Below are 57,671 nucleotides of genomic sequence, written 5' to 3'. Positions count from 1 at the left end.
GAATGCGACCGTGGTAAAGCAATCATCGATGAGTATTTACGTTCTAAATCACATCAAGATGTATTTGTTGTTGGAGATGCTTCCGTTGCTCTTCCTGAAGATGGAGGTCGTCCATTATATGCACCAACTGCTCAAAATGCATGGCAAATGGGAGAAGCTGCAGCTTACAACATTTACGCAACAATTAAAGGCCAAAAACTAAAAGAGTTCAGCCCAGTTAATTCTGGTACTCTTGCAAGCCTTGGACGTAAAGACGGTGTAGCAACTGTTGGTAAAAACAATATTCACCTAAAAGGTTTACCAGCTTCACTTATGAAAGAAGCAAGCCATGTACGCTACTTATCACACATTAAAGCATTATACGGTTTAGTATATTAATGACCAAAAAAGTGCGGCAATCATGCCGCACTTTTTTATTGGCTGGATTCCATATTCTTTGGTTTTCCCGCCTCTACTAATACTTTGTTTCCTACTAAAACAAAACTAAGAACGAACATCGCTACTCCTGTTCCTAATAATAACCACTCAATTTTAATGAAATCGCTAATCGGACCAAAAATTAGCATTCCTAAAGGCATCATGGAAGTAGAAATCATTGTCAGTACACCAAAAATTCTCCCTAAATAGTCTCCTTCAACTTTTTCTTGTAAAAGTACGGTTGAAGGTGTATTAAATAACGGCATCGCTACTCCAGCCAACGCCATAATGGAGCAATAAAACCAGAAGTTTGGCACAATCCCTAATAAAAATGTGCAAACTCCGAATATTATACTTGATAATGCCATCGTATATGTTCGGTTTTTAAATCCTCCCCATACAGCAATGACTGCTCCCCCAGCCATCATACCGATAGAAAATGCAATTTCGATCGCTGAAAGCCGCCATACATCTTCTCCAAATGTACGAGTTACTTGCAACGGTGTTAAGAAGGAAACAGGGGCCGCCATAACAAAGAATATCGCAAAATATATAAATAAAATTTTCAAGAATTCATTGTTTTTAATATAAACAAGTCCCTGTTTAAAGTCAGCAAAATAGCTGATTTGTTGTTGTAATGCTTTTTCATGCGGGGGAATTTGTAAAAAGAATAGCAAAGTTGCCACCGCAATCGCAGCTGTTACGACATCAATAAAAAATAGTGTTTCCAACGTTGTAATAGTAAGCAAAGCCGCACTAACCATTGGTGAAAGCAGCATTACAAGGGCTTGAATACTGCCATTAATTCCGTTCACTTTTGTTAAATGCTCTTCAGGAACGATTTGTGGTAATATTGCCCCTACTGTCGGCGTTTGAATACCAGTTCCAAATGAGCGAATGACGTACATTATAAAGAGCATCCAAAGAGATTCATAACCGCTTAAAAATAAAATAGCTAGAATAAGTGTAGCCAAAGCAATGGCGGAATCTGATAAGATAATTAACATTTTCCGGTTATAACGATCTGCCCATACTCCTGCAAAAGGCGATAATAAAAAAGTAGGAACAAATCCACAGAGAATGGCAATCGTCATCATGATTCCCGACTGAGTCGTTAACGTGATGTACCACATAATGGCGTATTGAACGATTGAAGAACCGAAAAGCGATATCGTTTGACTCGTTAGAAATACGCTAATATTTCGTTTCCAATGAATATAATGATTTGTTTTCATAGGCAATTACTTCCTTTATCGTATAATTCATTTTAAAATTGTTTATTGTAAATGGTTAAAACAATTTATTATCATTTAGGGTTTACCCTTTGAAGAAATAACCTATTCAAATAAAGTAATCTAGCCATTAGTAATAGATTGAATGTTGATGTAATGTGGAATTATAAGCATATAAAGTAATAATCAATATTTAAAGGTGTGACGTTCCATTGGTAGAAAATAACATACGGACTCCCATTTACCCTATCATGATTGCCATTGCAATAGGACATTTAATTAATGATACTGTTCAAAATATTGCACCAGCAATGTTCCCTTATCTTGCAAGAGATTTAGGTTTTACTTTTACTCAACTGGGGCTTATTAGTTTTGTATTAAATATGGTTTCTTCAACACTTCAACCGATCATCGGCTTTATTAGTGATAAAAAACCGATTGCATACGCATTACCTATAGGAATGATGAGCGTCTTCATCGGTTTAAGTATGTTTGCATTCGCTAATCAATATTACATCCTTTTAATTGCTGCCATCTTTTTAGGATTTGGTTCAGCCATTTTCCATCCGGAAGGCTCTCGCGTTTCATTTATGTCTGCAGGCAATAAGCGGGGCCTATCACAATCGATTTACCAAGTCGGTGGAAATTCTGGGCAAGCTATTGCTCCTTTAATTGGTGCCTTTATTTTAGATGCATTAGGACAAAGAGGGGCTGCTGTATTGCTTCTTCTCGTTGCTATCGGAATTGTGTTGTTATTTAACATTTCAAAATGGTATGCTCGACAATTAAATGCCGAGAAATTAAACCAAAAGCAAAAAAAAGTGTTAATTTCTTCCTTGCCACCATTAACAAAAAAACAAGTGGGAATCGCTCTCATATTGCTGTTTACGATTATTTTTGCACGCTCTTTTTACACAACGAATATTCAAAATTACTATGTGTTTTATTTAATAGATCATTATGATTTGACTACCCGTATCGGCCAAATTTTAATCTTTATATTTATGGCTTTTGGCGTTGTTGGAACATTTTTTGGAGGATCCCTTTCCGATCGCATCGGTCGGAAAAATGTCATTTTACTTTCAGTAGTTGTACCGATTCCTTTATGTTTATTACTGCCGTACATGCCTCTTTGGCTTGTACCTGTATTTTTAATTATTATCGGAACACTAATAATGATTAGCTTCTCTGTAACTGTCGTTTATGCTCAAGAATTAGTACCTAGCAAAATCGGAACAATGGCAGGACTGACAACGGGGTTTGCCTTTGGAATGGGTGCAGTTGGATCTGTCGCTATCGGTTGGCTACTGGATACAATAGGAATAGAAATGACAATGAAAATCATCTCCGTATTACCAATCATCTTAGTAGTCGCATTTCTATTGCCTAAGGATCAAGTCAAAAAAGAACTGAGTTAATAAGCTAATCGATACTTGCCAAGTGCATCAAGGCATATTGTATCTTTTTCGTAACGCTAATTTAAAAGTAAGGGGGAAGAATACAACTCTTCCCTCTATTTTCTTTTAAATAACTTTTTCTTACGAATGAATCGTACAACAAACCAAATGAAAACAACGGCTATTACTGCATAGGCAATGTTTGAATAGACGTCCATCACTTCTACAATTTTCTCCCAATTCTCTCCAACTGTTGCACCAACATGCACCAATACAGTATTCCATATTAACGTACCTAATGTCGTTAATAAAATGAATAGCCAGAATTTCATATTACTCATCCCGGCTGGAATGGAGATTAAACTACGAATGAGAGGTATAAATCGACAGAAGAACACAGTCCAAAAACCATATCTGTCAAACCAAGCATCAGCTTTATAAATATCGTTTCTTGTTAATCTTAAAATGTGACCATATTTATCAACTATTTTTACTAGCCGTTCGACATCCAACAACAAGCCAATACCGTATAAAATGATTGCGCCCGCAACGGAACCAAGAGTTGAAGCAATGATTACTCCTGTGACCGTCAAATCAGTAAAAGTAGTCATAAATCCACCAAAGGTTAAAATAACTTCTGAAGGAATTGGAGGAAATAGGTTTTCTAACATAATTAACAGGAATACACCTATATACCCAAAATCCTCCATAATTCTTTGAATCCAAGTTTCCATCTATTCTTCCCCTTATGTATTTCTTATATTTATTTCTATTTTCACACTAACTATATCATTATGAATTTATTCCTTCTCATAGTCAAACTAATCAAATTATTAGACTGTATATCGTTTCCATAAGTTTCATGATTATGGATCATTTTATATTGTAAAATTAAGTTAAGAAGAAAAATCTCAGAACATCTTATGTAAAGGAGGTTTGTTTATGTATGTTGCCGATCAAAAAACAATGCAACTGCTTGACCATTTTACAATGGAACAGCTAGGGCTACCTGGTGCTGTATTGATGGAAAACGCAGGGAACGCTGTCGTGCAAGCAATTTTAAAGGACTACCCCAAAAATACTAGTGTACTTGTGTTATCTGGGTACGGGAATAATGGTGGTGATGGCTTTGTTATCGCAAGACGATTAATTGATTTTGGATACGATGTATTACTTTGTTTTATTGGAAATGAAGCTAAACTAAAAGGCGATGCTCGAATACATTTTCAAGTATACAAAAATCGTCAGTTGCCTTTCTATCACTTTAATGCTGAAGAAAATGATATATTTACATATATTCAACAGGCGGATGTCATTATTGATGCGATGCTAGGAACTGGAGTTTCCGGTGAAGTTCGATTTCCGTTCAATCAAATCATTGAAGCTGTTAATGATTCAAAAAAAGATGTAATAAGTGTGGATATTCCTTCTGGGCTTAACTCCGACACGGGTAAAGCCGCAAGTACAACGATTAAAGCAACGAAAACAATTACTTTTGCCATGCCAAAAATGGGATTTTTTGTTGGTGATGGTCCTACAGTGATTGGCAAATGGGAAGTTGCAGATATTTCCGTTCCTGATTCAGTTGTTGAGACCCTTCAATTAAAACTGCCTAAACTACTAGATGAAGCTACTGCAATATCCTCTCTGCCACAAAGAATAAAACATGGACATAAAGGAGCTTTCGGACACTGCCTTGTAATAGGTGGTTGTAAACATTATGTAGGGGCGCCAGTCTATACAGCAAAGGCTGCTTTTCACTCAGGAATTGGTCTTGTAACCCTTGCTATTCCAGAAAAAATTTATCCACTTGTTGCTGGAACATGTCATGAAAGTCTCTTTATCCCACTATCCGATTCAAATGGATTTATTAACTGGAAAGCTATTGAAACAATCGACTTTTCTAAATATACAACAATCGCCTTTGGGCCTGGATTGGGAAGAGAGTTAGACGGCGATGCAATAATTCGAACATTGCTAGATCAGCTAACAACACAAACACTCATTATAGACGCAGATGGATTGTATTTTCTTAAAAACCATTTAGAACAGTTGCAACATTATAAAGGGGATATTATTTTAACTCCACATCCAGGAGAAATGGCTACCTTGACGGGAAAATCAGTTGCTGAAATTGAAGCGAATCGCTTAGAAACAGCAAAAAATTTTGCTGCAACATACGGAGCTTATTTATTGTTAAAAGGACATCGACCAATCATTGCAACACCTACTAGCGAACTTTGGATAAATCCTTATGGAAATGATGCTTTAGGTAAAGGTGGCAGTGGAGACGTATTAACTGGTTTAATTGCTTCCCTAGTTTCCCAGCATCAGAATCCCCTAAAAGCCATGTTATGTGCAAGTTTTTATCATGCTATTGCCGCGGAAGAATTAGGGAGAAATTCGTCCAATTATGGAGTAACTCCAATGGATATCATCCATTATATCCCTATACTATTCGGCCGTAAATAAACAAATAGGATTGAAAGTCCTTGTGATGAAATCTGCTACAAGGACTTTCTTTGACATTCTCTTTATAAAAAAACAAAAGGCCCTATTCATGGAGGCCAAAACTATTTTTTTAAGTATAATGCTTCTCTCACTTTATTAAACTGTTTTAAATCATAATGAATATATTCAAACAAATAGGACGAAATAGTATATTTGGATGAATGAATGCGATAACTTTTCGACCATTTTTCATCTTCTAAATTATTTACAGCAATAATAAGGCTTCTTCTAACAGAGGTAAATTTTTCTATAATCTCTTCCTTTTTTCTTTTTCTACTCTCAATTAATGATTGTTGTTTGATTGCTTGTTTGTCTAGTTCTTTTGGAAAAACTCCATCTTTTTTAAAGTAGGGAATTCGTTTTTGAAGGACAAATTCATCTAACGCAATGAAATGAGTGACAACGCCTGCAATTGTCCATTCGTCATTTGTTAATGATAAGTACCATTCATTTTCCGTCAGTTTTGATAAATTTTTTACAAAATCCACTGAATTCTCGAAATGAATTAATATTTTTTCTTTATTTTTATCCAAGAATGTCAGCTCCTATAGGTTTACTTATTGTAGTAATCCTTCGATACAAAAAAGAAAACTCCTTCTCTTTTCAATTTAAATTTTTTTATTTTCGAAAAAAATGCCCCAAAAGTAGAAAACTTTTGAGGCTTCTTATTACTAATGAATGCTTTCTTTTAATCGCTTAACATTTTTTAATATCACTTTACTTTTAGGAATACTTGGTATCGTATCCATCGTGATATACATGTCCTGTTCTGGAATCTCATAATCCATTTTATTTAACAAATACTCTAAACTTAATTTCATCGCTTCAATGGTTAGTTGTTCACCTGGACAACGATGGGTTGTTTCATATCTTCCGCCGCCTTGCGGAATGAAACTGAATTGGTCATCCTGCCATTGGGCAAAACGTTCAGGTTGAAATTCATCGGGATTTACCCAAATATTCGGATCATGATTAGTACCGTAAATATCCAATAAAACGAGCGTCCCTTCATGAAATGCATATCCGTTCCAAGTAAAACTACTTTTAGCCTTTGCTGCAGCAACAGGAACAAGAGGATAAAAACGTCTTACTTCTTGAATAAATAAGTGGATATAATCAGGCGTATTTTTTAATTTTACTCTTTCGTGAGGAAATTGGGATAATGCCATTACAATGAAATTAATATAGATGGAAATCGCAACAATAGGTCTTAAAATATTAATAATCTCAACTGCCACTGTTTCTACATCTAACAAACTTCCATCTAAATCTTTATAAAATACGAATTGATGTAATATCGATTCACTTTGTACTTGTACTTCGTTGGAGCGTATTTTTTCTATCAATTTCTCCATCTTTTTTTCCAATTGATTTCTTTTATTTCTACCTATCCAATGTTGCAGGCCAAATGCGATAGGCGTTTCAAACATCGCTCCTATTTCCTTCATCAATATATCCGTATCTTTTTCATGGGGAGGATACCCAATCCATTTAAATGCCGCTTTACATAACAGCGTTTTCATTTCTTCATAAAAAATAATTTCTGTTTCTTTACTCCATTGATCTAATGCTTTTTCCCATTCAAGTTTTGCAATATCTAAAAACTCATTTATTTTTTCTTTTGTCATGACATTCATAAACATTTTTTTGCGATGTCGATGAGCTACTCCATCAAGGGTTTGAACGCTATTTTTCCCGAATAAGGTTTCAATGATGCGGTTTGGAACAGCATCTTGACGTTGAAATTTTGTTTGATCATAAAACAATTGTGCCGCTTCTTTCCCACCCATGCATATCGCCTTTTTCCCCAATATTCTTGTTTCAAAAATATTGGTTTGCAAGCTTTTTCTGCGATTTAAAATGTATTCATACCCTTCTTTTAAAAGTGCTAGGCTATGATCAATACCTTCATCTCTTGGAATTTCATTGATATTTTCCATTGTTGCACCTCACAAACAATATTTGGCTATATTTATTTTGTTACAGGTTTTATATTTCATACAGAGATACAACAATTGCTAAACTAGACTGACAAGTAAAGTTTCCCTTATCCAACATTATATCGATATAAATCATTCATTCGATTTTCGTTCATTATTAAATGAAATAAAGGTCCTTCATATTCCAACTGCAAATTCGTTAAACACTGTAAATCATAAGGGGAAATCAGAGAAATCGGTTTATGAAATTCATAATTCGCCCCTTCTTTTAAAACGTGAGCAACAAATTGAGAGCAAAAATAAGCATTTTTTCGATGTGATGGTTTATTAAAAGTGTATGTAATAAGCCCTGTTAAATTGTATTTATATTTTTGTTGTTCTGCTTCAATAGATTTTATGATTTCTTTCATACGAGCAATTTGTTCTTTTGTAGCCCAAATGCTATATACAGCTCCTCTACTTTTTAAAAAAAGCGTACTACGTAAATCTTCCTTTACAAAACCGCCGATAAATGGATTATTTGGATATTTTCTTCCAAAACTGTACACTTCCTGAAAATTTGAGTCAAATGCAATGGATGCATGATTATAAGTTTTTTTCGTATAAAGCTTAATCATTCTCGTAAAAAGCGTTCCAGTATCGGTAAATAATAAATATACTTTTTCCATCTCGACTTTCTCCTTTGTAAATATACCTCCATTCTAACGACATTACATACACCATTAAACCGCCCGAAGAAATATATTCTTTTCAGTCTTAGGTCGTATTTAATCAATATGTAATGAATTGCAATGGAAATAATATTGTTTATTTGAGATGGATAAATCATAAACAGCGCAATAGTTGGAGAATGGACCTACAAATAGGGGATTGTTATGGAAGGGAATGAGCATATTGTGTTCATCTCTTATTTGTCTTTTTCCTATTTGATAAAAAAAAAATTGACCCGGAAACTAAGTTCCGGGCCTCGATTTCACAAATCACGACATGAATTCAGAAACTCTTCGGTGTTACTCCATATTCAATTTACTTTTGAACAATGGACTTTCCTTCACCTTGACGAGTTTTCGGCGGAGTGTCAGAATCAAATTGGTCTTTGATCTTTTCCATCGGGAAATCCCTCCTGTTTATCATGTCGGATTGTCTTGTGAAATCATTATTTATTATGACTGCTTTACAAATATTTATACACAAATCGCTACTTTTTTGAAAAAATATCTGAAAAAAACCCGGAAACTAAGTTCCGGGCACTTTCACTAGGGCGCCATGATGCTCTTTAATACTGCCTTGCCTTCGCATCCGTTCTCAAAATTTGGTTATGAAGTGATATTTCCGTTTGACCGTTAATTTGAGATTTTTGATATTTCGGCTTTAAGTTTTGATTTCGAAGAGCTTTCGGAAAAACTTCCTTCTTACTCATCGGCAATCACCTCTTTCATCATGGTCGATTTCCTTAGTGAAATCATTGTTAGTATGAAAAATTCAGCAAACAACTATGCTTTCCTAATATTTTCATTTATTTTGCAACACACTTAGAATGGACATAAAATTTCTTCGACACCATTTGAACATTTTTTTCGTCGCTCCATATTTTATTAAAGAAAGGAGCGATGTGGTTGATCTCAATTGAACCCATTGAATTACAAGGACATATGTACACTGCCGTCACTGTTCACTTGCCGAAAACAACTTTATTAACAATCTCGAATGAAATTGGGTACATTATGTGTGGTGCGCTAGATGTTGAACTATTGAACACTCGGTTAGCTGACAGAAAAATTATTGCAGGTCGTGCAGTTGGGGTAAAAACCATTGATGAATTATTAAAAGCTCCGCTCGAATCTGTTACAACTGAAGCCGAAAAAATGGGAATTGTTAAAGGAATGACCGGAGAAGAAGCATTATTAAAAATGATCTAAAATTTTACAAATTGAAAGGAGGTTCTACTTGTTGATCCTCCTTTTATCCGATAAATCGATTAAATTGGTGTTTTTGTTCAACTAATGAAATAACATCTTCGCAAATAACTTCAGCTGATCTTGGGCAATATATTTCTTTCATATTATCAATTAACCGGTTTCGATGGTTTTCATCTCCAATTAGCTGAAGTACAGACATAACTAAATCATCAGGTTGATTCACAATAATTGCCGCATCCTTAGACTGAAAGTAATTTGCATTTTCCAACTCTTGACCAGGCACTACTTGATACAGCAACAGCGGTACTTGAACAGCTAATGCTTCACTTAACGTAATTCCTCCTGGCTTTGTAATCATTACGGTAGCCATTTTCATCATTTCATCCATTTTGTTCGTGTACCCAAATATTCTAACATTTTGATTTTCGGAAAATTTTTCTAATAGATTATTTTTCAACTCCTCATTCTTCCCGCATATGACGAGTATTTGATTATTGTCATGCTGCAATAATTTCTCCATAATTCCTTCAATATCTTTTATTACTCCATAAGCTCCCGTTGCAATTAAAATTACAGGCTTTTTTGAATCTAAACCATAAGATTCAAGAAGATCGTTTCGGTCCACTGAGCGTTCAAACTTTTCTTCAATTGGAATTCCTGTGACCTTAATTTTATAATCAGGTGTTCCAGCGTTTATTAAATTTTGTTTTAAATCTTCAGTTGCCACATAATATCGGTCTATATAATCATGAATCCAATTTTTATGAGCTTGAAAATCTGTAATCACATTTACAATGGGTAATTGAATACCTGTTTTTCTTTTTAATTCTGGTACAACTCGCATTGGAAATGTATTCACTATAATATCTGGCTTTACTGTCTCAACCATTCGCATCAGTTTTTTCATTCCATAAGTATTCATAAATTCAATATCGAAATACCTTTTATTTCTTCTACCGCCATAATATAGTAATCCATAGATTTTCCGACCATAATTAAAACTCTTTATATATAAATATTTTGAAGCCTTTGTTAATAATGGGTGAGAATCGTAGTAAAGATCAGATTCTATTACATCTGTAATGCCATAGTTAAAGAATGTATTTTTTAAAGTATTTGATACTTTTAAATGACCATTTCCATAGCTCCCCGTTAATAGCAGAATCTTTAAATCCCTCTCCACAATATCACCCTCACACATAAAATCCATCGTTTTCATTTTATTTAAACAATATTGAATAGGTAATCATTCCAAAAAATAATACTTATTTTTATAACTTATGCCTAACAATACGTAGTTAATGTGCAAAATTTTCTATTACACATAATTGATTTTCAAGCAAAAGAAAACTTTATTAAAATTTTATTCTGTTTAACTAGAGTCACCTTATTTTTCATTCTTTTGGAATGAAATTCAAACTTATGAATATACATGAATATAAGATTTTTTATGAACTTGGAAAACTAATATTAGAATCCATATATTTAAAAATTTCTACTTCAAATTTGCTGAAAGATTTGAAGTCAACATAACGGTTTAGAAAGGAAGGGACGATATGAATAAAGTCTGCGTTATCATTCCCGCCTTGAATCCAACTCATGATTTAATCGATTATATATACGATTTAAAAAGTCATAATGTTTCACAGATTGTCGTAATTAACGATGGAAGTATGACTAGTTGCAATGCAATATTTCATCAAATTGGATTAATACAAAATTGCACCGTGCTGACTCATGAAAAAAATAAGGGCAAAGGTCGTGCATTAAAAACCGCATTTCAATACGTTTTGAAGCACTGTCATGTGGACGGGGTGATAACTGCTGACGCAGATGGTCAACATTCCATTGAAGATGTCATCAACATTGCTGAATTACTCAGTGATGTTCAAGATGCCATTCTTCTTGGCGTCCGAAATTTTGACCAAAAAAATGTCCCGATTAGAAGTTATATTGGAAATAAAATTACTAGTTATTTATTTACAGCATTATTTCAAATTCATCTTCAAGATACGCAAACAGGCCTTCGTGGCATTCCTATAAAAATACTTCCTTCACTCCTTGCTTTAGAAGGAGAACGTTACGAATATGAAATGAACATGTTAATTGCTGCCGCCAAAAAGAAAATTCCTATCAAGCAAATCCCTATTCAAACTATATACATCAACAAAAATAGAAGCTCTTATTATCACCCTATAAAAGATTCTTTAAAAATTTTTACAATGATTATTTCTGGAATTTTTGCAAATAAGAAGCTGGATGAAGGTGAAGAACATGGTATCTAATTTTTACGGTAAGTTCTTCCTAATCTCTCAATGGATTATTCGTCAAATATACCCTACCTATAAAGTAGAAATTCCTGAAAATACTCAAGAGCCTGTTGTTTATATTTCACACCATCAAAATCTTTTTAATCCATTTATTATATATTTATGGTTTCCGAAAAGTTTGCGAACTTGGATTTTACATGTTTTTTTAGACCGTAAATCATGCTATCAACAATATGTGGACTACACATTTACAAAAAGAATGGGAATGAATAAAACAATCGCAAAACTATGTGCATATCCCCTTTCATTTATTATTTCTAACCTGTTGAAATCCGGCAAAGGCATTCCTGTGTATAGAGGATCTAGAAAAATAGTAAATACGTTTCAACTTTCTGTGGAAGCGTTGAAAAGAGGCGAAAGCATCGTCATTTATCCAACGATTGACTACACGAATACTTCCAACGAAACAAAGGCAATGTATGAAGGATACCTATATATTGAAAAATATTATTTTAAAGAAACTGGCCAACACGTTCGTTTTGTACCTTTACACGTAAGCAAAAAAAATCGACTGATTATTGCTGATGAGCCAATTTCATTTCAAGAAAATGAACATTTTTCAGAGGGTCAAAAAAGAATCGAACATTATATTCAAAACAAATTATATGAATTAGCCAAAAAGTGTGGGGATATAGAATAAAATACATAAAATAAATATTCTTTTCAAATAGCTCTTTAAGGAAGGCTATAAATTCGAAAAAGCCGTAAACATTTTACAATCGTAAAATGTCTGCGGCTATTTTTTCGAATGAAACGAATTGCGATTAGCCCTCAATCGGTTTCATGCAAGTTAATCACAACTACTAATGACTTAAAGCTTCACTTAATTTTCCTGTAATATTTTCAATGTCTACTTCAAATACTTCAGTTTTTGGCAAAGCAGGATAACCACCTTTTTCAAATTGCCAATGTGGATCGCCATATTTTTTCCAAAGGCAATCATAAAACCATTCTTTCTTTTGTTCATCTTCAATTCGATGAATCTTCCCAAATAATACGACGCTTGTATAAGCTAAAGCCGATTGACAAGCGTATTTCTTTCCAGGAACGATAGCTCCCATTTCACAAACTTCAATACTTACCCGCGGATTCTTTTTAACATTTTCCCAAAAATGACTTTCTCTTAAATTGCCTATATGCAAGTACAATTTTTTCCCTTCTTCATAAACAAAAACAAACGGAATGACATAAGGATAGCCGTCTTCTCCTACTGTTGCAACATGAGCAACTTTCGCTTCCCGCAAAAAAGCTAATGCATCATCAACTGAAATTTCTCTTTTTTTGTTGTTTATAATTCCTCTCACTTCTCCCAACTCCTTTCTACAAATATATATTCTAAATACTTCTTTAAAACCCTTTTAAAATAGCAAAATTTTTATCATGGATAAAACTAGTGCACCAATTCCATTAAAATTCCATTTTTCAAATATATTTCAATATCCAAAAAAGTATAATATTATGGTACTATGAACTATAGGAAAGATTTTAGGGGGGAATAAAAATGGGTAGCAAAGCATTGAATACAAATGCCAAAATTACACCTGAACGCGTAGATGAAGCATTAGACATTCGTGACCGTTTAATTATCGAATTGTTAGTAAGCGTACTTGACGAAAAACAAGTTATTGAACGCCATATTTTAAAAGAGCGCCTTGCTAACTTAATTCAACTTTCCGATCACGATGATGAATTAAAAGAAACAATACATGCGCTTGTGAACAAGCTATAAAAAGGAAAAGGAGACGTCAAATTGGAACGCCTCCTTTTTTCTTTACTATTTTTCTTCATACAATTGCACAATTTTATTTAATTTTTCTTTTAAAATATCCATGTGCACAAATCTTGCTTCTCGAATAGATTCTTTTCCTTCTACAAAAAACAGTAGTACAGGCACTGTAAATATCGAAAAGCGTCCTGCTGTTTCCTCCACTTCATCTACTTTTATATACCCAAAAGCGATTCTAGGATAATTTTTTAACATTTCCTCTACCCGAGGAAGTAGTGCATGACAACCCCCGCAATTCATTCGTGAAAAGTAAAGAAAAGTGAGTGGGTTTCTTTCAATAAAAGAATTAATTTCATCCAACGTAGATAGCTCAATCATAATCTCACCAATTGTTAATAATATTTCTTGGCCAAGCATATCATTTTCCAAGAAACAGTGGAAGGATGACGAATTGGAAAGTGCACTTCTTTATATGGTGTTATTAAGATATTTATCTGGAAGTATCGAATTATCAATTGCCACACTGATGTGGAGGTCCAATGATTTAGAAAAAGCATTGATGCTCAATTCAATGTTAGCGTTAGTTGGTCCAACTATCTTAATAGTGACAACTGGAATAGGAATTAGCGGACTTTCTGAAAAAATTTCTTTCTTAAAAATGCTTTGTCTATTTTCAGGCATCGTGCTCATTATTATCGGCATGAAAATGAAATAATTCAGGATATTATCTGAACCAGCCTTTTCTTTTAAACCACAAGAGCATCGATATTCCAATGAGAAACATGATAAAAAGAATTACAAAATAACCATATTTCCAAGATAATTCAGGAATGTTTTTGAAGTTCATCCCATAAATACCTGCAATAAATGTTAATGGGGCAAAAATAGATGTAATAATTGTCAGTAGTTTCATGACATTATTGGTTTGATGTGCATTTAAGGAAATATAACTGTCACGAATATCTGCCGTTACTTCTCGATTAGACATGACCATTTCGGATAATTTTAATAGATGGTCATGAATATTTGAAAAGTATTCTCTTCTCTCGTCAATTTGATTTAAATTCAAATGATGAGAGTTTAACATGCGATATAATAAATCCCTCATAGGATTGACAGAATGCAACAACTGTAAAAGCATATTTCTAGCTTCCATCAAGCTATTCATCGGTTGAATGCCTGTTTGTATAATAATTTTCTCAAGTTCATCTTCTATTTTATAGATAATAGGAAAATAATGATCGACAATTTTATCTAATAATTCATAAAATACATAATACGGATCCCATTGTTCGATTGAAGTTTGAGCAAGCAATTCACTCCATACTTTTGTAACTTCTACAGAAGGATGTTTGTGAAAGGTAACAATAAACGATTCTCCTACAAAAAAATCTAGCTCCTCTTTAATTAGTCTACCGTTTTCTTCACGAACTGTATGAGTAACGAAAAAGGTGTAATGATTAAAATAATCTAATTTCGGCCTTTGAAGATCTTGTACACAGTCTTCTATTGCTAAAGGATGAAAGTGGAAGGTATTTGATAAATGCTTCATTTCTTCTTCTGTCGGTTCGCTAAAATCTACCCAAAACCATTTATAACTGGTAATGTCAATATTATTTATTGAATCTCCTTTTTCTAAATGGTTATCTTTTGTAATGCCTATATAGTAAATCATGAAATGCTCCTTTTCTTCCGAAATTCCGATGAGCAATTTCTAATTATCTTGCAGTTCTTCATTATTTCCTTTTAACCGTTCCTCTTGTTTCCAAGGTGGATCCATTACAATATGAATTTTTTCATTAATTTTGTACACAGTAAAAGGAACTAAAAATGCGAAAACTGTGCAAACAATTACATATGTTGAAGGTAAATGCTCGATAATAAATTTCATGTGCATCACCTCATTTAGATGTTGTTTTATTAATGCTTCCTGGTTCCTCGATTACGATTTTCACTTCACAATCGATATCACTTTTTGAGAAATAATTTTTCCCATTATCCCATTCATCTTGTACTTCCTTCCATATTTTTGGATAATAACGGTTTAAATACTCCCCCAATCCCATGGCATCTGTTTGAAAATCATTTTGCAGTTTATTAATTGTATTCTTAACCATTTCTTCAATTTTCTCGCTCGTTTTTTTATAAAACTTATTTAACACTTCATATTCCTTTAAATTTTCCCAACCAGACTGGTCTGCAATTGCTCCCTTAATTTGAATTTTGATAGAGAATTGTAAGTTATTTGGATCATTATTGGTTAGAGTAATTTTTCTTTTTATCGTAAGAATTTCAATCGTCATTGGCCCACCATCGATTTCTGTATTAATGGAACCATTATTTTTTAAACCTCTAATATAACTTAACGCTTTCGCATCATCTCCTTTCAATACTCCTACCATCCGCTCTTCTTTACCGTTATAAATAGCTATTCCTTCATAATCAATGACTGTGGAACTAATTTTTTTTAGGTATGGTAAAGGGAAACTTGTCTCTTCATATAGTTTTTCATCGATATCTCCAATTCTCACCAAATCAGTAACATCCAATCTTTTTTTATTTTCTAATAAATTTTTTATATATTCTGCTGGTATTTTTTCATGTTCCGCTTCAACATATAGTAAGTCTTCTGCTAACCCATTTGTAACCGCTAACTTAATGCCTCTACGCATGCGTTTTTCACGAAAAAATACATCAAAATGTTCTTTAAAACGCCCTGGTTGTTTCATGATATCTTCAGAAACTAGAATCACACCTAAATGGGTTGAATCTATTGAACGACTTGCCTGTTTTGCTAAATCTAAATTAATTTCATAAATGGTCTTTCCAGTGCTCGAAAGGTTCCGATAGGCTTTTCCACCACCCCCAGCATTTGCAGCAACGGTTGCCATATTTTCAGGAACAACAAGTTGTTGGGTTAATTTGACTTCAGTTTTGTCTGCTGCATCTATAGCCATTCCAAATATAAAAGCTCTTTCTTCAATTTCAATTTGATCCCAGCAAGCTGCCAAAATTAAAGTACACATCACCAAAATTAGCATCGCATTCAATTTATTCACTTGAATTCCCACCTTTAATCTTGAATGCAATCCCTAAAAGTATGGTAACTAATAGAAAATATATAATTGTAAAATGGCCAAGGAGGCGATTAAAAGAGACTACATCTAAGTAACTTTTCGGAACCATGCTTGTAAAATATATAATTGGTGACAACATGATTACTGCATTTATCTTTTTGAAATTTCTAAAAACCATTCTAAGTGTCATGACTGTCACATCTAAAGCCATCGTAGCTGTCGTAAAAAAAATGATTGTCCAAAACAAAAAAAGAAACGCATCAAACCGCTCAAAAAAACCTCCAGGAATTTCAACCGTTCTTGACAAATCGAAGGTCGGAAAGAACATATTCCTCATCGTCGTATTTCCAAAAACCCCAACACATACAAGGTAAATAACCAAATTGAAACCCATTGTTACCAATACTCCATAAGCAGTCATTTTGGGCGTATTTCGCGGATTTTTTACAAGTCCAATATAAAAAAAGACAATTGCAAATCCTAACATATTAACGACGCTAAAATATGTCCCTTTCAAATACCCCTCAAAGTCCGTTTGAAATAACGGAAGAAATCCTTCCCAATCTATTAACCCTATCGAAAGAAAAATTACTAAAAATAATCCAACTACTAAAATCGGAAAAAATAACACGTTTAAACGGAAAATACCGGCCTGAGAACCAGATACCGCATAAATAACAACGAACAAAAATGTTAATGAAATAATTTCTTGAGGCGTATGGTCAAACAAATATTGGTGTGAAAGGGCCGCTAATTCCCTAACATAAAAAACTGTTGTCATAAAAAATTGTAATGAAAATATTAATGTCATCACGATTGCAACAGGTTTCGATAGTAAATAAGACGTATAAGTTAAAAACGATTGATTCGGAAAGGATGAAGCAATTTTTGCAATAAACCATCCACAAAGACTCGCTATGATGCCGCCAAGTAAGACAGTTATCCAACCATCGGAAGAATTTGTTACTTCTGCAACTACTCTCGGAGAAGTTAACGTTAATACTCCAATAATATTTGTAATCACTGTTATTAAAATATCTCTATCACTAACAATTCCTTGATAATCAGGCGACCGATTCATTGTCGTTGACCCCCACTATTTACTTTTTGATCATCTATTGGCTCTAAATAGGGTGGGCGCTTTTTAAGCGTCATAATTGGCGCGCGAATAAAGGTGTTTTTCAAAGCGTCTATGAAATAAGGGGCAAATGGTCCAGAGTAAGGTGTACCCATACTTTTTAAATTAACAATATGAATACAAATCATAATAAGCACTAAGATAATCCCATATAACCCAAATATGGATGCCGCGATGACAAAAATGAATCTCAAAATACGTAAACCAATGGACATGCTATAATTCGGTATAGTAAACGAACTCATAGCAGTTAGAGAAGTAACAATTACTAATGCGGGACCCACGATTCCTGCACTTACTGCAACATCTCCAATCACAATACCTCCAACAATACCTACTGTTTGACCTATTACTTTTGGAAGCCGTATACTCGCTTCTTGCAAGATTTCAAAAGTTACCGCCATTAATAGAACTTCTACAATCGCTGGAAGCGGTCCCCCTTCTCTAGTGGCTGCAATCGAGATTGTTAATTGTGTTGGCAGCATTCCAGGATGGAAAGAGATTAATGCAACATATAAACCAGGTAAAAATAATGCAATAAACATTGAAAAATATCTTAACAATCTCATCGATGTAGCAATAATCCATCTTTGACTAAAATCTTCAATCGTTAAAAAAGCATCAACAAATGAAATAGGAGCAATCAAAGCAAAAGGACTTCCATCGACTAGTATGGCAACTTTTCCTTGCATAAGATTGTAAGACACTCGATCAGGTCTTTCCGTATCCAGTAATTGCGGAAATGGAGATAGAAAGCTATCTTCAATCCATTGTTCGATAACTCCAGAATCTGGTGCAAAGTCTATATCAATTGTTTTAAGTCTTCGATTGACCTCATCTAAAATGTCTGGGTTAACGATTCCTTCCACATAACAAACGGCAATTTTTTGCTTAGAACGCCTTCCAACTTCATGCATTTTAAAACGTAAGTTAGGGTCCTTTAATTCTCGCCTGATTAATGTTAAATTTGTTTCAATACTTTCAATAAAAGCTAAGCGTGGCCCTCGAATAAGCGCCTCCGACTGCGGTTCATCAAGGGCACGTTTCTCGGAACCGGCAGTCCCCATATCTAGAGCCGTCATTTTTCCATCTATTAAAAAAATGGATCTCCCTGATAACAGTGCGTGTACCACTTGTTCAAGGGTATTAACTCTTTTTGTTTCTGTAACAGCGATAATTTCTTGATAAATTTGATCAAGTATGTCCCCATTAAATTCATTTGTTTTCCTCTGAAGAGTTTTTAAAATATTGTCATTTATAATATTTGTGTTTGATAATCCACTGAGATATAAAATACTACAATGAATTTTTTGTTTTTTTTGTTTGGCTTTTTCTAAAGGTCGTTCATCTATAATGTTTAGTTGATTTATCTTGCTATCATTATTCTCTGGATCGCTTAAAGTTTGAATAGGCAAGTTCCCGTCATCATGTCCACTTCGACTGCTCGGACAATCTCCTTGTTCATTTTCATGATTGTCGTTAAAAGTTTCTAGCGTTAATTCACGAATCACTAAATCATCCGGATTCCCTAATAACCTTCTAATGAATTCAATATTATTATTCATTTTTTTATATATGGGCACGTGTATTTCCATTGATACATTCTGGTTGTTGGTTTGTGTTGCATTTGAATTCGCATTGCCGTTTTGTTTAAGAGATGGACTTTGGTTTTGTGATGTTTTTTGGTTCTGCGATTGAACATTGTCTTGAGACTGGTTATGGTTTTGTGTTTGAGTTTGGTTTTGTAACTGATGATTTTTTAGATGGCATTGGCACTGAATACTTTGTTGAAACTGTATATTTTGATTTGATTGAATACTGCTTTGAGTATGTTGATAATCTTGACTATGTTGCGATCCAACATTTTCATTATTTAAATTGTTTCGTGTTCCTTGTATATGTTGAGCCTTTTGATTTTGCTGAAACTGAGGGTTACATTGACACTGTTGCACATTTATTTCTTGTTGAATACCATTTATGTCATTTTGTGTATGTTGAGTATTTATGCTATTTTGATGCTTGTTTGTTGAATTTTTTCTAGGCACTTTTCGATAAAATCGTCTCATACATATACTCCCACTAATAGCATTTACCATTAATGTGGTTCATTTATTTGTTTTTATACCATCTACTGTTACCTTTATTAATTTTTTGCATGAATAAAAAGACTGCTCAAAGCATGTATCACTTTGAACAGTCTCCCAATTAACCATTTGTTTGCTTAACTTTTCACTTCATTTCCAACATTCAGATTAAACTTCTCTCGATATTTCTCCAACCCTTTACTAAATTGTGATGCCAATACTTGTTGGAACAGCATACCAAATACAACGGGAAGCACTACTCTTGATGGAAAATATGTACTGGCCACAACAACACCAACCGCTATGTTGCGCATTCCTCCTGTAAAAACAAAAGTTGTAATCAAATCGATTCTTCTCCATAAAAAATGTCCAATAATCAGACAAAAGGTATAGCCGGATAAAGATACAACTAAAACTAATAGAATAATTCCAACTATATCCCACGAGATATTTTTTAAATAGGGTGCAATGACACTACTATTGATAAACACGATGAGGAATATACTGACTTTCTGAAAAGGAGCGAAAGTTCGGGATAATTTTTTGACAAACTCACTTTTTCCCCACTCATTCATCAACATGCCAAGCATGGATGGAAATGCAATCATCCAAAGTAAATCGATCATGATAGACGTGGTGTCAATCGCTACTATTTGTCCCGCAGCCAATTTAGCTATGAGCGGTATGATGAGGGGAGAAAGTATTGTATCAATTAATATAATGGATAAGCCAAGTGGAATATTTCCTTTACAAATGTTAATCCAAATAAAACTTGTCACACCTGTTGGAACTGCTACTGACAAAATAAAACCAACCGTTAATAAATGATCATTCATTATTAGCGCTGACAATACGTAAGCCCAAAACGGCATTAATACATGTAAAAACAAAATCGTAATGAAAATGAACTTTGGATATTTTTTTAAAGTTTTTAATCCTTCAAAGTTGATGCTAAGACTCCCAGCAAAAGTCATAAAAGCAAATATCCAAGGAACTAGGAAAAGCAAATGCCCACCGACTTTTTCAAATATCACCCCTATAATTAGACTTAATGGCGTCAAAATAGGCATTAACTTTTGCAAGTATGCGTTAAAACGGTGTAACATTTAGCAAAGCCTTCTTTCATTAGATGTCTTTATATTTTATCAAATTTTAAATAAGGGAAATTCCTGTTTCAAATAAATTCATACCGCCTGAACTTCTTATGCTGAAAATAAAAAAGCAGTACAAATCATGATTTGTACTACTATTGATTGAAATGCCCATGCATAAATCGCTTATTTTCTTCAATTGTTTCTATAAATTTTTCCATACTTGATGTTAAATACGAATCAGCCCTTCTTATAAAAACTGTTTTTACTTTACTATATTTTTCAGGTAAATTATAACAGCGAATTTCTCCGCTTTGTTCTAAATGAGCAACGGCGGATTTCGGTACGAATGAAACACCAAGCCCCATAGCTACACTTCGTAAAATCGTTTCCAGGGTTCCAAATTCCATGATTTTTTGTGGTGTGATGTTCTGATCCTTGTACCACTGTTCTAGACGTGCACGATATCCACAACCATTGCTAAAACATAAGATTGGTTCATCTTTTAATTCTTCCATCATCAGTTCCCGATTATCTGAAATTAATACTAACTCTTCATCAAATACATCATACGTCTCCAATTCAGGATGAAAATCCGACTTCGTGACAAATGCCCCATCCAATTTATGATTTAATACTTCTTCTTCTAAACTGTCCGTTACCCCTGTAAAAAGAGATAACTCCACATTTTTATATTTCTTTATATAATAAGAAAGTATTACGGGTAAATGATAAACTGTTTCGACTGTACCAATCTCTAACTTTCCAGAAGGTTCGTCATGATTTTGGACAGCCTTTTTCATTTCAGCTGTTAACCTTAATATTTTTTCACTGTAAGATAATAGTTTTTTTCCTTCCGGTGTTAAGGTCATCCCTCGACGATGACGATGAAATAAGGGGGTATTCAGGTCCGCCTCAAGTTTTTGTATACGAGATGTAATGTTCGATTGAACATAATTTAATTCCTTTGCTACTTCGGTAACTGTCCCTTTCTCCGCCACTAACTGGAAAATCTCCAAATCCTTTAATTCCACTTTTAAACCTCCTAGAAATTCCTATTAACTATTATACTATCAAAAATAATGATAATAATCTTCCTTTTCACGCAATATTTTTGATGTTAATTAAAGGCGATTTTTTGAAAGGCAAATTATTCATATTGCAAATAAAAAATGATCATCGAATTGATGATCATTTTACAAACAGTATATTAAATTTACTTATCCCGCCCGATGCTCTCTATAGATTAACAGTTTTTTCATATAATTCTCTTGCTTGATTAGCAACCTTTAAAGTATATTGATTGATATTATCTATGGTTTCAACGAGAGTTTCTAAGTCATTACCAACCGTTTCAATCTGCTTTTTATTTTCTTGCAGTGCATTTTCAATTTGATTAAATGTCTTTTTCACTTTTATTCCACTTTCTAACCCGGTTGTTACCGTTTCTCGAATAGTCCGAGTTGTAGAAACTGTATTTTCCGTAATTTTAGATGTATTTTCTATAATCTCAGTAATTTGTTTTACTGATTCTTTAGACTGGTTCGCTAATTTTCGTACTTCTTCTGCTACAACCGCAAAACCTTTTCCGTGTTCTCCAGCTCTTGCAGCCTCAATTGCTGCATTTAACGCTAAAAGATTTGTTTGGTCAGCAATTTGGGTAACGATGGATATAATGTTATTGATTTTTTCAGAAGATTTTTGTTGTTCTAAAACAAGATCTTCCATTTCTTTTGTTCTCTCTGAAATGGATACGATTTTTTCCTCCAAATGTTCCATTAAAATATTTCCACCGCTAGTATTCTTCTCCATTTCTTTTACTTGACCAATATAACTTTTAGTATCGTTTTTAATTTCTAATGAATAATCGATAATTTCTTTGATGGAATTTGTTGTCTCCTCTGACAATTGCGCTAAATTTTTCATAATGAGGGAAAGATTATTTTTTAATTCATCTTTCACTTGATTATGCTGTAATTCGATATATTGTTTTTTCTCTTTTTCATACTCTTCTAAAACTATTTGTGTTTCAAAATTTATAAGTTTTATACTTAGAACTGTTGCTTTTTCGATACTTTCTTTTGACCAATTACTTCGATTGATAATGTTAATAATTGAATTTAAGATATTTTGAAAAGCCCCGATATACCATTTCGGCAATAAGCCAATTTTTAAATGTACTTGGGCAATGCGCATTCTTTTCTGAATAAATTCTTCATTTATTTTTCCAGAAAACATTTCTAATATATGTACACTAAGGGTCTTTTTCAATCGTTCCACTGTACTATGTTGATTAATAATACTCTTTAGTTGTGGAATGGAGCTTAATGCATCATAGAAAGTGTCTACTATTTCTTCAATTGATTTTTCAATGTATGGTTTAATACAAGTTAATAAGTTTAAATCTTCTTCTGTTAAATGAATCAATTTTAATTGTGCATAAACGTCTGAATCTCTACTAATTTCCAGTAAATTTTCCTGTTGGCTGTTCACTCCAATCCATTTAGGCTCTTCGTAATTAGGATTTTTACTGATTCTTCTAAAAATGGCCAACTCTACCCCTCCTTTTTAACCAATTGACACTACAACGCACCATTATATTTTCCCCATTCCCCTTATAACAAACAGGAAGATAATTTGAATATAAATTACTTTTTTCTTATTATCATACTATCGTTTTTTTATAAATCATGTCTTTATAATCGAAATATCCATAGAAAAATTTATCAAAAACAAAAATATAGACAATATTAACTATTATTTTAAAACATTCATAATAGTTTTTGTTAATTTTAGGAATAATAGTAATGAAATGTTTGTGACAATTTATCTATCCAACAGAACATACCGACTATTATTTCTCATGTACTTTCTAAAACGAATATTTATTTTAAAAAAGCTTCTTGTTTAGAAACCCGAATCATTTCGTTTGGAAAATATCGCTTAAAATATTCCGCCACTTTTATATGTAAATCTTGTTTGTACCATTCTGAAAAATGATTTTCTACAAAAAGATCTGGCATTTTTAATCGCAACGAACGTTTCCCGTCCGCACCGTCGCCAATTGTTAATGTATCAATCCAAATATAATCCACTTTATCTTTTAACCTTTTTGGGAATTCATGAGTAAATGGTAATACAGGGGAGACGGCAGCTTGTGTTGTAATATTAGCATCATGCAATTTTTTTAGAACCTCTAATCTCTTGTTAATACTTGGGGCATAAGGAGCAAAAATTTGTTTCACATCCTCTCGATCAGTTTCAATTGTCAGTGAAACAATCAGCTTACATTTTTCTTTCAGTTCAACAAGTAAATCTTTATCTCTTTCTATTAAAGTACCTCTCGTTTGTATGACCAATACATCAGGTGGGTATTCCAGCATCTCTTCCAATACTCCCCTTGTAATTTGAACTTTCCTTTCTAAGGGTTGATAAGGATCTGTTGCAGAGGACATATAAATATTTACTGGTTGTTGTTTTCGACGAAGGCTTTTCATCTCTTTTCGATAATTTTCCCTTGCATTCTTTTTTATATCAATCCATTGTCCCCATGGAATCCCTTTAAACCTTTGGATTGGCAATTCTCGAACATAACAATACCGGCAAGCGAAAGCACAACCACTATAGGGATTTAAAGAATGAGTAAAACCGATATCTAAATATCCCGTCGCTTCAGTTAAAATCTTTTTTGAGTTTATTTCTTTTAATTGGATAGCCATTATCGTCTACTCCTTCCGTAAACTTTCAAACGACGTAATGTTACTGTTATTCTGCGAATTGCTCAAAAAATCAATGAAGGAGGGCACATTCAGTGTAGCCATTCTTCTTCTGGCCCATATTCTTAGACAGTCTAAAGCTTTACAAATGACAATTGATATAGGAAAATAATTTCCAACATACATCGTTAAATAAAATGTTATAACGATGAAAAAATCGAAAGAACTTAGGATTATCCTAATCTCTTTCGATTGAATACTGCGAATTGATTATACCTTTAATAATCCACGAAATCCTCTTGAGCTGTAATAAGAATCTGCTCCGTTGTGGTAAACAAAAACGTGGCCATAGCGATAATCACAAAATAAAGCTCCACCCCGTTCTCGGATATCTGCCGGCGTCTTTATCCAACTGGAAGTTTTTGTATCAAACGGCTCTAACTTTTGCAGTTCTCGATATTGTTCTTCCGTTAGTATTTCAATTCCCATTTCTTTTGCCATATCCATGGCGCTATTTTCTGGTTTATGCTTTTTCCTAGCTTCTAATGCCTCTCGATCGTAGCACAAGCTTCTGCGTCCTTTAGGACTTTCTTTCGAACAATCACAAAAAAGATATTCTCCTGTCTTCTCATCAAACCCGATGACATCTGGTTCGCCCTCCGTTTTTTCCATTTCATGTAACGACCATAGCTTCATAGGATTTGCTTCAAGCTTTTGTTGAATTTGATTCCAGTCAAGCCCTTCATGGCGATGCATATTTTTTTCAAACCGTTCTTTCAATACGTTAAACAATTCTTCTTTTTGCTCCTCGGTTAATTCGCGTTTTTCCATTTAGAACCTCCTCTATATTTCCTCTTTGCAATTCAAAGGTCTCAACAAGCATCATCTTCGTTTTACTTTTCTATTTTACCCCTTTTAAAAGGATATAGTCTGATATCATTTAAAAAAGCAATTGAGATAAAAAAATGCCTCTACAAAATAGTAGAAGCAAAAATTATTCTGACGTTTATCTTTGACTTGGTCTGAATCCTGCTTGTTCAGCTTCTTCTCGACTGCAGAAGTATCGCTCACCTTTTGAAAGATCGATTTTGGTCACATCATAAAATTGTTGACCCGGCATATGGTAAATTTTTTCACCATTTGATGAAATATTTCCTTTGATATTACAATCTCCTGAGGTGTTTAAATTTGGTTGATTATTTGTTTTTTCATTATTCCCCACATGTTCTTCTATTACTTCTTTATGAAATCCATCTTCTTGTGCATAGTTTTCAATGCTCCAAATACCAATCCCTTTCTTTTGAGCCTCTTTTTGAATTTCATAGTATCGGTCTACATATTTTGTATTCGGTACATAGACGTAAGCAACCCTTGCTAGTCCATTTCTTAACAATTCTTCTTGAACACTTTTCCCATCAACATAAACGTAATATAAAAGGCGACCGTATTTATCCCTTTCACTCACATCTTTTTCAAGTTGAACAGTTTTGCCTTCTAACATCTTTTTCGTAAAGGCTTTTGCCTCTTGGCCAAAGGGTTGTTCACCGAGCCGTGGATGGTTTGTTTCCGGTGTATCTACAAGTAAAAATCTTACGGATTCTACTTTTCCATTAATCTTTACTTTAATAGTATCTCCGTCCACAACTGATACGACTTCCGCATCGAATGTTTTAATATCCGCTGGCAGCTCAGAGTTTACCGGAATTTGTTGTTCTTCATTAGGGTTAACATCTGTCGATTTATCCGCTCGATCCTCAATTAGATTATCCTCTAGTTCTTTTTCATCTAAATAATCTGCACCTTCACTGGCACAACCAAATAACATCACGATGGAAAGTAAAACATATAGTAGGAACATTCTTTTTTTCAATGTTGCTCTCTCCTTTGTTGCATTGGCATATACATTTTTCTACAATACTTCATTAGTATATAAAATATTTAACTGTTATTGTAACAATTACAAATAAAGTTTTTTCTTTGCAATATAATTATTGAATTTATCGATTCCAACATATTAAATTAATAAATTTTTGTAAAATGCATTTACAAAGAATCAATAAATTAGAGAGTATAATTGACTTTCATAACTCACTACAACAGACTATATTATAAATAATAAACTCCATTATGAACTTATTAGTTTCATAATGGAGTTATTAAAATTTAACTTCTTAAATAATATTTGAAATTACATAGGAAAAGATAAATGTAAAGAATACGATTGCAAGTACAATGCCTAAAACAATTGCTACAAGTACAGATTTCCAAGTGTAGCCCTTCAATTCCTTTACTGAAGAATAATCAATTTTTCGATTGTGGATAAGCAGCGAAACATTTGCTGTTATCAATAGTAAAATTGTGATTCCAACAAACATTCCAATCATATCTGGCTTGAGAAAATTCACTGTAGAATTCCAATTCATATAAGATTGTAGGAATGCGATACAACCTATTATCAAATAAACAATGTTTTTTAATTTGCTCTGCTTATACCATTCATCACCTAGTTTTTCTTTTTCATAGATCGCTACTTTTTCATAAATTGGAATGATTGACTTTGTAGACCCGCCTTTTTTCATCCGAACACCCGCATGAATGAAACATAGTATCCCTAGTACAAGAAGAATATGGGCAATGTTCATTGAAAAAAATATCATTAAATAAAAAAGTATAAGGCATGATAACAAAATGACATTTGTAACGGCTAATTGCTTCATTCTTAAATTTTTGATTTCATTTCCATTCATTTCTCCCACCCCTCAGGTATTTAAGTGTTCTATGGAAAATATTTCTATATTTATTATACACAATCTGTTAATTCCTGAGAACTTAAGTGGTTTATGAAATAATATTTAAGGGAATAGGTTAACGAAATGCATTAATATTGGAGGCTATTTTATGTGGAAAGAATTTAAAGAATTCGCTATGAAAGGAAATGTAATTGATCTTGCCATTGCGGTCGTGATTGGGGCTGCATTTGGACAAATTGTTTCTTCTCTAGTGGACAACATTATCATGCCGCTTGTCGGCATTCTTACAGGAGGAATAGATTTTACGAAGTCATTTATATGGCAAGTGGGAGATGCAACTGTTTCCTTTGGAATATTCCTTCAAAGTGTTATTGACTTCTTAATCATTTCTTTTGCCATATTTATGTTTATTCGAATCATAAATAAGATAGCAAAAAAGAAAAAAGAAGAAGCTGTGGAAGAAAGCGCACCTGAGTTAGATACGAAGGAAGAGTTATTAAAGGAAATTCGCGACTTATTAAAAGCCCAAAATACAAATAATTAAAGTTTGTAGTGATTGGGTAAAAAAATAGGCATAACATATTTTCTTAAATATGTTACGCCTATTTCTTTTACTCATCCTATTAATTTAACTTCCCTTTTTCTTTACAGCAAACCAAATCTCACTATACACATTGTTCATATCACTTAAATCGCCTGTAAAGGAAATGTTGGGAGCTTCTACTAATTCATAATCCGATGAAGGTAGCCATTCTGAAGCAACTTTCGCCCAAGTCTCTTGCATGACGTTTGGAAATGGCCCTTTTGATGAAAAAATCGCCCAAGTAAGTGCAGGAACTTCAACGACATCAAATTCTTCAAAATCTAAGTTTTTTGTAGTTAAGTAGCCAATCATATGATCAAGGCTTCCTTTTTCCTCCATACATCCATCATCTAAATTATAAGATGCGTTTACGACTTGGAATGGTTCCATATTGGCATAGCTTCTTAATTTTTCCCTTTGTTCTGGGGTAATGCTCTTTGCTAATTCTACTATTTCTTGATTAATTCCTTTAAATTGAATGGGAACTCTTTTTTTCTTTCCTACAATTTTAAAGGATTCCTTTTTCTCGATTCTATAATCCATATCGATTCCTCCCTTTATGGTTAATTGGAAGGAGAGCTTTGGAAATGCTTTTAGCTTCGTTGATTTTTTTACTTCAGACGGACTAATACCTGCCCATTCTTTAAAAGCACGAGAAAATCCGTCTACCGATTCATATCCATATTTAAATGCGGCTTCCGTGACACTCATTCCCTCATTTTGCAAATCAAAGGTAGCGTTAGATAATTTTCTATTTCGAATATATTCACCTAGAGTCATTCCTGAAAGAAATGAAAAAATACGTCTAAAATGATAAATCGAAGTCCCTGTAATTTTCTCTATCTCCCTTTCATCTATTTCGTCATTCAAGTGAGCTTCAATATATTCTAACGCTTCATTAAGACTTTTTAGCATTTTCCTCCCTCCTTCAGTTTTTAGTTTAGTATCTGACTCATTTTCGTACCCGATATTCTTAGAATGACTTTTATCGGATAATGATGAAATGAACTGGATTCGAATCACGAATAGTCTTTTATTATTCCGAAAAACACTTTTTCAGATTATAACCTATACAATAAACCATCCATACTATTCAATACAGCTTGAAAATAAAAAACGAAATAAGCCGTAGTAGCCTATTTCGTAAATGATGAAAAATCATTAATCATAATCATTTTCTTGATCGATTTTGATGATTCGCCCATTTCTTGCGAGAATCTCCACTTCAAAAATTTGTCCCTGTTCTGTCATAATAAAAACTTCATAAACTAAAACACCATTTTCTAAGTCCATATCGATATGCATTACTCTTCCGGGTACGGCTTGAAGGGCGATTTGTTGAGCTTGTTGCATTGTTACCCTTTGATTAAACCTAGATCCTTGACCATATGAAGAGTACTGATTCAAAAAGTAGTCCTCCCTTTATGTTTATTGCTTGTTTAACGGTTTGACCCGTTAAATCTAACTGGTTTATGTATATGCATGCATAAATAGTCGGGTTCCTGGACTATTCTTTTAGCAAAATCATCTTAAACATTTAAAAGATGCATTTGACATGTAACCAAAAGGTTTTATATAATGCAAAAAAACGAAACCAAATGGTTTTATATTAACTGAAAGAAAGTGGGATTTTTAATGGAAAAAACATTGCCAAATATTCAACAAACAGTCATTATTAACGCACCTATCCAAAAAGTGTGGGAACAAGTATCGACTGCAGAAGGCATTGCAGCATGGTTCATGCCAAATGATTTTATAGCAGAAGTTGGTCATGAATTCCATTTGCAATCTCCTTTTGGTCCTTCTCCTTGTAAAGTAACCGAAATTGAGCCACCACATCGTCTTTCTTTTACATGGGATACAGAGGGTTGGTTTGTTACCTTTAATTTAAAAGAGTTAGGTGAAAAAACTGAATTCACACTTATTCATGGTGGTTGGAAAGAGTCTGACGAACTAATTAAAAAAGCGAATGAAAAAGCTTCTGTAGTTCGCGAGAGAATGAATGGTGGCTGGATTACAATTCTTGAAACGCTTCGCAAAACTTTGGAGAACTAAGTGAGCGCTTCTCAACAAAAACACGACGTATTCCATGCAATTGCTGACCCAACCCGTAGAGAAATCTTGAAGCTACTTTCTGAAAAGGAATTAGCAATTTCAGAGATTACATCCCACTTTCCCATTAGTCGCACAGCCATTTCCAAACATTTACGGATTCTTACAGAAGCAGAACTGGTTAGTGGGAGAAAAGTAGGTAGAGAAAAAATATATTGGCTTCATCCGGAGCCGTTGAAAGAATTAAAACACTGGCTTGCTTTTTATGAAAAGTTTTAGGAAAACAAACTTACAACATTAAAACATGTTGTGGAAAACTCGGAAGATTCGGAAATCAAATTAATAAAATCTGAAACACAAAAAGACCCGAAAACATAAATTCGGGTCTTTGTAAGTTTTATCCAAAGTCTTTTTACATCTTTCCAACATATAATGATTTAAATCCAAAAAGCTTTTCTCAATTTACATTATCCAAAGGCAATGTGTAATCAATTATAACTGGTATTCCCCCATAATTTTATTGGAGGTTTCTATGACAAATTTTTATTCATTCAGTGGAACTGTTACTGCCATTAGCGATTTTTTTACAGGTCAACGTGATGAAATTGAGGGCTGCAATAAATTGTTTACCGTTGAAAATGACGATGGTTTAATTGTTCATTTTATTGTTTCCCCTTCAACTTACTTCATTGATCAAGAAACAGTCAAAATTGGGGATAAGGTGACTGGTTATTATGATGGAGACTTACCCGCCATCCTCATTTACCCACCTCGATATCAAACGATTGTAATGGTAAAAGAGTATCCGAATCGAAACGTTAAAGTAAGTTATTTTAATCATCAACTATTAAGCAGTGATGGCCAATTACAATTACATTTAACCCCTTCTACTCCCATATTGTTAACAAATGGTCAGTTCTTTTCAAAATATCCTGGAAACCGCGATTTAGTCGTGATCTATGGTCCAACAACTCGTAGCATCCCTGCACAAACTACTCCATATCGAATCATCGTTTTATGTTAAACTTACTATTTCTCCATGATGACAATCCCCAATCGTTAGAAGATCTTCTTACAATTGGGGATATTACTTATTTCACCAATTATGCGTTCTATCGTATTTAAGCACTCCTCTAGAACCCCTCTTTCAAATTTCTGTTCACAATGCTAATATAGTCAGTAAAGTAAAAAAAAGAAGTACAAACTAAAAAGCATCATAATTGACAAAAAGATACTAAAGGGGTAATTAGAATGAATATAGAACCAGATCTTTGTCGTGTTGAAGATGCTTTAGGCATATTAGTCGGAAAATGGAAACCCATTATCTTATTGCATTTATTGAAGAATGGTACTCAAAGATTTAGTGATTTAAAACGAAGTATACCTGGAATTACACAAAAAATGCTGACCAATCAATTACGTGAGTTAGAAAACGAGGATATTATTCAGCGTGTTGTCTATCCACAGGTTCCTCCTAAAGTGGAATATTCGATTACCGAGTACGGCCGGAGCTTAGAACCAATCTTACACGCAATGCACGAATGGGGAACAAACCATATCCAGCATAAAAAACAAAAAATGAATGAATCGATGAGTAAATAAATACTGAAAACACCCAGTTTCTTCACTAGATAGCTGGGTGTTTTCAAAAAATAAAAGAAAGAATCATTCACATTCTGGTTCAATATCCAATTATTTTAACCTTCATTTCAACCTGCAATAAAATGACTTGCTTAAACGACGGTCTGCTTCTCACCACTATCTTGTGCTTTCCCCTTGAATGTGTAATGTGTTAACACTTCTTTTTGCGGTTGCTGCAAATTGAAAAATCATCATTATTAGAACAATCACTATCATTCCAACTACTGCAGAAGTAAAGCTGTTCGTTGCGTCATAAATCCAACCGAGAATAATAGGACCTAATGCACCAATTACATAACCAGCAGATTGTATCATGGCCGACCAAGAGGCTGCTTCATGAGCGTTATCTGTAGCATCAATTGGCAAAAGAAGATTTAAAGGAAACAATCCGCCTGCTCCAATACCTATCAATGCAGAAGCTAGCAACGGTTCAATATTTAGCACGAGTAAAATAAATCCAACAAGTTCTATTATGGATTCTACAATCAACCAGAAACGACGGGAGTGAAACCTTCTTAACAAAATTGGAAGCACTAGGCTAACTGGTATTTGCACGACTACGAAAATTGTTAATGCGATTGCGGCGTAATCTTTCGTGTACCCCATTCCTTGGATGATTTGAGGTAGCCATGCCGTAATTGAGTAAAATAGCATACCCATCAGACCAAAGGACAATGTAAGAATCCATGCTTTACCGTTCCCCCACGGCAATTGAACTTTTGTTCCAGAAGTAGCAGTGTGAGCTGATTTTTTGACTTGTTGATTTACAAATAACCACCAGATAACTGCAGCTACAAATGCTATAATTGCCCAAAATGCAAGGGAAGTTTGCCAGGAGTTAAAGCTATTCTCTAGCGATGTAGAGAGTGCAGAACTAATTGCTGCCCCCAAAGTCAGAGCTACGGTATATACTGAAACCATAAAAGGTACTTGATTAGGAAAATGCTCTTTAATGAAACCAGCCAACAGTGGACCTATCAAAGCGATACCGATACCTGCAATTATAGCTGTTGTTACTAGAAATGATACAGAATCTGTGAACAAACGAATAACAGTACCAACTCCAATAATTAAAAGCGATAAGCCGATTACCCGTTCAATTCCCCATTTTCCCCCAGCTTTCACGGCGATTGGAGAAAAAAGACCCATACAAAGCACTGGAATGGCAGTCAACAAACTTGCGACAGCTGCACTCATTCCAAGATCTGTTCTAATGCTCTCTAGTAAAGGGGCGATTGAGTTAATAGCTGGACGTAGATTTAGCGAAGCCATAAATAAAGCGATAATTAATAAGACACTTTTTTTCATCTAATATCCCAACTTTCTTTATGCTTTAATTAGATTCATTCAAAAAAGTACCGTTTCTATAATCTTCACATACTTGTTGAATATCTTCTTATTCATAACGAATGGGCTCCTGCCAAAAACAAGTTCACCATGTCGTTCCCAAGGACCCGATTCGATAATCTTTTGTTGCAAGTTTTGTTTTAAATCCCTCCATTAAATTGTTTTGTTCAACGAAATCCATTATGCCAATGAAGTATGAAAGTGATAAGTAGGCACTTTAATGTGGTTTAGTTTCTTTGAAGATACTATTGGAGATGTAGCAAGGTTAAGACTATAAAATTTAATATTTACTTCCCTCTTTTCTCCGTTCTGGCTTGTATCAAATATTCTGTTAATGTTATTAAATTCTTCCATTTAATTAATAGAAAAGAAGTTGATACTTAACTGGCTTAAATATAATAAAAAAGGAGAATCCTTCTTTTACTTTTGTACATGATGAATGTAATGGATATCCTGAAAGTTTTTTAAAACCTAAAAAAATATAAACCCATGAAATTTTGCAATGTGCAAAACTTCATGGGCTATTTTTCTATTTAGGAGGATTTTGTCCCAGCTCCTCCTCAATTTCTATTCTAATATTCTCATCTTGTTATTCAGATTTTCCTAACTCGCCTTTTTTATTTTTTATTCTTCTTTTCATTACTTTTGCCATTTGTTTAGAGCTTAAATCGCCTTCGCATTCCAATTTTTCAATGATGTTCAGATAATCCTCTTCATTTCGGTTTTGACTTAATTTATAGGCAGCTTGCAATTCTTGAATTTTAATTTTTATTCCAACAATTCCTTTGATTTGTTTTTTTGTTTGAGCAGAAAGATTTTCCCATAATACAGGATTGTTACGATGCCCTTCATATTTTTTTAATAATAAAATAAGATCTTCTTCTAACTCAGTTTCGTTCATAATACTAGCTTTTCCATAAACATGGACAGCTTGATAATTCCAAGTTGGTACATTTTCATGGCTATACCAAGATGATGAGATATATGCGTGTGGACCTTGGTAAATTACAAGCACGTTTTCATTTTGTGATTCAAAGCTTTTCCATTGAGGGTTGTTGATAGCTAAATGTCCCGTTATATAATAATCATCCCCTTGCTTTCGCAACTCCAACGGTAAATGAGTAGCAATTGGTTTATTTTCAAATGTCGAAACAATCGTGCCGAAGGAGTTTTTCTGAATAAAATCAATAATTTCGTCTATATCCGTCACCCTAAAATATTTCGGTATATACATGCTAATCAACCTTCCAATGTTTTGATCATAATCAAGTCAGTCTGTTCTTCATCGCCCATATGAAAACAGTGAGATCCTTTTTGAACAAATCCCATTTTCTTATAAAAACCAATTGCATTTTCGTTCTTTTCCCAAACCCCAAGCCAAATTTTCTTTTTATTCCATTCCTTTGCAACTTCAATCGCTTTATTTAGCAAGGATTTACCAAGTCCATGCTTCTGAAATTTCTCTCGAATATAAATTCTTTCAATTTCAAGGAATTCATCGCCCATTTTTTCCGTCTGAGCATCATCACTATTGACTTTTAAGTAACCCGCCAATTCATTTTGGTAATAGACAAAGAAAAATTGTGAATGAATATTGGATAGCTCTTTCTCTAATTGTTTTATATTAAATGCCTTTTCTAAATATACTTTCATATTTTCAGGTGAATTTTGATCTTTAAATGTGTAATAAAACGTTTCAATGCCCACTTCTTGTAATGTGTGCAAATCTTCAAGGGTACATGTTTTTATTTTGATTGTCATAGTGAACATCTCTCCTCATATCAATAATTTCGTTTGTTTCCCTTCTTAACGTATTCCCAATCTTTTTCAACATTTTTTCTTACCCGCTGCAAAAGATTGAATAATGTTTCCACTTCTACTTCAGATAATCCTTGTAAAGCTACAGCGTTAGAATGATCATGTTCTCTTATTAATAACGGATAAACATTATTGCCTTTCTCGGTCGCATAGAGTTTCTTAATTTTTTTATTTTGTGGATCCTCTCGCTTTTCAACAAATCCGTTCATTTCTAGTTTTTTTATTGCGCGTGATGCAGTTGTCCGATCCACTTTGATCATTTCAGCCAACTTTTCTTGAATAATTCCTGGGTTCTCACATATTCGTACAAGGTACAAATACTGACCTTTTGTTAAGTCATATTCTTTAAACTCGATATTACTGATTGAATCTAGTGCTCGTGCTATCATCCCAATTTCACGAAGAACTTCTTTCATAATGAACTCCTTCATTTTTATTGCAAATGCAATATTTTTAATTCATTTTAATCAAACTTTGTTGCATTTGCAACAAAAAATAATTGAATATCTACATAATTTTAGGGTGATAATTCAAAAGAATTTGCAATCTTTCATAAGAATAAGTAGACTTTATATTGAAATTGAATATATTAACCGGGGGCTTGCGGAAGCAGGCTGAGAGTACGACTAATCCGTCGTTGACCGTTTGAACCTGATTTGGGTAATGCCAGCGCAGGGAGTGTAGTAAGTCGAATTATGCACTTTGCTTAGGCAGAGTGCATTTTATTTTGCGGAAAGGGTGAAAACCGATGACTCAGCAACGAGAAATCATAGAGGAACTTTCTCAATTTATCAAAAAGAATCAAGCTTCAGAAGAAGAGTTTAATAGCTTGGCTTTACATATTTTTAATTATCAATACAAACATAATCTCCCCTATCAAACATTTTGCCGCCAAAAAGGAAAGACACCGCGGCTTGTGAAAAATTGGCGAGACATTCCTTATGTGCCGATGAGTGCCTTTAAAGAGGTTCCATTGACATGTTCAGATCCAGAGGCAGCGGTTAGAGTCTTTATGACAAGCGGAACAACCCAAGGAAAACAAGGCAAACACTTTCATTCCACTCTCGAAATCAGAGAACTTTCCATGATTATCAACTTTAAAGAACGGTTTATGAAAGAAACAAATCGCATCCGCATGGGAATTTTGTTTCCAACTGAAGAGAAAATGCCGCACTCATCCTTAGCCCATTATTTAGCTCTTGTCATGAAAGAGTTTGGCACAGAGGACAGCTGCTATTTATTAAAAGAGAACGGCGTACATATTCAAAAAATCATCAGTGAGTTGGAACATGCCGAAAAAACAGGAGAACCATTTGCTTTGCTCGGAGCAAGTTTCAGTTTTGTTCATTTGTTTGAGGAATTGGAGCGTTTAGGAAAAACGTTTAATCTGCCGAAGGGAAGCAAAATTCTTGATAGTGGTGGTTATAAAAATAAATCAAAGGAATTGGATTTAAATGAATTTTATCAGTTGCTTGAAAGATATTTCGGTGTAGATAGAAGCAATTGTATTAATATGTACGGCATAACAGAGCTAAGCACGCAATTTTATGATGATGGCAATGAGGTCGTTCCATCTATAAAAACTGGACCTAGTTGGATTCGTACGAGAGTCATCAATCCGTTAACAGGTGAAGAGGTTCCAGAAGGAGAACGTGGTGTTTTAGTTCATTATGATTTAGCGAACTTTAATTCCGTAATGGCGGTTGCTACTGAAGATGTAGGAATGGCGGTTGATGAAGGATTTTATCTGTTCGGTAGAGTTCAAGGTGCCGAGGCAAGGGGATGCTCGCTAGCGGTAGAAGAGTTTATTCAATTGGCGAAAGGAACAGCAAAATGAGAATAACAGCTGGATATATTCCAAATATCGGAGAAACGAAATTTGATAAGAAAATCCTGAAGTTTCAGGATTTAGAAGTGGAACTGCCTCTCCTTACATTAGAGCAAATGCAGAGGGTCATTGACACGGTGAAAAGAGAAAGTGCGGAAATCTTAAAATCACTGTCGGTATCAACAGTAGTGGACATCATCGGTTATGTAACGGAACAATTTTTGGACCGCAGTTCATCTTATCGACAGCAGGCGGAAAAGTTGCTTCCGATTGTCACCGGCTATGATGAGGAGGTAATTCGCCTTGGTCTTACATCTTTTTTAAAAACATTTCGCAAGCACGAACTCCAACGTTTCCTCGTTGAAGATTTAGGAAATCCATTATTATTAGATCATTTTCAGCCGCGCGCAAAAGGTGGTTTTTCAAAAGCAATTGGACCAGAACTCATTACCCATGTATGGGCAGGGAATGTTCCAGCACTGCCTATTTGGAGTTTCGTATCTGGTCTGCTAGTAAAAGCAGGAAATATCGGAAAAGTTTCAAGTTCTGAACCTCTTTTTGCCGGCTGGTTTGCAAAAGCCTTAGCAGAGGCCGAGCCGAGTCTTGCCAATTGCTTTGCAGTTGTGTGGTGGAAAGGCGGCGATGAAAAGCGAGAGAAGATGATATTTGAAAAGTCGAATCTCGTTATCGGATACGGTAACAACGAAACGCTCAAAGCTTTAAAAAAACAAGTTCCCATTACTACTCGCTTTTTACCTTTTGGTCATAAAGTAAGCTTTGGCATCATTTCAAAATCTGCCTTAGATGCGCACAAAGCATGGCGAATTGCTCATCAAGCCGCACTTGATGTCATTCGTTACGATCAGCAAGGTTGTTACTCACCGCACTTATTTTATGTGCAAAAAGGCGGAAAAGTATCGCCAGTGGAATTTGCCCGCTTGATTGCGGGGGAGCTAGAAAACTTCGAAAAGCGTTATCCAAGGCGTAAGCTTTCCATGGAAGAATCAGTTGCCCTTGCTTCATGGCGGCAAAAGGAAGAAATGAGCACTTTTACAGAAACAGGAAAAGAAGTGCTTGGAACTTCCACACATCAATGGACGGTTGTTTTTGAAGAAGAGGAAAAAGTTTTTACGGCAAGCCCGTTGAATCGAGTTATTCGGGTTATTTCTTTTGAAAAATTAGAAGACATTCTGCCATACATCAAGCCATACCGCTCATTTCTTCAAACGATTGGAATGGCCGCAACCCCTAAAGAACTTTTCCACTGGGCAGAGTTGTTGGCTAACGTTGGCGTAACACGAATCACAGCACTAGGAAAAATGACTTCCCCTGAAGCAGGTTGGCATCATGATGGACGGTTCAATCTACTGGATTTAATTCAAATGGTAGACATCGAATCATCGGCAATAGTGGATAGTGAACAATTTGCTCCTTATGTTGATTAGGAGGTTTTTAATATGAGTTTTTTGGTAATGGAGGATGTAACATACAGTTACGAACAAGGAAAAAATCAAATTTTACGTGGGATTAGCTGGGAAATCAATAAAGGAGAGTTTCATTGTCTGCTTGGAAAAAGCGGCTGCGGAAAAACGACCTTATTAAAGCTTGCTGCTGGCCTACTTTCATCTGAGAATGGAAGCATTCGCCTGCAAGGAAAGGAAGTAATCAAACCTTTACCTAATTGTAGTTTTGTCTTTCAAACTCCAACTCTATTGGAATGGAAAACAGTTATTGAAAATGTGCTTCTCCCTATTAAATTGAAACGGAAAATCAGAAGTGAGGATATGGAGCAGGCAATGGAATACTTAGAGCTTGTTGGCTTAGCCTCTTATCGAGATTGTTACCCTTTACAGCTTTCCGGTGGACAACAAAGCCGGGTCGCTCTTGCAAGAGCCTTAATGCAAAAGCCTTCTTTATTATTTTTGGACGAGCCTTTTGCAGCATTAGATGCCATTACAAGAGAAGAACTGCAAGATGATCTTTTAAGAATGTGCTATATGCATAATATTACTGTGCTCTTTATTACCCATGATATTGCGGAAGCTGTATATTTATCCGATAGAGTTGCTGTCATGGCACATGGAGAAATTGTCTATCAAACCCCCATCATGCTTGAACGCCCACGTAGAATGGAAATGAGATATGAGCCTTATTTTAACGAACTATGTTTCACGTTACGTCAAGTGATGAATGGTGAACGCTTATGAAAAAAACATCCGTTTATTCATTCTTATTATTCATTTTTTTACTAGTTATTTGGGAAGTAACATCCAAGTCCTATTCCGAACTTGTATTACCAGCTCCTTCTGTAATAGTACTCACCCTTGTTGATGGACTTTTAAGCGGCTATTTTACACAGCATATTCAGCGGACTGCCGCTGAGGTAATTCTTGGTCTCTTTTTTGGTGGTGTAGCTGGATTTACGGTAGGAGTTCTAATGGGAGAAGTGGCCTTTTTACGTAAGCTTCTCTTTCCTTATATTATAGCGAGTCAAGCAGTTCCCAAGCTGGCATTGGCTCCGTTATTTATTCTTTGGTTTGGCTTCGGCATGACGTCCAAAGTTGTTATTACTGCGCTTGTATGCTTTTTCCCATTGCTTGAAAATACAGTAACAGCTATTCAGTTAAGCGATATACAAAAGCAGGAACTATTTAAAATGCTTGGTGCAACACGGCTACAAACATTAATTCACTTAAAAATTCCTTCTGGTATGCTGGGCATTTTAGCTGGACTTCGTGTTTCGGTTGTCCTTGCAATTGTGGGGGCGGTTGTCGGAGAATTTATCGGCGGCAGTGAAGGACTAGGGGCGCTTATTATCGCAACCCAAGCAATGATGGATACCGCCCTTATGTTTGCCACATTAATTTTATTAACAATTTTCGGTATGATTCTTTACTTAACTGTATCTTGGCTTGAAAAAATGTGGATGAAAAGATTGAAGAAGGAGATATGAAAGATATGAAGTTGAAACATATAATCATCGCATTTCTTTTATTACTTCTAACAGCATGCGGTTCAAAAGAGGAAGGCTCGAATGAAAAAGAATCATTTGCACAGCTGACAGTTGCACTCTGGAGCCAGCCTATTACAGAATCCGTCAACCTATTAGTCGATGATGAAAAAGGATTTTTCAAAGAAAAAGGCATTGATTTAAAGGTGATTCCCGGTGCTGGTGGTGGAGATGCTATTAAAAATATTCTTTCCGGTCAAGCAGATATTGCCTTTACTGACCCTGGATCTCTTTACTTTGCTTTAGACAAAGGAGAAAAATTAAAAGTTATTTATAATATTTATCCACAGAACGTGTTCAATATTGTGGCGTTAAAAGAAAGCGGTATTGAAAAGCCAGAAGATTTGAAAGGAAAAACAATTGGTGTTTACAGCCTAACAAGTGGAACGCGACAAAACTTATTAATCCTTCTCCACCAAGTTGGTTTGACGGAGGATGATGTCAAGATTGTGGAAACAGGCATATCAAATTTTGCCCCACTAATACAGGGTCAAGTGGATGCAACTGCAGCAACGGATACCGGATTATACCTTGCAAAACAAAAAGGATTAGGCGATGTAAATATAATTGAAGTGAGAGATTATTTAAATATACCAAGTGATGTCTTTGTTGTGACAGAAAAAACGTACGAAGAGAAAAAAGAGGAATTGAAGCGTTTCGTTGCCGCATACAGAGAAAGCGCCCAATGGATGCTTGAAAATCCGGAAGAAGCTGCAAAACTTGCGAAAGAATTTGCTATTGATGGAAAAGATGAAAACATCAATTTAGAGATAATTAAGCTACGTAATGCTTCTTCAGTTTCAGAAGATACGGAGATAAAAGGATTAGGGGCTATTGATGCCGATGTATTACAAAAGGGAGCAGACACATATCAACAGTTAGGTTTAGTGAATAATCAATTGGACATGTCTCAAGTCGTGACTGAGGAATTTTTGGAGGTAGAGCAATGAACTTTGAGGGGAAAGTTGTCCTAGTTACCGGAGCAAGCCGCGGCATTGGTGCAGCAATTGCTCGTGCTTTTGCAAAGGAAGGGGCTTTTGTCATTGTCAATTATTTGCAGAATAAAATGCTTGCTGAAAAAGTGGCAGCTGAATGCATACAGCTTGGTGGTGACGGTTATGCCATTCAAGGAGATGTTACATCTGAAGAGGCTGTGAATCAAATGATTGAGGAGATTATGTTAGAAGCAGGCAAAATTGATGTAGTCGTTAACAATGCCTTTAAATCCTTTCAGTTTAATCCTGAAACTCGCAAGTTAGCTTGGGAAGTGCAATGGGAAGACTATCAGGGGCAAATTGATGGAGCAGTACGCTCAGCCCATTATATTTGCCAAGCAGTCATCCCCATCATGAAAAAACAAAGCCAGGGCAGTATTATTAATATCATTACAAACTTAGTTGAACGCCCCATCGTCCCGTATCATGAATACAATACTGCCAAGACCGCACTTATGGGGTATAGTAGAAATTTGGCTGTCGAAGTCGGCTCCTTTGGCATCCGCGTCAATTGCGTCGCCCCTGGTCTAGTTTATCCAACAGATGCGAGCCGAACAACAAAGGAAAATCTAAAGGAGCTGATTATCGCTCAAACGCCGTTAAAGCGAATTGCCACTCCAGAAGATATTGCTGGTCCTGTTCTGTTTTTAGCCTCTGACTGGAGCCGCTTTATGACTGGACAAACTCTTTATGTCGACGGCGGGTTTGTAATGTAGTAAGGGATTGCTCACAGTATTTTATGCTGCAGCAATCGCTATTTATTTTTAAGACAAATTATATAAATAAAAAAACTCCTATTTGTATTGCAGTACAAATAAGAGTTTAAATAAAGTTTGTTTCCATGCTACCTCCTGAATTTATGTTGTTAAAAAGAGGGTTCGGATTTCAATATCCCATAATACAAATACTATTTCATTTATCAGAATCCCCATGCTCACTGTCTACAGCAAAGTCAGCAAATTTACGTATTGCTCCATCGACAAACATTTGATGGTCAATATCCAGTTGATTATATAAAGCTTCAAATTCTTTTTCATCCATTATTTCGATTTCGTTCATGATTTTAGCCACAATTTCTTTTTGCTTAGAATTACTCACCATACCACTCAACTCCTTTCATTGATTTATTAATTTAATCATATTGAATTTTTTAATTACCATTTTTTACAATACCGTGTCGTTCTTGAACAATCTATGTAGTTTATTTTTTATACCGTATACTCCGTTTCGAAATGAAAAGGTGCCAATACAAAATAAAAAAGACTGAATCCTAATTGGATCCAGTCCGAAACTATCAATTATATATGGTTGCCTGCTTTCTAACAGGAGTAGAAACGACTTCGATAACTTTATTCACTTAGGAAAGATTATATTTTTTTACATGATTTCTATTGATAAAAATACTCCTACAAAATGGCGTTGATTGGATGAGTATTTATAACTTCACTAATAGATATGCGTAATTGGTAGTTTCCAAATTTTGAAATTTCATCCAATAATGAATTTAATGTCTCTTGGATATCAAACTTAACTTTTAATAAGAAACAGCCGCTCCCTGAAATACGATGTGCTTCAATAATTTCTTTTTTACTGTTTATAAAATGTTTAAATGCCTCGTGATTATTTGAATCATGGAAATAATAATAAACGCTGTATAAGTAAGACCTAATTTTGATTCATCTACCATCAAAGAATATGACTTAATGACTCCACTATCTTCTAATTTTTTTAATTCTATTTCCTATTGCTTGACCAGACATATGAATCAATTCTCCGAGATCTTTCCATTGAATACGAGCGTTATGCGTGAGTAATTGGAGTATTTGGAAATCAATATTATCTAATTTCATTTAAAACTCCTTTCATTGTGAAACCTATTTGACTAAAAAACTTTCATCAACTTATCGAGAAGTGTTTTATTTTTTATTATCATTACATCAAATTTATGTTTTATTATAACAAATTCTTAATGAGGTGATTTTGATGAACACAGCATTAATAATAATCGATATTCAAAATGATTATTTTCCTAATGGAAGCTTGAGTTAAATAAAGCTGAACAAGCAGCAGCAAATGCAGCGAAAGTTTTAAAATGTTTCCGACAATACAATAAAGAGAAGATTTTTCACGTACAACCTATTGTAGTGGATCCTTCTAAGGGTTACTTACTCCCTGATACGGAGGGCGTTGAAATTCATTCAAGTGTGAAGCCTTTAGATTCAGAAAGCATTACGATTAAACATGCACCTAACAGTTTCTTAAACACGGATTTAGAAAAAAAGTTAAGAGAAAAAAACATCACAAAATTGGTCGTTGTTGGTATGATGACACACATGTGTATTGATGCTACAGTTCGTGCCGCTGCTGATTTAGGTTTTCAAGTAACTTTAATCGAAGATGCATGTACAACAAGAGCTTTAAGATATAATCATATTGAACTAACCGCTGAACAAGTACATTATTCGTTTATTGCTGCAATTAACGGAACTTATGCACAGATTTTGTCAACAGAAGACTTTTTAAATCAAAATCGCTAGGTAATTAGAGATTGGAGATAGCTACCTAAATTTATTTAAAAATCTAATGATGAATATGTATAACAATTAAATGATGAACAGACTTACATTTTAGATATCCTTTATGTTAATGAAACAGAAGGATTGAGGAAGTAGTCTATTATTATCCTACTCTCTATTAAACAATAAGACCTATCCTTCTTATGTTTGGATAGGTATTAAAATTTTCTTTAGTTCATGAATTTATTAGTCGTCAACAACATGTAAACAAATAATAAAGCTGTGAACTATCAACTCTTCAAATCCGCATTTTATATGACTAACTTTTGAAAAATAATAAAGTTATGAACCTAAAAACCATTTTTATCCACTTCAAATAAATTGGAATGAATAATAAAGTTGTGAACTGAACTTCCGTTATTTGTAAATGCTGCTTATAAAAAATACAGCATACTGTTTTTTACTACAATACTCTGTAAACGCTCCCGATTGTTGAAGATTATTTATATTTATAACTGTTAAACGTTAATCAAGAATTAAATGTTTATCCATCAATATTGTGTTCGTCCATTGGCCATTCTTTTTAGCAATCCCTTTTCGTACACCCACAATTACAAATCCTGCCTTTTTGTGAAGGTGGATACTAGCTAAATTCACTTCAAATATAGATGCTTGCAACATCCAGTAACCCGAGAGTTTGGCTTTCTCAATTAAATGTTGAAGTAATTGTGTACCTACCCCTTTGCCCTGTGCTTGAGGGTGAACATAAATACTAACTTCTCCTACGCCTTTATAAACCTCTCTTGAAGAAACAGGTGTAATGGATACCCAACCCAAAATCTTTTTATTTTCTTCATAGACATATCGAAGATACGGATGATATTTTTTGTCCCATTCCTTTATAGAAGGAGCTTTTGATTCAAATGTAGCAATTCCCGTATCAATTCCTAATTGATAAATTTTTAGTACATCTGGTATATCTTCCTTTTCTAAAAAACGAATCATTATACAAAACCCCTTTATTATTGGCAACACCCATCAATACCTGTATGACAAACACCCGTTTCAGGAAGTGATAATTTCACATCAAGAGCTGCTTCTGTATCTCCTGCAAGATGCGCAACAATTGAACGTACTTGTTCATAACCAGTAGCCATTAAGAATGTTGGAGCGCGTCCATATGATTTTGAACCAACGATATAAAAATTCGTTTCTGGTTGACGCAATTCCTTTTCTCCATGTGGTGGAACAGTCCCGCAACTATGCAAGTTTGGATTAATAAGTGGTGCTAATTTTGTAACAGCTTCTGTTGCAGGATCAACCTCATAACGTAGTTCACTAATAAATGAGAAGTCTGGACGATTGCCAGTATTGACAATTAATTCGTCGAACGGACCAATTTTTTTATCTGTACCTTTAAGAATCAATCCTTCTTCTTTTTCGAAAATAGATTGAATATAAAAAGGTGTTTCTACATAAATCACTTTTTCAGAGAGGATTTTTTTCATTTTTAAGCCAAGTTCACCACGTGCAGCTAATTCATCGGCAGTTCCACCACCTAGAGCATCTTCCACTCGTTTTTTGCGTAAAATCCATGTAATTTCAGTTTGTGGATGGGCATCTTTTAATTCCACTAATTGAAGTAGTGAATTGATTGCTGAATGTCCTCCGCCTATAACTGCAATCCGTTTGTTTGCATAGCGTGAAATATTAGCTGGCACGTTAGGAATTTGATAATTAATTTTATGTCTGGCTGCTTTTTCGCTTGGTAACATTACCCCATGACTAGCAGCAGGATTCGGATTTCCCCATGTACCTGTCGCATCAATAATTGCGCTAGCTTTATACATCTTTGTTGCCTGCCCGTTTTTAGTGAAAATTAAAAAAGGCTTATTTGCTCGATTAGACGATTTCATTTTATCAGTATCTAATTTTGTAATCGCAATTACTTCTTCATTCGTATGAAGCTGCTCTTTAAATAGCTCACTTAGAGGAAGTAAATAGTCTTCTCGTAATGCTTTACCTGTTGGAATTTCTTCTTTATTCGGCATCTTCCAGCCGTTTTTTTCTAATATTTGTTTAGCAGCACTGTCTACATTATATTTCCAAGAAGAAAATAGCTGAACATGCTCCCAAGAAGCAACATTTGCAGCAACCTCATTTTTTTCGAATATGATAAATGGCAGATTGTAAGACTTTAAATGGGCAGCGGCAGCTAATCCAATAGGACCTGCACCAATGATAGCAACTGGATATTTTAATTCACAACACCCTGAATTAGGTGTGCAACAAGATGAATTTGGTAAGATAGTAAATTCCATTTTCATTCCTCATTTCTTAAAATTATTTGAAGCGCCTGTTTAAAATTAGCAAGCGTAATAGGACCAAGTGAAGATAGATCACTTTGAAAAAAGTGTTGAGTCATATATTCTTCAAGATTTTCAACTGTAGTGATGTTAGTTTGTAAAACAAGTTGCATATATGACGTGAAAAATTCGACTGATTTATTGCCAGATTTGTGTATTCGCATCAGTTTTTCTCCCTAGCAAACAATCGTATTCGTTCTTCAATCGCATCCCGTACTGTTTTAAATACAAGCCATTTTTCTTCTTCTGTTCCACTCGCTTTTGCTGGATCATCAAATTTCCAATGTTCTCGTTTTACATGAGGTGGCGTTACAGGACATTTGTCAGCTGCATCTTCACACAGAGTCACGACGAGCGTGGCGTTATTTAAAATATTGTGGTCAATGGTATCTGACGTTTGATTTGAAATATCGATGCCAACTTCAGCCATTGCTTTTACAGCCATCGGGTTTAATCCATGTGCTTCAATGCCCGCACTTTTAATATTCCAGTCTGATAAATATTTTTTGGCAAACCCTTCAGCCATTTGTGAACGACATGAGTTGCCAGTACATAAAAAATACAACGTTTTCTTTTCCATAAAATAAACACCTTTCATTAAAAATACGTAGTGCGACATAAAGACCGATTAAAGTAAACAACAAAATAGGTATCGTTAATAGAATCCCTGTTTTCAAATACATCCCCCATGAGATTTTGACCCCTTTTCCTGAAAGTACATATAACCACACAAGAGTAACGGGCGATTTGAACTAACAGCATAGCATTCATTCTATTGATTACTAAGCCAACATAAGAGAAATAACAATGCCAACAAGTAAGACTATTACAGCTCCTTCCATAGTAGTCCCACCAATATTCAGTCACCTAGGCTGCCAAATAACAAACATTTATGTTGTGATAGAGAGTTCTTGCTAACAAGAACATGTATTTCCTCCATCATTAGTTTTTAATTCGTTAATAACTGCTTCGACAACAGGGGACAGTTGATCAGCAATTCGATAATATTTCCACGTACCTTCTTTTCTTTCTAAAATTATGCCTGCATCTTTTAACTTTTTTAACTGCTGGCTAACAGCAGGTTGCGAAATACCGAGCACTTCAACAAATTCACAAACACATACCTCACCATTTTTCATACAAGCTAAGAGCGTTAGACGATTTTTATCTGCCAATGCTTTTAATTGTTTTTCTAATAAATCCAAAATGAAACCTCCAATTCTTTATATAAGCAATTGCTTATATATAACATACCATCATTCTTTATATAAGTAAATACTTATGTATTAAAAACCCGTGGTGCTAGTTGAGTCTTAACGCTCAACTAGCCCAAGAACAACAAGGAGTAAGCCAGTAAAATACCATCCAGTGCCGTTTCAAATCCAGAAACCGAGTTTGCTCGAATCTCGGTGATCCGATACGAATCGACTAAAATCGAAAACACGGTTTCCACCACTTTACGTTTTCGCTTCATCCACTGTTTCCATGCGTCCGATTGGCGAATTCGCTGATTTTTTCGAACGGGCGTCCAAAAAGCGATTCGATGCTCTTCGTACAGCTTCTTTTGCAGCTTTTGGCTGATATACCCTTTGTCACCTAGGTTATACGGATGTGGAATTTGTGTCATGACGGTCTCCGCAGCCATCCGATCATGACAAGACGCTTCAGTGACGACATATCCCATCGGAAGCCCTTGGTCGGTGACCTGCAGATGAAGTTTCAACCCATAGAAAGCGATCTTTTTCGAAGCACAATAGCCAATATCGGCAATTCCACGAAACCGTTTGGCACGATACATTCGGGATGAATGACACCGATCGATCGGCAAGCTGTCCACGACCGCATACGCATGGTCTGCCCGCGTTTGGCCAGCTGGTGCCGTATCCACTTGGTCGCAAAGCCAAGCGCTCGGTAGCGATGGTTGTACCGAGAACGTTCAGGGAACAAGGCCTTGGGAAACAAATTCCCGATCACAAACTGGTGCCAAGCCCGTTCGGAAGTGAAGCCCAGCAACTTTCCAAGGACATGGATGGTGATGATGACTTCGTCTTTCTGTTTCAACCAATGACGATTTCGACGTTGAAGATGAATCTGGATGCTCGACAGTTGAGCGGATACAAAGAATAAAATCGCTGCATATTGTTTTTGAAGTTTGGCTCGATCTGTTGTAAGATGAAAGTGCTCTTGCATGGGGATTCTCCTTTTGATGTTTGGTCGCACTTTCATTTTAAGAAGATCTCATGCAAGGGCTATTTTTATGCTTATCTGATTTTATTAATTAGAATTTATTTATTTAAAATGAGGATGTCCCAAAAGCGAACGCTATGCGAACACTTTTGGGACATCCTCATTTCATTGAGAAATTTGAGATGCAACATAATCAAGATTATCGGAACTCAAATGTATCTAGAATTATAAAATATCCCCGTTCATCAAATTGATGATGGTGTTGCAAAACTAGAGTAAAAACTCGAAGTTATGCATAAGGATGCAGCATAACACATGTAGTAAATATCGATGAAATCCATACCATCGTGGCTGTTCCACCCCATCACTCTTTCGCTCGTTAAATACCCGTTCAATCCCGCGGCGAAGCCCAAACAGCCATTGGCCAAACCTCGTTTTCAAAAAGACAGGAAGAACCCGGCCATAGGCATCTTTCCGTTCCTCGCTATTTTCGGCGGTTGATGGGAGAAAGGAATAAGATTCCTGCTTGTTCGGCTGTTTGTCGAATCTTTTCGCTGCCATACGCGGCATCGCCTAACACAAACTCAATATCCCATTGCCCTAAAGAAATTACCATGGAATGGGGGGGATTTGTGTTGCACACAATTTGAAAAAGTGGGCGGCCACCGTCCACCCAATAAAAAGAAAAAGGGAGAACATACGGGGATGAGAAGAAGCAGATCCTTTGAGAGAACAAAAAATATCCAAATAATGTAAAAGAAAAAGCAGGAGGCTGTCCTCAAAAAGGTCGTTTTACCGATCTTTTGGGACAGCCTCTTTGTTACGTTTTATCAGGCCCTGCCTGATTCCACACCTTCAGTGAGGGCAAAAATTCCTTATGCTCTTACATGAGAAACCATAAATGTGGTAACTCGTCAACCTTCATTCTGTCAGATTTACCGTCGACAAACACCAAATAATTTAAATCAATTGTTTAACTGCAGAAATAGCTTCATAAACAAAATAACCCGAAAAACCAATTAACACTATACCAGCAATAATAGAACTTACTTTTATCATCGAACGGCTCATTAACTTTCTTGTAGTAGAAACAATGGTTAATAAGCCAATGTCATGTAGTAAAATTCCGGTTAACACACCCGTCCCAATGGTGATAAATTTAATTGGATTCGCCATATCATATGAGTTGGTAAGAACCGACCCGAATACGCTTAGCCAAAACACTATATTCCCTGGAGATATCGCAACAAGAAAACCATTTCTATATGAAGAAAACCAAGATTTTGTTGGCTTTTCACCTGATAATGTGATATCATGATCCGCATTTTTAATAGAATCATAACCAATTAAAAACAAAAATACTGCACCAACAATCCACATCGGGATTTGAATAAACGGTTGCTTCAAAATGGAGGATAATCCGAAATAAAATGCTGCGATTAAAGCTAAATCAATCGTCATACCTCCTAATCCAACAGCCCAACCATGCCAAAAGCCATTCTTGAGACCTTGCTTGATCATTTCTACAGAAATGGCTCCAATTGGCATGGCAATAGAAAGGCCCACAATAACATAAGTAAGATACAATGCCATAAAACCCCACACACCTTTATAAACTTAGTATGATGTACAAATCAGTAATTCTGATTATCAAGATTTAGGATGGAATGGACATACCCCTTTTCTTGGATTATTGTCATCAGTGATTATATACTGTTTCCATTCTCTGTTGCTTTCGTCTCCATATCTTCCTAGATCCGGATGGATTGGGAGATTTTCTATCGACTCTACTTTTGATCGAATTAAATCAATAGCCTTTGGAGTAATATCAGCAAAAATTCTTCTAGGTTGAAAGATCAATATAAGGCTTTTTCCCATGTTCCTAGTAATTCTATGTTTATATGCTGGCATATTAGCTGATACAAAAATAGGTTCTCCATCAAAACAAAATTCCCAAAGTGGATCATCTGGATCAGTTGGAATATTTGCATTCCATTCTTTTTCATCATTCTCATGTAGATATTTTAAAATATTCCAAAAATAATTTTCATAGTAATCAAATGACTGTTCTGGAATTTCAGGTTGCACAAAAACAACCAAAGCATGTTTATTATGCTCATTTTCTCTTGATAATTTCAAAAACTCTCTTAATACATTCGGTAGAGGGCTTAAATCATGATTTTCTATATAAAAATATCTTAAATCGCCTTTTTTCTCAGCGATAGTTCCAAAGTGGCAAGGGAAATTCTTATCAGAAACAACTTTTCCCAATAAGAATATTCATCTTTTAGCCATTCTGGTATATTATTACCATATTTGAGATCTGATTTGGTTAACATTGAAATGGCTCGTTGCAACACTTTTCTACTCAACTCCACTCAACTCCTTGTCAAAATTCTACATTTATTTTCTATTTTTCCTAATAAAAAGTATAGCACAAAATCTTTAATCCATAGCAAATAATTCCATAATATTTTTCACCCTTCAATTAATTGTATACGTGATTAAATACAGATATTTAACGTATTAATAATACGAATTATCTTTACACCATATGTATTAAAAATAAAATATCACCTTCAAACGAGAAGGTGATGATATAAATTCATAAAAAATGTTGTTCCTCAATATAGAAAACAATGCTGATTTTTCTACGGAATAGCACCCTATCGTTGAAGAGCACATTAGTTTTTTAGATAGTATTGAAGGCTGAGTAGTTAGCTTTCGTTCAAATAGATTTATCTAAATGCTACCTCCGCAACATAGATGTAGTTGAAATTCGATACACATTGCATACTCCATATTTAAAATAAAAAATAAAACCTATCCATCACCTTATTGAGGATAGGTTTTATATTAGTTCACAACTTTTTTACTTTAACAAAAGGTTAAAAGTGTATTGATTATTTACTCCACTGTTACAGACTTCGCCAAATTTCGCGGTTTGTCAACATCGCATCCACGATCTAAAGCAGCATAGTAACTAATGAACTGCAACGGCACTACAGCAACAAGCGGCGTAAGAAGAGCATGCACTTTCGGAATGACAAGTCGGTCTTCGTCTTCATTTAACCCTTCCATTGAAATAACGCACGCATTAGCACCACGTGCCACTACTTCTTTCACGTTACCGCGAATATTTAACGCTACTGGCTCTTGTGTAACGAGAGCAAAGACAGGTGTTCCATTTTCAATTAATGCGATCGTTCCATGCTTTAACTCCCCACCAGCAAAACCTTCCGCTTGAATATACGATATTTCCTTTAATTTAAGTGCCCCTTCTAAACTTACATAATAATCGATATTTCGACCAATGAAGAACGCATTACGAGTATGATTTAAATATTCATTTGAGATAATATGCAGTTCTTCTTTGGAATCCACGATTGTTTGAATTGCATTTGCAGCAAAAGCAAGCTCTGTTTTTAAATCGAAGTTTATGATGTTTCCTTTGCTTTTACCCGTAACATAAGCAGCAATTGCTAAAACGGCTAATTGTGCCACATATGCTTTTGTTGAAGCAACGGCAATTTCAGGACCAGCGTGTAGTAATAGTGTGTAATCCGCTTCACGGGAAAGCGTTGAACCCGCAACATTTGTAATGGTTAACGCAGGATAGCCTAATTCTTTTACTTTTACAAGCACCTGTCTGCTATCCGCTGTTTCGCCAGATTGAGAAATAAATATAAAGAGCGGCTTTTCAGATAGTAATGGCATATTATAGCCGAATTCGCTAGAAATATGAACTTCCACTGGAATTCCAGCAAGCTTTTCAAAGTATTGTTTTCCTACAAGTCCTGCATGGTAGCTCGTTCCTGCCGCAATGATATAAATTCGATCCGCATTGCGTAAAGCAGATAATATTGCTTCATCAATTGTTAATTCTCCAGCATTATTACTATATTCTTGAATGATTTTTCGAACGACACCAGGCTGCTCATCCATTTCTTTTAACATGTAATGAGGATATGTTCCTTTTTCGATGTCGCTAGCATCTAGCTCCACTGTATAAGGTTTTCGTTCAATTTGACGTCCATCTATTGTAGAAATTTCAACTTTATCCTTCGAAACCAATACAACTTCTTTATCATGTAATTCAATAAATTGATTTGTCACTTGTAACATCGCCATTGCATCGGATGCAACTACATTAAATCCTTCACCTACACCGACAAGCAATGGTGATTTGTTTTTAGCTACATAGATGGTTTCAGTATCTTCCATATCAAGTAAAGCAATCGCATAGGAGCCATGCAATAAAGATAGGGTTTTACGAAACGCTTCTTCAGTTGAAGAACCTTCATTAGAGAATAATTCTACAAGCTGTACAATTACCTCTGTATCTGTATCTGATAGCATTGGAGCATCTTTTAAATACTCTTTTTGTAGTAGGTGATAGTTTTCAATGACTCCGTTGTGTACAATCGTAAATCTGCCAGAAAGACTTTGATGTGGATGCGCATTGATTTTATTAGGCTCTCCGTGTGTTGCCCAACGTGTATGACCAATGCCGATGTTTCCTTTCATTTTGTCGTCTACAATTTTGCGTAAGTCAGCAATTCTTCCTTTTTCTTTGAAAACTGTAATTCCTTCTTGATTTTGAATGGCTATACCTGCTGAATCATAGCCGCGGTATTCAAGCTTTTCTAGTCCTTTTAATAAGATTTCCTTTGCATTTAAATATCCGTTATATCCAACTATTCCACACATTTACATACCTCCGTCAATAAGCGATACCATACTATCAATTTTCCAAAAAAATTGTAGAATTTTGTTTCCTGAAAAAAGGCAACAGAAAACTAAGCCTACTTTTTTGCTCTTTTTTTGAATTTGAACTCTGTCTAGTTCAATATGTCCAAAAAAAGAATTGTAGGTTTGATATCGCTATTTAATTTTTATTGCTTTGCCTTTTCGTTCCTTTGTCCATAAAATTGCTTTTATGTTTTAAGAACGAAATTGCGACCGGGCAATGCGATCGGGAGGCATCCGCCGAATATTTCGATAAACCTCCACCTCGTCAACTAAGGATTGATTGCCGTCCGATTTCCTTAGTCCTGGCGCTTTAATTGTTTTCCATCGCATTTATATAGCGCGAAACTAACCTCCTTTACCGCGCTCGCTTAATTTTTCTAAAAACTGGAAATTATATTTATAAAAAATTAAGCATTCTCATCATACAGAATATGTATCTATACGTCAATGATTTACTAATGTTACTTATTATTTTTAGATATCAAGAGTTACAATATTCCAAACAAATTTGCCCAAGGTAGGAAAATTCCTAGCTTGGGCAAGGAAACTCATATAATTTATTATTATTATAAGGGGGTAACAAAGGCAAAGAATGTTATTTTATTTCTGAAACTCTTTCTCCTTTAATAAATTTACAATTTCTCGGTTAAATTCAGGTAAATCATCTGGTGTTCTGCTTGTAACTAACTGATTGCCACATACAACAACTGGCTCGTCATGGAATTTTGCACCGGCATTTTCTAAATCGACTTGAATCGACTTATATCCTGTCACGTCACGTCCTTCTAATTCTCTAGCAGAAATTAAAAGTTGAGGCCCGTGACAAATGGCAAATACAAGCTTATTCGCTTTCATAAATGATTTAACAAATGCCACTACTCGATCATCATCACGCAACAAATCCGGTGAAAATCCTCCTGGTATGAATAAAGCATCGAAGTCATCTGGATCTACATCTTCAATTCCATAATCAATGTCGACTTTTGCTTCTCCCTTTTTGCCTCTAACGGTTTTGTTACCTACTTTATCAATCGTCACAACTGTATGACCAGCAGCTTCTAACGCTTCTTTTGGACTTGTAAATTCTACATCCTCAAATAAATCTGTAATTAATGTCGCGATTTTTGCCATCATTTCACACTCCTTTTCATATTTCACATTTAATACTATTGCCGATTCCTTCTGTAAATAATCAAAAAGATGGATGAAAAACATCATGCGGGGATATTTCACAAATGTAGTTTAAACTCTTATGGATATGAATGATGGCCCACTTGTGCAGATAACCTCTTCACTTGTGTGGATAGGGTACTAGCTTGTTTAGATAAATTAACAATTTGTGTGGATATAATTCCTGCTCGTGCTGATGTTTCCGTAACTTGTGTGGATGCAACTTTAGCTTGTGCAGATGAATACCTACCTTGTGCAAATAATAATTATTCATGTGCAGATATAACTCCCGATAACTTAGAAACTTATCCATTCTTCTATCCAGACATAATAAAAAAGCTGTGTGTAAAGTCAATGTATGTTGACATTACCCACAGCACTGTTTATGTTATTCAGTAATACCCATTTCTTTTTTTACAACTTCTGCAATGCGATTTACATAACTTTCGCATTCTTCGTCAGTTGGTGCTTCCACCATTACTCGAACTAATGGTTCGGTTCCAGAAGGACGAACTAGTACTCGACCATTGTTTCCAAGTACATCTTCCACTTCTTTAATTGCTTCTTGTACTTTTGGATTGTCTTTCACTTTATTTTTATCCGTAACACGTACGTTAACTAAACGTTGCGGGAATATTTTCATTTCTGATGCTAGTTCAGATAACCGCTTACCTGTTAATTTCATTATATTTACTAATTGGATAGCTGTTAGCATACCATCGCCAGTAGTGTTGTAATCAAGGAATACGATGTGGCCAGATTGTTCGCCACCTAAGTTGTAACTATTTTTACGCATTTCTTCAACGACATAACGGTCACCAACAGGCGTTTGTACACTAGTCATTCCGTTTTCTTCTAATGCTTTATAGAATCCCATGTTGCTCATCACTGTCGAAACGATTGTATTTTTCTTTAAAAGCCCTTTACTATTTAAATATTTCCCGATGATAAACATGATTTGGTCGCCATCGACAATATTCCCTTTTTCATCGACTGCAATCAATCGATCTCCATCGCCGTCAAAGGCTAGCCCAACATCCGCTTCTCTTTCCACAACGAATTCTGCCAGCTTTTCAGGGTGTGTAGAACCTACTCCATCATTAATATTTAATCCATCCGGAGAAGCACCCATTGTTGAAATATCTGCCTCTAAATCTGCAAATAAATGCGTTGCTAATGAAGAAGTAGCTCCGTTCGCACAGTCAATCGCAACGTGAATACCTTCAAAATCTTCATCAACCGTTTGCTTTAGATAGGAGATGTATTTCTGACCACCTTCAAAATAATCGCTGACTGTGCCTAAATCTGCCCCAATTGGTCTCGGCAGTGTATCTACCTCAGCATCTAGTAATTTTTCAATTTCTTCTTCTTGTTCATCTGTTAATTTATAACCATCTGGACCGAAAAATTTAATTCCGTTATCTTGAACTGGATTATGTGAAGCTGAAATCATAATTCCTGCATCTGCATTCATTACTCGAGTTAGATAAGCAACACCCGGTGTGCTAATGACACCTAATCTCATGACTTCAACCCCAATAGAAAGCAAGCCAGCAACTAACGCTCCTTCTAACATATGACCAGAAATTCTTGTATCTCGACCAATGATGACTTTTGGTCTTTCATTAGCATTTTTGGTTAAAATGTATCCCCCTACACGACCTAATTTAAATGCAAGTTCCGGGGAGAGCTCTGTATTTGCGACTCCTCGTACGCCGTCTGTTCCAAAATATTTTCCCATAACTATTCTCTCCTTCAACACTTGACATTCCATATTTGAATAATTCATGGAATCAAAACCAAGCAATTTATGTTATTTGAGTAGTTTTTTATTTTGAAATTCAAGATTTTATTCGCTTTTTATTTCCTCATCAACACCATTTGGCTCATCCATACTTTGGTCTTCATCGGTTTCTTCATCAACTGAATCTGATTGAGTTGGTGTTTTTGTAACATTAGCGCGTACAATAATTTTATCAGTTCCTAATTTAGTAGCTCCCTTCGGCAAGTTTAGGTCCACTTCATAATTTCCTGAGCGGTCAACCTTCGATACGTCAAATTCTACGACTAAAGACTTTAGGGAGTCAATAATAGATTTTGGACCAAACAATTCAATCGTCTTTGTATCTGTATTTAGTTCATTAATTACTACACCTTGTTGTGGTGTTCCTATTTGCCTGAGTGTGATTGGAATATCTCTGCTATATTCCTCCACTTCAACAGTCACATTAACCGTTTCTGGTTGAATAGATACATCTAGTTTATTTAAATTACTATCTAATACTTTGACATTCGCTTCTTGGGTAAAAGATTCCTTAATTCCTTCCGGTGCTGAAACTGTTGCTTTTACATAACTTATGTTTTCAATTATGCTCTTGGCACCTGTTACAATCACTTTACTCGGCTCAGCCATCATCGATTTTAACACATAACCTTCCGCAAACAATCGGTTATTGATTTCAGGATCTACCCTAAACTCTTGAGTTACTTTTTCTTCAATAACAACATCCACTACCTCTGGGTCAATTGTCACATTCAGTTTATCAGAAAAATTTTCATGCTGTATTGTAACTCTATGTTCACCAATTAACAATGAATTTAAGTCAACAAATACTTTAAAATCTTTTTGGAATTTTGTTTTTAACACAATTTGCATTGGGCCTTCAATTGTTACATCTACAGTTTCTGGCAACCCAGTAACAATTAAATTTTCGGAATCATAATAGACCTCTAAAGGAACATCCGTAATAATATCTACATGATTATTCGATGTAGATTCTTTTCCACCACCAGTTAATTCCGCTTTCACGTAAAAGAAGAGAAGAAACGCTAATATGAAGGCTGTTGCTCTCAACACCCATATATTATCAAAAAATTTATCCATGTTTTTTCCCCCTCCAAGTCCACTTAGAGGATGCGTCTAGTTCCATTTCTGGCCCAAACCATAATGTTCTAAGTAAAGATTCGAAATTTTCTAATGTGAGATTTCTATGTAGATTGCCATTCACTGCAATACTAACTGCACCTGTTTCTTCCGATACAACAACTACGATAGCATCTGTAACTTCACTTAACCCAAGAGCAGCTCGATGCCTTGTACCAAGTTCTTTTGATATCAATGTGCTTTCTGATAATGGTAAATAACATGCCGCTGCTGCTATTCGATCTTTTTGTACAATTACTGCTCCATCATGAAGTGGGGTATTTGGAATAAAAGTATTAATAATCAATTCTGACGTAATATGGGCATCAAGTCGAATACCTGTTTCGATATATTCGTTTAAGCCTGTTTCTTTTTCAATGGAAATGAGTGCACCAATTCGTCTTTTCGCCATATAACTTACAGCTTTTTTCATTGCTTCAATAAGACGCGCTTGTTCATCTTCCAATTGATTTACTGGACGTTGAAATAACCTACCGCGTCCAATTTGTTCAAGGGCTCTTCGAATTTCAGGTGTGAAAATAATAATAATCGCTAAAAATCCCCAATCAATTACTTCTTGGAGCATCCAGCCTAATGTATCCAAACCAAAGATTTCAGTTGCAATTCTTGCAATGATAATGACGAATAAACCTTTTAATAACTGAACGGCTTTCGTCCCTTTTATAAGGGTTAAAATTTTATATATAACGTACCAAACAAGTATGACGTCCAATAAACTAAAAATAATATTTACAGGAGTAAAGTCAGTAAATTGCTCAATTATATTCATGTGGCATCCCCCACTTAATTCACCAAATCAATAACAAAAAAACACATGCGATATAGTTTATGCATTTTTTATAATAATAGTATATAAAAAATTCCATTTTTATAAATTTAAAAAATTCCCAATTATACTATCAATAAGTATATCATAATCAAATCCATAAAGCTTTTATAGTATTGACGAAACTTTTATATCAATTGTTTCTTTTTTTCTTTTCTTGTCTAAAAATATCGATTTTGATTAAATCGAGTAGGAGGGAGCGATTAACTCCCGTCCTCTCACACCACCGTACGTACGGTTCCGTATACGGCGGTTCAATTAAGATGATTGACGCAAGTCTTTATAACTTCCGTGAATAGCTGTTCTCT

59 protein-coding genes, 6 pseudogenes and 1 riboswitch (1 of these 66 running past the window's edge) are annotated in these 57,671 nt (G+C 34.9%); of the genes and pseudogenes, 20 read left to right on the top strand and 45 right to left on the bottom strand.

The genetic code is table 11. The annotated features are described in order from the left end of the window. Window positions 1–378 carry the 3' end of an NAD(P)/FAD-dependent oxidoreductase gene (locus HF990_RS04765; RefSeq protein ID WP_016838379.1) on the top strand. The gene continues 807 nt to the left of window position 1, outside the view, so only the last 378 of its 1,185 coding nucleotides appear in the window; the start codon falls outside the window, past its left edge; the stop codon is at window positions 376–378. Window positions 379–413: 35 nt separating this feature from the next. Here the strand turns inward: HF990_RS04765 and HF990_RS04760 are convergent, their stop codons facing one another. Beyond that, window positions 414–1,652 carry an MFS transporter gene (locus HF990_RS04760; RefSeq protein WP_016839070.1) on the bottom strand — a complete coding sequence of 413 codons (1,239 nt, stop codon included), beginning with the start codon at window positions 1,650–1,652 and terminating at the stop codon, window positions 414–416. 248 nt (window positions 1,653–1,900) lie between these two features. Here HF990_RS04760 and HF990_RS04755 point away from each other — a divergent pair, with 248 nt between their 5' ends. Next, a complete protein-coding gene (locus HF990_RS04755; protein ID WP_050988855.1) occupies window positions 1,901–3,067 on the top strand; it encodes an MFS transporter in 1,167 nt (388 codons plus the stop codon). Between the two features lie 95 nt (window positions 3,068–3,162). On the opposite strand, the gene HF990_RS04750 is transcribed toward HF990_RS04755, so the two are convergent. Next, window positions 3,163–3,780, bottom strand: a complete 618-nt coding sequence (locus HF990_RS04750) for a DedA family protein (RefSeq protein ID WP_016839068.1) — start codon at window positions 3,778–3,780, stop codon at window positions 3,163–3,165. Between the two features lie 208 nt (window positions 3,781–3,988). Here HF990_RS04750 and HF990_RS04745 point away from each other — a divergent pair, with 208 nt between their 5' ends. Beyond that, a complete protein-coding gene (locus tag HF990_RS04745; RefSeq protein WP_168412096.1) occupies window positions 3,989–5,518 on the top strand; it encodes an NAD(P)H-hydrate dehydratase in 1,530 nt (509 codons plus the stop codon). Between the two features lie 101 nt (window positions 5,519–5,619). On the opposite strand, the gene HF990_RS04740 is transcribed toward HF990_RS04745, so the two are convergent. From HF990_RS04740 to HF990_RS04725, 4 genes are all read right to left on the bottom strand, one after another. Next, window positions 5,620–6,090 (bottom strand): DinB family protein, encoded by a 471-nt coding sequence (locus HF990_RS04740; RefSeq protein WP_016839066.1) that lies wholly within the window; start codon window positions 6,088–6,090, stop codon window positions 5,620–5,622. 138 nt (window positions 6,091–6,228) lie between these two features. Then, the gene (locus HF990_RS04735) at window positions 6,229–7,497 is read right to left on the bottom strand and encodes a cytochrome P450 (protein ID WP_168412095.1); all 1,269 of its coding nucleotides are present in this window, start codon (window positions 7,495–7,497) and stop codon (window positions 6,229–6,231) included. Between the two features lie 107 nt (window positions 7,498–7,604). After that, window positions 7,605–8,165 (bottom strand): hypothetical protein, encoded by a 561-nt coding sequence (locus HF990_RS04730; protein ID WP_168412094.1) that lies wholly within the window; start codon window positions 8,163–8,165, stop codon window positions 7,605–7,607. Window positions 8,166–8,773: 608 nt separating this feature from the next. Further along, entirely contained in the window at window positions 8,774–8,917 is a 144-nt protein-coding gene (locus tag HF990_RS04725) for a YpzG family protein (RefSeq protein WP_016839063.1), read from the bottom strand. 196 nt (window positions 8,918–9,113) lie between these two features. On the opposite strand from HF990_RS04725, the gene HF990_RS04720 reads away from it, so the two are divergent. Further along, on the top strand, window positions 9,114–9,416 hold the full coding sequence (locus HF990_RS04720; protein WP_016839062.1) for a YunC family protein: 303 nt from the start codon (window positions 9,114–9,116) through the stop codon (window positions 9,414–9,416). Between the two features lie 43 nt (window positions 9,417–9,459). Here the strand turns inward: HF990_RS04720 and HF990_RS04715 are convergent, their stop codons facing one another. Next, entirely contained in the window at window positions 9,460–10,599 is a 1,140-nt protein-coding gene (locus HF990_RS04715; protein WP_168412093.1) for an MGDG synthase family glycosyltransferase, read from the bottom strand. Window positions 10,600–10,972: 373 nt separating this feature from the next. Here HF990_RS04715 and HF990_RS04710 point away from each other — a divergent pair, with 373 nt between their 5' ends. Continuing rightward, a complete protein-coding gene (locus HF990_RS04710; protein ID WP_016839060.1) occupies window positions 10,973–11,701 on the top strand; it encodes a glycosyltransferase family 2 protein in 729 nt (242 codons plus the stop codon). Beyond that, complete coding sequence (locus tag HF990_RS04705; RefSeq protein WP_016839059.1) at window positions 11,691–12,386, top strand: lysophospholipid acyltransferase family protein; 696 nt, start codon at window positions 11,691–11,693, stop codon at window positions 12,384–12,386. The genes HF990_RS04710 and HF990_RS04705 overlap by 11 nt, the downstream gene beginning before the upstream one ends. A gap of 163 nt (window positions 12,387–12,549) precedes the next feature. Here HF990_RS04705 and HF990_RS04700 read toward each other — a convergent pair whose 3' ends face one another. Continuing rightward, window positions 12,550–13,050 (bottom strand): pyridoxamine 5'-phosphate oxidase family protein, encoded by a 501-nt coding sequence (locus HF990_RS04700; protein WP_096550154.1) that lies wholly within the window; start codon window positions 13,048–13,050, stop codon window positions 12,550–12,552. 197 nt (window positions 13,051–13,247) lie between these two features. On the opposite strand from HF990_RS04700, the gene HF990_RS04695 reads away from it, so the two are divergent. Next, the gene (locus HF990_RS04695) at window positions 13,248–13,475 is read left to right on the top strand and encodes a phosphate-starvation-inducible protein PsiE (protein ID WP_096550153.1); all 228 of its coding nucleotides are present in this window, start codon (window positions 13,248–13,250) and stop codon (window positions 13,473–13,475) included. Between the two features lie 45 nt (window positions 13,476–13,520). Here the strand turns inward: HF990_RS04695 and HF990_RS04690 are convergent, their stop codons facing one another. Beyond that, the gene (locus HF990_RS04690; RefSeq protein ID WP_184656218.1) at window positions 13,521–13,889 is read right to left on the bottom strand and encodes a thioredoxin family protein; all 369 of its coding nucleotides are present in this window, start codon (window positions 13,887–13,889) and stop codon (window positions 13,521–13,523) included. Window positions 13,890–13,923: 34 nt separating this feature from the next. Between HF990_RS04690 and HF990_RS04685 the strand changes: the two genes are divergently transcribed. Further along, the gene (locus HF990_RS04685) at window positions 13,924–14,187 is read left to right on the top strand and encodes a YqhV family protein (protein WP_409373609.1); all 264 of its coding nucleotides are present in this window, start codon (window positions 13,924–13,926) and stop codon (window positions 14,185–14,187) included. Window positions 14,188–14,196: 9 nt separating this feature from the next. Here HF990_RS04685 and corA read toward each other — a convergent pair whose 3' ends face one another. From corA to HF990_RS04625, 12 genes are all read right to left on the bottom strand, one after another. Beyond that, window positions 14,197–15,147: a magnesium/cobalt transporter CorA gene (corA, locus tag HF990_RS04680; RefSeq protein WP_096550151.1), complete on the bottom strand. Its 951-nt coding sequence runs from the start codon at window positions 15,145–15,147 to the stop codon at window positions 14,197–14,199. A gap of 39 nt (window positions 15,148–15,186) precedes the next feature. Then, entirely contained in the window at window positions 15,187–15,363 is a 177-nt protein-coding gene (locus tag HF990_RS04675) for a hypothetical protein (protein WP_168412092.1), read from the bottom strand. A 10-nt stretch (window positions 15,364–15,373) separates the two neighbouring features. Beyond that, window positions 15,374–16,531: a Ger(x)C family spore germination protein gene (locus tag HF990_RS04670; protein WP_168412091.1), complete on the bottom strand. Its 1,158-nt coding sequence runs from the start codon at window positions 16,529–16,531 to the stop codon at window positions 15,374–15,376. Next, window positions 16,524–17,630, bottom strand: a complete 1,107-nt coding sequence (locus tag HF990_RS04665; RefSeq protein ID WP_168412090.1) for a GerAB/ArcD/ProY family transporter — start codon at window positions 17,628–17,630, stop codon at window positions 16,524–16,526. The genes HF990_RS04670 and HF990_RS04665 overlap by 8 nt, the downstream gene beginning before the upstream one ends. After that, window positions 17,627–19,753, bottom strand: a complete 2,127-nt coding sequence (locus tag HF990_RS15050; protein ID WP_247595835.1) for a spore germination protein — start codon at window positions 19,751–19,753, stop codon at window positions 17,627–17,629. The genes HF990_RS04665 and HF990_RS15050 overlap by 4 nt, the downstream gene beginning before the upstream one ends. Window positions 19,754–19,908: 155 nt before the next feature. Beyond that, the gene (locus HF990_RS04655) at window positions 19,909–20,877 is read right to left on the bottom strand and encodes a bile acid:sodium symporter family protein (protein ID WP_168412089.1); all 969 of its coding nucleotides are present in this window, start codon (window positions 20,875–20,877) and stop codon (window positions 19,909–19,911) included. Window positions 20,878–21,017: 140 nt separating this feature from the next. Further along, on the bottom strand, window positions 21,018–21,896 hold the full coding sequence (locus HF990_RS04650) for a LysR family transcriptional regulator (protein ID WP_016839043.1): 879 nt from the start codon (window positions 21,894–21,896) through the stop codon (window positions 21,018–21,020). A gap of 205 nt (window positions 21,897–22,101) precedes the next feature. Further along, complete coding sequence (locus tag HF990_RS15180; RefSeq protein WP_016839041.1) at window positions 22,102–23,415, bottom strand: globin-coupled sensor protein; 1,314 nt, start codon at window positions 23,413–23,415, stop codon at window positions 22,102–22,104. A gap of 332 nt (window positions 23,416–23,747) precedes the next feature. Further along, window positions 23,748–24,581 carry an SPL family radical SAM protein gene (locus HF990_RS04640; protein WP_168412088.1) on the bottom strand — a complete coding sequence of 278 codons (834 nt, stop codon included), beginning with the start codon at window positions 24,579–24,581 and terminating at the stop codon, window positions 23,748–23,750. 267 nt (window positions 24,582–24,848) lie between these two features. Further along, window positions 24,849–25,409: a DUF4256 domain-containing protein gene (locus HF990_RS04635; protein WP_016839038.1), complete on the bottom strand. Its 561-nt coding sequence runs from the start codon at window positions 25,407–25,409 to the stop codon at window positions 24,849–24,851. 175 nt (window positions 25,410–25,584) lie between these two features. After that, window positions 25,585–26,448, bottom strand: a complete 864-nt coding sequence (locus HF990_RS04630; protein ID WP_016839036.1) for a thermonuclease family protein — start codon at window positions 26,446–26,448, stop codon at window positions 25,585–25,587. A gap of 301 nt (window positions 26,449–26,749) precedes the next feature. Then, entirely contained in the window at window positions 26,750–27,325 is a 576-nt protein-coding gene (locus HF990_RS04625; RefSeq protein ID WP_016839034.1) for a hypothetical protein, read from the bottom strand. Window positions 27,326–27,476: 151 nt separating this feature from the next. Here HF990_RS04625 and mscL point away from each other — a divergent pair, with 151 nt between their 5' ends. Next, window positions 27,477–27,872, top strand: coding sequence for a large conductance mechanosensitive channel protein MscL (gene mscL, locus HF990_RS04620; protein ID WP_016839032.1), 396 nt, complete (start codon window positions 27,477–27,479; stop codon window positions 27,870–27,872). 84 nt (window positions 27,873–27,956) lie between these two features. Here the strand turns inward: mscL and HF990_RS04615 are convergent, their stop codons facing one another. Together HF990_RS04615 and HF990_RS04610 are read right to left on the bottom strand one after the other, a co-directional pair. Beyond that, complete coding sequence (locus tag HF990_RS04615; protein WP_016839031.1) at window positions 27,957–28,826, bottom strand: AraC family transcriptional regulator; 870 nt, start codon at window positions 28,824–28,826, stop codon at window positions 27,957–27,959. A gap of 246 nt (window positions 28,827–29,072) precedes the next feature. Beyond that, on the bottom strand, window positions 29,073–29,318 hold the full coding sequence (locus HF990_RS04610) for a PepSY domain-containing protein (protein WP_016839029.1): 246 nt from the start codon (window positions 29,316–29,318) through the stop codon (window positions 29,073–29,075). Between the two features lie 228 nt (window positions 29,319–29,546). Between HF990_RS04610 and HF990_RS04605 the strand changes: the two genes are divergently transcribed. The 4 genes from HF990_RS04605 to HF990_RS04590 all read left to right on the top strand — a co-directional run bounded on the left by HF990_RS04605 (window position 29,547) and on the right by HF990_RS04590 (window position 31,565). After that, window positions 29,547–29,966, top strand: coding sequence for an SRPBCC family protein (locus tag HF990_RS04605; RefSeq protein ID WP_016839027.1), 420 nt, complete (start codon window positions 29,547–29,549; stop codon window positions 29,964–29,966). After that, window positions 29,967–30,242, top strand: coding sequence for an ArsR/SmtB family transcription factor (locus HF990_RS04600; RefSeq protein WP_168412087.1), 276 nt, complete (start codon window positions 29,967–29,969; stop codon window positions 30,240–30,242). Window positions 30,243–30,495: 253 nt separating this feature from the next. Then, complete coding sequence (locus HF990_RS04595) at window positions 30,496–30,987, top strand: hypothetical protein (RefSeq protein ID WP_096550141.1); 492 nt, start codon at window positions 30,496–30,498, stop codon at window positions 30,985–30,987. Between the two features lie 227 nt (window positions 30,988–31,214). Next, window positions 31,215–31,565: a winged helix-turn-helix transcriptional regulator gene (locus HF990_RS04590; RefSeq protein ID WP_168412086.1), complete on the top strand. Its 351-nt coding sequence runs from the start codon at window positions 31,215–31,217 to the stop codon at window positions 31,563–31,565. Between the two features lie 156 nt (window positions 31,566–31,721). Here HF990_RS04590 and HF990_RS04585 read toward each other — a convergent pair whose 3' ends face one another. From HF990_RS04585 to HF990_RS04570, 4 genes are all read right to left on the bottom strand, one after another. After that, a complete protein-coding gene (locus HF990_RS04585) occupies window positions 31,722–32,912 on the bottom strand; it encodes an MFS transporter (protein WP_168412085.1) in 1,191 nt (396 codons plus the stop codon). 628 nt (window positions 32,913–33,540) lie between these two features. Continuing rightward, window positions 33,541–34,185 carry an FMN-binding negative transcriptional regulator gene (locus tag HF990_RS04580; protein ID WP_016839018.1) on the bottom strand — a complete coding sequence of 215 codons (645 nt, stop codon included), beginning with the start codon at window positions 34,183–34,185 and terminating at the stop codon, window positions 33,541–33,543. Window positions 34,186–34,190: 5 nt separating this feature from the next. Next, window positions 34,191–34,712 (bottom strand): GNAT family N-acetyltransferase, encoded by a 522-nt coding sequence (locus tag HF990_RS04575; RefSeq protein ID WP_016839017.1) that lies wholly within the window; start codon window positions 34,710–34,712, stop codon window positions 34,191–34,193. Between the two features lie 20 nt (window positions 34,713–34,732). Then, complete coding sequence (locus HF990_RS04570; protein ID WP_168412084.1) at window positions 34,733–35,185, bottom strand: MarR family winged helix-turn-helix transcriptional regulator; 453 nt, start codon at window positions 35,183–35,185, stop codon at window positions 34,733–34,735. Between the two features lie 167 nt (window positions 35,186–35,352). Further along, window positions 35,353–35,464, top strand: a riboswitch (TPP riboswitch). Between the two features lie 53 nt (window positions 35,465–35,517). On the opposite strand from HF990_RS04570, the gene HF990_RS04565 reads away from it, so the two are divergent. Genes HF990_RS04565 through HF990_RS04540 form a run of 6 tightly spaced genes read left to right on the top strand, consistent with a single transcriptional unit; the run spans window position 35,518 to window position 41,318 of the window. Further along, window positions 35,518–36,606, top strand: coding sequence for a LuxE/PaaK family acyltransferase (locus HF990_RS04565; protein WP_168412083.1), 1,089 nt, complete (start codon window positions 35,518–35,520; stop codon window positions 36,604–36,606). Continuing rightward, entirely contained in the window at window positions 36,603–38,042 is a 1,440-nt protein-coding gene (locus HF990_RS04560) for an acyl-CoA reductase (RefSeq protein ID WP_168412082.1), read from the top strand. The genes HF990_RS04565 and HF990_RS04560 overlap by 4 nt, the downstream gene beginning before the upstream one ends. Window positions 38,043–38,054: 12 nt before the next feature. Next, window positions 38,055–38,804, top strand: coding sequence for an ABC transporter ATP-binding protein (locus HF990_RS04555; RefSeq protein ID WP_168412081.1), 750 nt, complete (start codon window positions 38,055–38,057; stop codon window positions 38,802–38,804). Further along, window positions 38,801–39,550, top strand: coding sequence for an ABC transporter permease (locus tag HF990_RS04550; RefSeq protein WP_168412080.1), 750 nt, complete (start codon window positions 38,801–38,803; stop codon window positions 39,548–39,550). The genes HF990_RS04555 and HF990_RS04550 overlap by 4 nt, the downstream gene beginning before the upstream one ends. A gap of 5 nt (window positions 39,551–39,555) precedes the next feature. Then, window positions 39,556–40,557: an ABC transporter substrate-binding protein gene (locus HF990_RS04545; RefSeq protein ID WP_168412079.1), complete on the top strand. Its 1,002-nt coding sequence runs from the start codon at window positions 39,556–39,558 to the stop codon at window positions 40,555–40,557. Then, window positions 40,554–41,318, top strand: coding sequence for an SDR family oxidoreductase (locus HF990_RS04540; RefSeq protein WP_016839010.1), 765 nt, complete (start codon window positions 40,554–40,556; stop codon window positions 41,316–41,318). Before HF990_RS04545 ends, HF990_RS04540 begins: the two co-directional genes overlap by 4 nt. A gap of 196 nt (window positions 41,319–41,514) precedes the next feature. Here HF990_RS04540 and HF990_RS04535 read toward each other — a convergent pair whose 3' ends face one another. Both HF990_RS04535 and HF990_RS04530 read right to left on the bottom strand, forming a co-directional pair. Beyond that, window positions 41,515–41,703, bottom strand: a complete 189-nt coding sequence (locus tag HF990_RS04535) for a hypothetical protein (protein ID WP_168412078.1) — start codon at window positions 41,701–41,703, stop codon at window positions 41,515–41,517. Window positions 41,704–42,008: 305 nt separating this feature from the next. Continuing rightward, window positions 42,009–42,452 (bottom strand): annotated as a pseudogene (locus tag HF990_RS04530) (Lrp/AsnC family transcriptional regulator). Between the two features lie 133 nt (window positions 42,453–42,585). Here HF990_RS04530 and HF990_RS04525 point away from each other — a divergent pair. Further along, window positions 42,586–43,139 (top strand): annotated as a pseudogene (locus HF990_RS04525) (cysteine hydrolase family protein). A 504-nt stretch (window positions 43,140–43,643) separates the two neighbouring features. Here the strand turns inward: HF990_RS04525 and HF990_RS04520 are convergent. From HF990_RS04520 to cdaA, 16 genes and pseudogenes are all read right to left on the bottom strand, one after another. Beyond that, window positions 43,644–44,123: a GNAT family N-acetyltransferase gene (locus tag HF990_RS04520; RefSeq protein WP_016839575.1), complete on the bottom strand. Its 480-nt coding sequence runs from the start codon at window positions 44,121–44,123 to the stop codon at window positions 43,644–43,646. Between the two features lie 17 nt (window positions 44,124–44,140). Next, window positions 44,141–45,439: an NAD(P)-binding domain-containing protein gene (locus HF990_RS04515; protein ID WP_016839576.1), complete on the bottom strand. Its 1,299-nt coding sequence runs from the start codon at window positions 45,437–45,439 to the stop codon at window positions 44,141–44,143. A gap of 2 nt (window positions 45,440–45,441) precedes the next feature. Then, window positions 45,442–45,648 carry a hypothetical protein gene (locus HF990_RS04510; protein WP_016839577.1) on the bottom strand — a complete coding sequence of 69 codons (207 nt, stop codon included), beginning with the start codon at window positions 45,646–45,648 and terminating at the stop codon, window positions 45,442–45,444. Continuing rightward, a complete protein-coding gene (arsC, locus tag HF990_RS04505) occupies window positions 45,648–46,064 on the bottom strand; it encodes an arsenate reductase (thioredoxin) (protein ID WP_016839578.1) in 417 nt (138 codons plus the stop codon). The genes HF990_RS04510 and arsC overlap by 1 nt, the downstream gene beginning before the upstream one ends. Before the next feature lie 19 nt (window positions 46,065–46,083). Continuing rightward, window positions 46,084–46,230: pseudogene (locus HF990_RS15035) on the bottom strand (ArsB/NhaD family transporter); the annotation flags it as partial. A 168-nt stretch (window positions 46,231–46,398) separates the two neighbouring features. Next, entirely contained in the window at window positions 46,399–46,689 is a 291-nt protein-coding gene (locus HF990_RS04495; RefSeq protein ID WP_016839579.1) for an ArsR/SmtB family transcription factor, read from the bottom strand. A gap of 108 nt (window positions 46,690–46,797) precedes the next feature. After that, window positions 46,798–47,674, bottom strand: a pseudogene (locus HF990_RS04490) (IS982 family transposase). Between the two features lie 267 nt (window positions 47,675–47,941). Next, a pseudogene (locus HF990_RS15290) lies at window positions 47,942–48,287 on the bottom strand (transposase); the annotation flags it as partial. Between the two features lie 344 nt (window positions 48,288–48,631). Beyond that, the gene (locus tag HF990_RS04480; RefSeq protein ID WP_168412077.1) at window positions 48,632–49,264 is read right to left on the bottom strand and encodes a LysE family translocator; all 633 of its coding nucleotides are present in this window, start codon (window positions 49,262–49,264) and stop codon (window positions 48,632–48,634) included. 57 nt (window positions 49,265–49,321) lie between these two features. Beyond that, window positions 49,322–49,942, bottom strand: a complete 621-nt coding sequence (locus HF990_RS04475; RefSeq protein ID WP_008881768.1) for a YqcI/YcgG family protein — start codon at window positions 49,940–49,942, stop codon at window positions 49,322–49,324. 636 nt (window positions 49,943–50,578) lie between these two features. Then, window positions 50,579–52,381: a glutamine--fructose-6-phosphate transaminase (isomerizing) gene (glmS, locus tag HF990_RS04470; RefSeq protein WP_168412076.1), complete on the bottom strand. Its 1,803-nt coding sequence runs from the start codon at window positions 52,379–52,381 to the stop codon at window positions 50,579–50,581. Between the two features lie 642 nt (window positions 52,382–53,023). Further along, the gene (locus tag HF990_RS04465) at window positions 53,024–53,554 is read right to left on the bottom strand and encodes a type 1 glutamine amidotransferase domain-containing protein (protein WP_168412075.1); all 531 of its coding nucleotides are present in this window, start codon (window positions 53,552–53,554) and stop codon (window positions 53,024–53,026) included. Between the two features lie 119 nt (window positions 53,555–53,673). Next, window positions 53,674–53,778: pseudogene (locus HF990_RS15345) on the bottom strand (MbeD/MobD family mobilization/exclusion protein); the annotation flags it as partial. Between the two features lie 203 nt (window positions 53,779–53,981). Then, on the bottom strand, window positions 53,982–55,334 hold the full coding sequence (glmM, locus tag HF990_RS04455; RefSeq protein WP_016839586.1) for a phosphoglucosamine mutase: 1,353 nt from the start codon (window positions 55,332–55,334) through the stop codon (window positions 53,982–53,984). A 108-nt stretch (window positions 55,335–55,442) separates the two neighbouring features. Next, on the bottom strand, window positions 55,443–56,477 hold the full coding sequence (locus HF990_RS04450; protein WP_168412074.1) for a CdaR family protein: 1,035 nt from the start codon (window positions 56,475–56,477) through the stop codon (window positions 55,443–55,445). Continuing rightward, the gene (gene cdaA / locus HF990_RS04445) at window positions 56,470–57,306 is read right to left on the bottom strand and encodes a diadenylate cyclase CdaA (protein ID WP_016839588.1); all 837 of its coding nucleotides are present in this window, start codon (window positions 57,304–57,306) and stop codon (window positions 56,470–56,472) included. The genes HF990_RS04450 and cdaA overlap by 8 nt, the downstream gene beginning before the upstream one ends. Between the last annotated feature and the right edge of the window lie 365 nt (window positions 57,307–57,671).

The sequence above is a fragment of the Ureibacillus thermosphaericus genome (assembly GCF_012396605.1).
GTDB lineage: Bacteria > Bacillota > Bacilli > Bacillales_A > Planococcaceae > Ureibacillus > Ureibacillus thermosphaericus.
This window is presented reverse-complemented; position numbering and strand designations above follow the sequence as displayed.

Excerpts from the sequence above, each read along its gene's own strand:
- HF990_RS04760 (WP_016839070.1), bottom strand. The coding sequence starts at position 1,652 with ATGAAAACAAATCATTATATTCATTGGAAACGAAATATTAGCGTATTT.
- HF990_RS04755 (WP_050988855.1), top strand. The coding sequence starts at position 1,901 with ATGATTGCCATTGCAATAGGACATTTAATTAATGATACTGTTCAAAAT.
- HF990_RS04750 (WP_016839068.1), bottom strand. The coding sequence starts at position 3,780 with ATGGAAACTTGGATTCAAAGAATTATGGAGGATTTTGGGTATATAGGT.
- HF990_RS04745 (WP_168412096.1), top strand. The coding sequence starts at position 3,989 with ATGTATGTTGCCGATCAAAAAACAATGCAACTGCTTGACCATTTTACA.
- HF990_RS04735 (WP_168412095.1), bottom strand. The coding sequence starts at position 7,497 with ATGGAAAATATCAATGAAATTCCAAGAGATGAAGGTATTGATCATAGC.
- HF990_RS04730 (WP_168412094.1), bottom strand. The coding sequence starts at position 8,165 with ATGGAAAAAGTATATTTATTATTTACCGATACTGGAACGCTTTTTACG.
- HF990_RS04725 (WP_016839063.1), bottom strand. The coding sequence starts at position 8,917 with ATGAGTAAGAAGGAAGTTTTTCCGAAAGCTCTTCGAAATCAAAACTTA.
- HF990_RS04710 (WP_016839060.1), top strand. The coding sequence starts at position 10,973 with ATGAATAAAGTCTGCGTTATCATTCCCGCCTTGAATCCAACTCATGAT.
- HF990_RS04705 (WP_016839059.1), top strand. The coding sequence starts at position 11,691 with ATGGTATCTAATTTTTACGGTAAGTTCTTCCTAATCTCTCAATGGATT.
- HF990_RS04695 (WP_096550153.1), top strand. The coding sequence starts at position 13,248 with ATGGGTAGCAAAGCATTGAATACAAATGCCAAAATTACACCTGAACGC.
- HF990_RS04690 (WP_184656218.1), bottom strand. The coding sequence starts at position 13,889 with ATGCTTGGCCAAGAAATATTATTAACAATTGGTGAGATTATGATTGAG.
- corA (WP_096550151.1), bottom strand. The coding sequence starts at position 15,147 with ATGATTTACTATATAGGCATTACAAAAGATAACCATTTAGAAAAAGGA.
- HF990_RS04675 (WP_168412092.1), bottom strand. The coding sequence starts at position 15,363 with ATGAAATTTATTATCGAGCATTTACCTTCAACATATGTAATTGTTTGC.
- HF990_RS04665 (WP_168412090.1), bottom strand. The coding sequence starts at position 17,630 with ATGAATCGGTCGCCTGATTATCAAGGAATTGTTAGTGATAGAGATATT.
- HF990_RS15050 (WP_247595835.1), bottom strand. The coding sequence starts at position 19,753 with ATGAGACGATTTTATCGAAAAGTGCCTAGAAAAAATTCAACAAACAAG.
- HF990_RS04655 (WP_168412089.1), bottom strand. The coding sequence starts at position 20,877 with ATGTTACACCGTTTTAACGCATACTTGCAAAAGTTAATGCCTATTTTG.
- HF990_RS04640 (WP_168412088.1), bottom strand. The coding sequence starts at position 24,581 with ATGGCTATCCAATTAAAAGAAATAAACTCAAAAAAGATTTTAACTGAA.
- HF990_RS04635 (WP_016839038.1), bottom strand. The coding sequence starts at position 25,409 with ATGGAAAAACGCGAATTAACCGAGGAGCAAAAAGAAGAATTGTTTAAC.
- HF990_RS04625 (WP_016839034.1), bottom strand. The coding sequence starts at position 27,325 with ATGAATGGAAATGAAATCAAAAATTTAAGAATGAAGCAATTAGCCGTT.
- mscL (WP_016839032.1), top strand. The coding sequence starts at position 27,477 with ATGTGGAAAGAATTTAAAGAATTCGCTATGAAAGGAAATGTAATTGAT.
- HF990_RS04615 (WP_016839031.1), bottom strand. The coding sequence starts at position 28,826 with ATGCTAAAAAGTCTTAATGAAGCGTTAGAATATATTGAAGCTCACTTG.
- HF990_RS04605 (WP_016839027.1), top strand. The coding sequence starts at position 29,547 with ATGGAAAAAACATTGCCAAATATTCAACAAACAGTCATTATTAACGCA.
- HF990_RS04595 (WP_096550141.1), top strand. The coding sequence starts at position 30,496 with ATGACAAATTTTTATTCATTCAGTGGAACTGTTACTGCCATTAGCGAT.
- HF990_RS04590 (WP_168412086.1), top strand. The coding sequence starts at position 31,215 with ATGAATATAGAACCAGATCTTTGTCGTGTTGAAGATGCTTTAGGCATA.
- HF990_RS04585 (WP_168412085.1), bottom strand. The coding sequence starts at position 32,912 with ATGAAAAAAAGTGTCTTATTAATTATCGCTTTATTTATGGCTTCGCTA.
- HF990_RS04580 (WP_016839018.1), bottom strand. The coding sequence starts at position 34,185 with ATGTATATACCGAAATATTTTAGGGTGACGGATATAGACGAAATTATT.
- HF990_RS04575 (WP_016839017.1), bottom strand. The coding sequence starts at position 34,712 with ATGACAATCAAAATAAAAACATGTACCCTTGAAGATTTGCACACATTA.
- HF990_RS04570 (WP_168412084.1), bottom strand. The coding sequence starts at position 35,185 with ATGAAAGAAGTTCTTCGTGAAATTGGGATGATAGCACGAGCACTAGAT.
- HF990_RS04565 (WP_168412083.1), top strand. The coding sequence starts at position 35,518 with ATGACTCAGCAACGAGAAATCATAGAGGAACTTTCTCAATTTATCAAA.
- HF990_RS04560 (WP_168412082.1), top strand. The coding sequence starts at position 36,603 with ATGAGAATAACAGCTGGATATATTCCAAATATCGGAGAAACGAAATTT.
- HF990_RS04555 (WP_168412081.1), top strand. The coding sequence starts at position 38,055 with ATGAGTTTTTTGGTAATGGAGGATGTAACATACAGTTACGAACAAGGA.
- HF990_RS04550 (WP_168412080.1), top strand. The coding sequence starts at position 38,801 with ATGAAAAAAACATCCGTTTATTCATTCTTATTATTCATTTTTTTACTA.
- HF990_RS04545 (WP_168412079.1), top strand. The coding sequence starts at position 39,556 with ATGAAGTTGAAACATATAATCATCGCATTTCTTTTATTACTTCTAACA.
- HF990_RS04540 (WP_016839010.1), top strand. The coding sequence starts at position 40,554 with ATGAACTTTGAGGGGAAAGTTGTCCTAGTTACCGGAGCAAGCCGCGGC.
- HF990_RS04535 (WP_168412078.1), bottom strand. The coding sequence starts at position 41,703 with ATGGTGAGTAATTCTAAGCAAAAAGAAATTGTGGCTAAAATCATGAAC.
- HF990_RS04520 (WP_016839575.1), bottom strand. The coding sequence starts at position 44,123 with ATGATTCGTTTTTTAGAAAAGGAAGATATACCAGATGTACTAAAAATT.
- HF990_RS04515 (WP_016839576.1), bottom strand. The coding sequence starts at position 45,439 with ATGGAATTTACTATCTTACCAAATTCATCTTGTTGCACACCTAATTCA.
- HF990_RS04510 (WP_016839577.1), bottom strand. The coding sequence starts at position 45,648 with ATGCGAATACACAAATCTGGCAATAAATCAGTCGAATTTTTCACGTCA.
- arsC (WP_016839578.1), bottom strand. The coding sequence starts at position 46,064 with ATGGAAAAGAAAACGTTGTATTTTTTATGTACTGGCAACTCATGTCGT.
- HF990_RS04480 (WP_168412077.1), bottom strand. The coding sequence starts at position 49,264 with ATGGCATTGTATCTTACTTATGTTATTGTGGGCCTTTCTATTGCCATG.
- glmS (WP_168412076.1), bottom strand. The coding sequence starts at position 52,381 with ATGTGTGGAATAGTTGGATATAACGGATATTTAAATGCAAAGGAAATC.
- HF990_RS04465 (WP_168412075.1), bottom strand. The coding sequence starts at position 53,554 with ATGGCAAAAATCGCGACATTAATTACAGATTTATTTGAGGATGTAGAA.
- glmM (WP_016839586.1), bottom strand. The coding sequence starts at position 55,334 with ATGGGAAAATATTTTGGAACAGACGGCGTACGAGGAGTCGCAAATACA.
- HF990_RS04450 (WP_168412074.1), bottom strand. The coding sequence starts at position 56,477 with ATGGATAAATTTTTTGATAATATATGGGTGTTGAGAGCAACAGCCTTC.
- cdaA (WP_016839588.1), bottom strand. The coding sequence starts at position 57,306 with ATGAATATAATTGAGCAATTTACTGACTTTACTCCTGTAAATATTATT.